Here is a 57,671-nt window from a genome sequence, read left to right as displayed (position 1 = left end):
CCTCTACCTTCACTTCTGGCGGGAATTCGGCCTCTCGGACGTGCTCTCTGGCAGCGCGGCGCTCGACTTCTGCCTTCTGCAGAAGGTCCTGCCAAAAGTATCCGGTAATAGCGATGCCCTAGAGTTCGCCTTGAACCAACTCTCCGACTGGCTCGACGCCCGATCGGAGCCGAGTCTAGGAGTCGACGGCATTGACGCGGAATTTGCGGGGGCACTCGAAAGGAGCCGAGAAAAGGTCTCCCGCATGAGCTCGCTGCTGGACTTAGACGGTGTAACTCGTTTCTGGGGTGTGTGATGCCAACGCTTTTTCAAGCTGAGGGAACCGGCTGGAAACTGGAAATAGTTGGAAAGCTTCCCGAGCTTGCTCCCTTTCTATCGACGACTCCGAACTCATCGATAGGAGCGACAGGCGTTAAACAGATGACGCGAATAAACGCTGAGAGCGGACGTCTGCAGCCTATCGCCCCAGGTGAGGCGATGGAGCCCCTTTTCTACGAAGCGGTCGGATACGACATATACATTGAGAAAGATGATGAAGCTGTGAGCGTCTCATTGCCGCCTGGGTCTGATCCTCGGCGCGTCAGAGACAGAGCCGAACATCACTTCCTCAACTTCGGGAACAACGTGGGTTTCGCCGACATCTCAATAGACGGACCAGCCAGCCACGCACGAATCTCCCTCGAGGTGTTCTCGCGAAAAGCCGACTACAAGACCGACTACTTGGCAATGCGCACAGAAGTTAGCGGAATGCTGCGCAACTTGGCCATGACCGCAAACGCCAAGACCTATAGCATGGCCGCCCCCTCTCGAAGCCGCAGCCCTACCCTGATCGAATGGTTCGCGCTAGTGCAGCAGTACTTCGATGAGTCCATGAAGCTCGCCCGAGGCATAGCCAAGAACCCGCATTCAACACTGGTAAAAAAGACCGCAACGACCGAGACCGAGCGTGCTCGCCGGGTATCCCGCCATACGATCAATCGAGCGATGCGTCGTGCGAACAATGGGCCACTGCACCCAAGGTTGAAAAGACCGCTCCCCCGCCGCATCCAAGAGACGATTTCATGGACGACATTCAACACCCCAGAAAACCGCTATTTCAAGGGGATACTGGTAGAGACACACCGAAAGATTAGGGTACTTGCACGAACACAACGTTCAGAAGACGAAGACGCCGACCAAGACTCCGAAAGCCGGTTTCTTGATTCTATCCGGGACGAGCTGAAAGAAATGCAACGTCAAGTCGAGGCAGTACTTCGATTGCCCTTTCTCGCTCAAGTGTCCAAAAACACGCTTCAAAAGCCCGATTCACTGGTATTCCACAAACACCCCCTATACGCACGGTTTGACAAGCTTTCCCGGCTTGTGAACGGGGGCTTGTCGTTCTCCGGGGAAGTTGTGCCAATCGGGGTTAAGGACACAGCACTTCTCTACGAGTACTGGTGTTTCTTAAAGACTATCAGCCTGCTCAAAGAGCATTTCGAGCTTGCAGAGCAAACGGTGGTCCAGTTCAAGCGGATGAAGCTGACGGTAACTTTGAAGAAGGGCAAACCCTCGGCGATGAGGTTTATACACAGGCCCACCGGCAAAGAGCTGCACGTGGTTTACAACCGCATGTTCAACAAGTTACCGACGACTTCCCAAAAGCCGGACAACGTCATCCAGTTCGCCAGCAACGACCGCTTCTACATTTTCGACGCGAAGTATCGAATTCAATTTGACAAGGATTACATGCGGAAACATGGGGGGGCTGGCCCCATGGAAGAGGACATCAACACGATGCATCGCTATCGTGATGCTATCGCCATCCCCCACCCGATTACACAGGAATACCAACGGGGCGTCGTTATTGGCGCTGCGGTGTTATTTCCTCATCCGAACGAAATCGACTACTCAGGACATCGTTTTCATCAGAGCATTGATCAAGTCGAGATCGGCGGAATCCCGTTTTTGCCTAATTCGACCAAACTGTTCGAAGCAAAAGTCAACCAACTCCTCGCCTCCGAATGCTTCCTATAGCTCCTCGAATTCGTGGCACGTCGGCTTGCCGAATCATTTGGCCAAGTACCAACGGCCCTAAGCCTGGCTCCCTAAAAAAGAAGCAAGTTCCACGCAAGGATCCCGCTTGAGGAGCCAGGCGCGAAACGAGCCCACACTGACTGAATACCCAGACAAGGCCCCGAGAATAGGCACAACGTGCGATCTCAACCCGTTTCAGACACGTTCACCCGAACCAGGACACTATGCATACCTCGCATTGCACATGGACTCCCGACTGGATTGATGAGCGTCGCTACCCAGGACGCTTTGAAGATTGTGATGTTTCCTGTTGGGCGTGGGCATTTCTCAGACGCAACCCTGATTACTTGAGGGATGTTGAGCACTTCGACTCCCTGCCGAGTCACAACAGCGATGGCAAACCCAACTCAAAGCTCTCTCTCAATCCCGTGTCTCTGGACGAACGAGCGTGCCTGCGCTTCTGCGACCCGCCATGCGAGCCTGAAGAGACAATTGAGGAATGGGAAAGAAGAACGGGTGATGCTATCGGCCCTTCGTTACTCCACCACTTAGAGCATAAGTGGAAGGTACGTGGGGTCCCTCACCCCCGGTCCGACAATTGCCCTACGCCCTTGCTAGATTCACGCATGCCATATCGAGCCGATGAGGGAGCTCTCGACCTGACTCGGCATGTGCACGGCAACTTGGTCCTGGCAAATCACGAGCACGCTGTGCCAATCCCTCCCGGAAGACTCTTGATTTCAGTGGACCCTTCCCTGCCACTTGATCGCCAAACCGAAGAAATCAAAAAAATCATCAAAAGCGAGAGAGGTAGACGTCGCGCCAAAGGCCCGAGGGAGACAAGCCTCCCCGTGATGCTCCGCGCACTCGACGGACACTTGCAAGGTGCAACATCACGCGAGATCGCCGAAGTTCTATTCCCTCAGAAGGTCTCTACCTCTTATGCCGACAGCGGTGTGAAGGACGCGGAGTACCACATTGAGCAAGCGAAAAAGGTGAGAAGAGACCCCTACGGCCTACTCCTATACCGATTCTCCGGGTGAACCGAACGAGAGTGGGCTAGTAGCACAGGCAACCTCGCGATATCCCTCTGCCCCATCAACGCAGGAAGGGCCGCCGATTCTCGCACTTACGGCAAGCAGCGGGGTACCAGTCGAGGTACCAACGGTTTGAAAAAAACCCAATTCTTCTGAAGACTTCCGGTTTCAACAGAACCGCACCACGACGGGCCTTCCGTTGACTTAGGAAAACACCGGAAACGCGGTTCGGCATAATTCAAAATCCGCCGGTAGAGATACCGTGTCGGTTCGAGTCCGACCCTCGGCACCAGACATCTCGAGCGGACGTTGCGGCCTCACCGGCCGCTTATCCCACCTTCCTGGAATTGCTCGCTCATCCCTGCCCTGACCTTCTCGGCGCTTTGCCCGAGGCCCAAGGAATTCACGGCTCCAACGGGATATGCACTTCCGGCAGACGCGTCTCGGAAAGCGCGGCGAAGGCGTCCACTGCGCTGGAGACGAAGACAGGCTCGTTACAACCGCCGGCAAGCGCCGGCACGAGCTTCAGCGTCCGGCATTGGCGATCGCCTCCGTCGCACAGTTCGATCACCCCGCCCACGACTCCACCATGAAAGTCGTCCTGATCGGCATGCAGGGTTTCAAGCCGGTGGGTCCACGTCGTGAGCAAAGCGAGTGCATGGATGCCAGACAGGCGCGACAGCCCCGGCGAGACCTTCTCGGGCAGGCGTATCTCGATGAAACCGGCGTCCATCAGGTCAGGGACAAGGGACTCGTACACTTTCAATGCCGAAAAAATATCCGCGGGCTTGGCACTGACGAGATCGAGAAGAATCTGCAATCGTTGGTCGAGAGCCCGTGTCGAATCGATAATTCGCTGCAACTTGTTTTCGATTGCGCGAATCGATTCGCCGTCCGGTGAATTGATCGGCACATCCGGGGACACGTCGGCCGTTACCCTGACTCGCGAGTTATAGGCGGCCATGGAGATGCCATTGAGGACCCCCCGAACGTCATGCGCCTCGGAACGGACAATCCGACCAAACACGCCGCCCAATACTTCCATTCCGTGAACGTATCCGGCAAGCCGGGAGCCGAGCTCCTTTCTCTCCATCACCGAGATCCCTGTTTTGACGCCCTGTCAGAGGGTATGTGGGCACTTCCCATAAGCCCTGGATCGAGGAAATCAGCGAGCAGAAGCGTGATGATGGGGCAACCCCGCCACCAGGGACTGATTTCCCTACGGCCAAGCGAATGGCCTAAGGCAAATGCATCGTACCAACGTCGGGCACCCCATCCTTTAGTCAAAAAGGAGTAGTACTTCACCGGTTTCAGGCGGTCACTCGACGGGCGAACAGGGTCCGAAGGCCACTGTCAGAACCTGGTGTTTTATCCATGGCCATGCGGATCCGGGACTGGTTGGCACAGAGCCAGAAAGGGCCCTCAGTAGACCAGTGCGGCCTGACCGGCTCCCAGGGTTAGCGAATCGAGGGGAATCGTGGCGCCAGCCACCTGCAACCCCAGCGCCCTCAGAGTGGGATCGATCACGGTGTTGCCCAACCCAATTAACACCGGTGCCAGCTCGTTGACCACAGCGCCGCTGACCGATGTCGAGAGACTGTCGAGCGGCGTCACCAGGGAGACCCCGGCCAGGTCCAGACTGCTGCTCACGAACTGCTCGTCAGATAACACCCGCAACTCGTTGGCTACCGCATTTCCGATGCGGGTACCCCCTCCAGCCGGTCCGGGGCTGACCATCCAGGCCTCTCCCTCCGGGGGAACGCCAAACTCCTGCATGGTCGCCGAGTCCTGCAAATCCATAGGGATATCGACCGCCATGATGCGACTCCCGGCGAGATCCAAATCGAGCGCGATATCAACCAGCGCAAGACCGGGTTTCACGGCGATGTTCGCGTAGGCCACCGGATCCACCCAGGTCGGGCATGTCAGCGATGCGAGCGCCCCCTGCCCTCGAGCCAGTTGCATGTCGAGCGTCAGCACCACGCTCAGCGGCTGGGGCACGCCGGGCACGTCAACATGAAGCGGGAGGGAAAAGGTCAGATCCGCCTGAGCCGTACGAGCAATCGTCCGCCAGCTACCGTCAGCCCGCTTGCCTGGCGGACCAACCGCCACCTGAGGGGGTTCTATCAGCTCGAGCTCAACGCTCGCTCCCCCACGACCCGTATCGATCGAAACACCCTCGACGGCGGAGTCGTCCCGTTGCGCTAGTGTCAGTTCCAAGGGAATCTGGACGGTATTGTCGCGAACACCGGCCAGCAAGCCGGCCATGAGCAGGTCGGCGACGCCAACCTCGGTATCGAGAGGCTGCTCGTCCTTCGGCATGCCCAGCACCTCGGCCAAGCGAATCGTCCGGTTCGTGGCGACCATCTGCGTTTCGAGTGTCTCGATGGCAAGACGGGCATCCAGCTGCCCGCCGCTCTTGAGAGCGTGTGCGAGCAATCCCAGGAATTGACCGACGCTCATGTCAGCCGCGAGCAATGCCGTCGGTGACCCGGACGCAAGATCGATCCCCGCTAGTGGCGCTGCATCCCATAAATCGAGCAGCGTCACTTCCGCGTTAAGGAGTCCATCGAAGCCGACGACACCGAGGCTCACATCACTGCCCACCAGACCGCTCAACAGGGAGTCGAGCAAGGCACTATTCGAGCTGTCCAGCGCCAACAGCCGGCTGCCCACGGCATACGAGGCCGCGGTCTGATTCCGAGCCGCGCCAAGTGCCTCGATCTTCTGGCGATTTTCCCCGAGCCAGCCGCCGAGAAAAAGGCTGCGCGACACCGTTTTTTCGGCCGAGACCAGAACCGAATCCGTGCGGGGATCCGCGATCCCGCCGGTAGTCAGGAATTCCCGCCGGCCACCGGCAACGGTGGATTCGCCCACGAGCAAGTCCCAGCGGTTTCCCTCTTTGTCCGGATCGAAACCGTTCTCCACCAGGGCATCCCGGGCAACCTGCCGCAGTCGGTCATCCACTGCTGACCCGGATGGCCCGCAGAATCCGCTCGCATTAACCGCGGAAAGTGCCGCGATGTCGGCTGCCTTCTGCAGATTGCGCTTTTCGAATACCAGGCGCCCGATATCCACGGCCAGTGCACTGGCGACGAGCATCAGCACGATCACCAGCACCGAAAACATGGCCGACCCGCGCTCGGCCACGGGGCCGGCAAACGCGCGTCTCGCCAACCGAGCGTTACGTATCGCTCCGGCATCGTTATCGAGCCAACCGGCGGCTATGTCAGTTCCGCGAACCACGGTTCGGGCCCTCGGAGGGGAAGAAACGGGTGGGAATCTCGCGCTCGAAGCTCTTGAGCAGTCGGCGATAGGAACGCTGGCTGATTTCGCCTTCAACGCGCTTGTGCACGGGCGTCGACGCCGTTCCTCCCCGCTGCAGATCGAGCCATGTTTCCGTTGCGGTCGACTTCGGCTGCTCGGCCGACATGGCCGGATTACCGCCTACCGCGATCATCAAGACCATGGCGACCGCCGGGATAACAGATCCTTTCATTGCCAAGTCACTCCCTCACTTGCGTTTGATTCCAGGCACGACCCCTATCAAGACCCGAGCCCCGGCAGGGCCGCCGCATGACAACGAGTTATGTCTCGTCAACGACCCAGCTGTCGGCCTGGGACTGGAGCTTCACCCAGCGGTCCGCCGGGATATCGAAGGGTTCCAGAAGTTTTTCGGCTTGTTGCTTTTCGCCCATCAACAGCAGCGCCAGTACCAGGTTGTTCGCCGCGCGCGTCCGTCCCGCGTCAAGCTCGAGCGCCGTCCGGAAGCTTTCAACAGCCGGCTCGTATGCCCCTGTCTTCAACCGGGCATAGCCAAGATCGTTGTGTATGGCGGGCGAGATGGGGTTGAGCTGCCGGGCCTGGTCCAGTGCCTGACGGGCCGCCGTCCAGTCACCCTTCTTGCCAAGCGTCCGGCCCAGACCGTGATAGGCCACCGAGGCAAAACACCCGTTGGTCAACTCGCCGTAGGCTCGTTGCGCCTCGTCAAGCCGTCCGATCTGCCGAAGCGCCTTTGCCTTCCACAGCTGCGAACGTTGGGTGGTGCCGTGGTCGTTCTCCAGCAGTTGGATATGGGTGAGCGCGGCACGGTGCCGGCCGCTATCCATCAACCCCTCGATGGAGTCATAGCGGATGCCGAGTTCGCCGTCCGGATCCTCGCCCTTGCAGTCCGGCTGAACCCAGGCCGACAAGTCCATGGGCTTGCCGGGAACGCCGGAACAGCCCGCGACCGTCCCCAGAGATAGCGCGAGTAAGAACACGCTGGTTTTACGATGCAACGTCAAGGAGACCCTCCGTCAGGCTGATGATTGCCGGCCCGCCGAGCAGTATCAGAAGCGCCGGGAACAGGAACAGCATCATGATCAGGCTCATCTTTCCCGAGGATTTGTTGACCCGTTCTCTCAGCGTGCTTTCCCGTCGTTTTTCAAGATCCTCAGCAAGGTTGATGAGTGATCGGTCGATGCTGCCGCCCATCGATATCAACTGGACGAGAACCCCCACCAGACGGCTCACGTCCACGTCATCAAGCCGTTGCTGCATCAAGCTGAGTGACTGGGAAAGCGGCATACCCGTCCCTGTCCGGCGAAGTACCGCGTCCAGCTCGCGGGAAAGTTCCGGCACCACATGCGTGCCTTCTTCCGCTACTCGCCGGAAGGCCATCTCGTATGCTAAACCGCTGTTGAGCAGCAACCTGACAAGCCGGATCGTCAGAGGAAGCTCCGCCTTGATCCGCGCCATGCGCCGCTCTGCACGCCTCATAACCAGCCGCTTGAATCCAATCAGACCGACGGCTCCCCCGGCTAGGCACGCGACTGCCATCTGGTACGCCGACGCCCCTTGCGACAGCGCCCACACCAGACCAACGAATACCCCGGCCGCGATCGCAGCTGCCCACGCGACTTGTGGAAACAAGATGCCCCCCGATCGGGCCCAACCCAACCGGACCACCGCTCTGATGAATTCCGGGTCCCTCAGCGGGAGCCGACCCTGTCGAGCGACAGGAGCCACCTTTTCCGTAGGCGCCTTGGCATCCTCCTTGCCGATACCGAATCGCTGTCGGATCTCGCGCTCGTCCCGCTGTCGCGGACCGGCAAACAGCAGGGCCATCCCGATCCCCGTGACCAACAACCCAAACCCCAACCAGAACATGACCCTCTCCTCCCGACCTAGGCGATACGCGGGTTGCTAAGTCGCCAGATCAGGGCACTGCCGACGACCTGCATCGCCGCCGCCAGCACCAGAACCCAGGCACCTGACTCGTGTTCCCACATGCGCATCAGATAGTCCGGATTCGTGGCGAGGAGATACACGGCCATGCCGAGCGGCAGCATGATCAAGACCAGTGCCGTGAAGCGGGTTTCGGCGGTCAGTGCCCGGACATCGCGACGGATCTGCTGATCGACCGTGATCATCTGTGCCAGCCCTCCCAGCATTTCGCTGGCCTTGCCACCGTGTTGCTGATGCATGTCGAGGATGAACCCCAGCAAGTGCAGTTCGCGGCAACCCTGCACGCGGGCGGCATGACGAAACGCTTCTCCCAGGCTTTCGCCAAGCTCCACTCTCGTCCGAACACGCTGGAGCACCGTCTTGATCAGACCGCTGCTGGAGTCGACCGTCATGCGAAATGCCGTGTCGAGCGTCAGGCCGACCTCCAACCCCCGAATCAGGGAATCGAGCACGCCGGGGATCTCATCCTTCAGGCTCTCGCGTCGCGCCCGCGCCTTTTTCCATGCCAGCGCGAACACCATTACGATCGCGGCCGCCGCCAGCAGCGACAACGTCCACATCCCGAGAGCGGCCGCTGCGATCACGAACACGAAAGGCGCATAAGCCAAACCACGCCGCATGCCATCGCGCTCTGACGATAGCCAGCCGGCCCGTTCGAGCCATCGCAGGGGGTCGAACGTTCGCAGACCCGCTCGGCCTGTAAGTGCCCCCTCGCCACGCGGGTCACCGACGGCTTCAAACCCCGCGCGCCGGAAGAACTCCTCCGTGTCCGATCGCCGCTTGCCAAAGGCCAGCAGCCCCCCACCCGCAAGCAAGCAGCCTGCAGCCATCACCCAGATGATCCACTCGCTCATCACGGCTACCGGTGCTCCCAGCGCTGCGACATCTTGCGGTTGAACACCCCGTTCGCCGCACGGCGATATTCCCGGCTGGAGGCTTCCCAGGTGAACAGCTGATTGAGCACGTAATTGCCGTCACGACACTCCACCAGCTCCTGAATCGACGTCACCCGACGTGTTCCGTCACGAGTCCGTGAGACGTGAACCAGCAGGTCCAGGGCGGAAGCGATCATCTCGCGCAGCGTCGATTCGGCGCCCAGGTAACCGGTGAAGCCCACCAGCATTTCCAGACGCGACAACGCATCCGCCGGGCTGTTCGCATGCAGCGTGCTCATCGAGCCGTCGTGGCCGGTATTCATCGCCTGAAGCAGATCCATCACTTCCACGCCACGGACCTCGCCGACCACGACACGATCCGGGCGCATCCTGAGGACGTTGCGAACAATGTCCCGCGCCGACACCTCCCCCTGGCCTTCGGCGTTCGGCGGACGCGTCTCCAAGGTGACCACATGCGGATGATCAAGCTGGAGCTCGGCCGTGTCCTCTATGGTGATCAGCCGTTGGTCGGCCTCGATGAACTGACCGAGCGCGTTCAACAGCGTGGTCTTGCCCGTCCCGGTGCCGCCGCTGACGAGGATATTCATCCGGCACTCGACCGCCCGGCGCAGGAACGAGAGCATGTCCGGGTTGAATGCGCCATTGGTCAGCAGCTCGCCGGTTGACAGCTGCTCTCGACGGGCCTTGCGGATGGAGATATCCGGCCCGTCCAGGGCAAGCGGCGAGATGATTGCGTTCAACCGGCTTCCATCGGACAAGCGGGCATCGACCATCGGCGATGATTCATCCAGCCGGCGCCCCGTCGGCGCCAGCATGCGCTGCAACACCCGCATGACGTGCTGGCTGTCGACGAACCGGATATCGGTGTCCTGCAGTTTGCCGTGGCGCTCGACCACCACCCGGTAGGGACCGTTGACGAGGATGTCGGTCACGCTCGGATCATGAAACAACGCTTCCAATGGCCCATATCCGAGGATCTCGTTGATCATGTCCTCGATCAGGCATTCCCTCTCACTGACGTTGACGCCCACCGTCTCCCGAGCGATGTATTCGTCGATCAGACCGGTCACGTGGGCAGTGAGCACCTCCCGATCCAGCTCCAGACTGTCGATCCCGCGTTGCTCGAGCTGTTCGATTAGAAAACGGTGCAGATGAACGCGATACGGCCCTCGCTCCTGGCCTTCACGCAATCGGAATTGGACGCGATGTGGGTTCAACGACACGGCTTAGCTTCCCTTCCTCGAACCGATCACCCCGGTCAACAGACCGCCCAGGCCGCTCTTCGAGGCGGCAGGCTCCCCCCGAACACGCTTTGCCAGGGACCGGATCGCCTGCGTGTAACCGCTGCGCGGGAAGCGCTCCATGAACGTCTCCCCCGAATTGACCACCTCGAGCCGTGCGGCCCAATCAACCGGTAGCGTCGCTGCCAGCGGCAGTTCGAGGCGCTCGGCCAACAATTTTGCCGATGGCAGAGAGCGTTTTTCGTACCGATCCAGCACCAGTTCGACCTTGCCCTGCATTCCGCCGACACGATTGAGTTCCTTGAGCAACTGCTCGTTGGCGCGGAAGCTGGTGATGGTCTGCGTACCCAACAGGAAGATCCGGTCCGCACGCTTGGAGAAGGTCTGAATGAAATCGATGTCGGCGACGCCCGACAGATTGATCACCACGTGCTTGAAGTAGTAGTGAAGCGCGTCGAGAAACAGCATGACGTCGGGGGGCTGAAGCTCGGCCAGGCCATCAAGATCGTCGCCCACCCCGAGCACCCGGACGCCGCTGTCGTGGCGGGGAAAGGCGGTATCGACCAGCAAGCCGTCGATCGAATGGACGTTGCGGATGGCGTCCACGAGGCTGTATTCGGCTCGCAGACCGAGGATGGTGAGCACGTCATTGGCCGGGAATCCGACGTCCAGGATCAGACAGTCCTCGTCCTCCCCCAGTCCACGCTGAATCTGCATGGCCAGATGTTCGGTGAACAGGGCCGCATCCTCGTCCGGTCGGGCGCCCACGACAACGGTCATCTGTGCATGCCCACGCGCCTCGGACCCGAACGGGTGACGTGGAAGTCGCTCGGTAACCGCTTCGATACGCCGGTTGAACTCGTCCAGATCCGCGCTCGGCATAAGGAAATCGGTCGCCCCGGAACGCAAGGCCGACAGCAGCAGGTGCCTGGAGTCGTTCTCCCCCACCGCGATGACGGGCAGAAACGGCTTGTGCCGCACCAGCCCTTGCACCAGGGATTCCTGATACCGCAGCCACTGGGATTGCATGGAAAACTCGACGAACACGACCGAGGGAGCGGTCGCGTCGACGAATCGTATGGCTCGCTCCAGGTCGAGCTCCCGGGAATCGACCACTTCCCCCAGGCGGCCCACTCCTTCGCGAATCAGGTGGCCGGTCGAATCGCTTGCCACGAATGCAACAAAAGTCATGGAGAGTCCCTTCTCAGTCCGAGAAACCGGTATTCGTTTCGTCATCGCCTACCGAGCCGAAGTAGCGATCCTGACCGAGCAACCGAAGGAACGAGCCATCGCGATCGCGCAGCGACTCCCCGGGCATCTCGGGCAACGTGGCACCGGCGGCGAGCGGACGCACGAGGTGCGGCGTGACGACCATGATCAGTTCCGAGTCCTCTCGGCTGAACCGGCCCCCGGCGAAGAACGCGCCAAGGATCGGAATATCCCCGAGCCCCGGATACTTGTCGGCGTTTTCCATCATGGACTGGCTCACCAGACCGCTGATGACGAAGCTTTCGCCGTCACCGAGTATCACGGTGGTGTCGGTACGCCGAACCCGCAGGCCCGGCACCTCGACACCGCCGCTACGCACGCCGATGGAAAAGTCGAGCTCGCTTACCTCGGGTGCCACCTTGAGCACGATGCGATCGTCGTCCAGCACGGTCGGCGTCAACCGCAGGCGTATGCCGTATTCGCGGTATTCGATCGAAATGGAGTCCCCCACGCCCTGCTGAACGGGGATCGGCACCTCGCCGCCGGCCGCGAATTGCGCCTCCTGCCCGCTCAGGGCCACCAGGCTGGGATTGGCCAGCGTGTAGGCGACCCCCGAGCTTTCCAGCGCATTGATGGCCGCGAGCCAGCCCCGCCCGGCACTGCCCAGGGCCAGGTTGTATCCCTGGCGGTCCGGCAGGATCAGGCTGCTGAGCTGATTGAGGGTGTTGCTGACGATATCGCCGAGCCCGGCCCCCGTACCCGGCGGGGATGACGCGATCGTGGTATTGCTCGTGGCCCGGGCCACGAAGGAGCCGACGCTCTTGAGCTCGGTCTTGTTGACCTCGACGATCCGCACGTCGGTCTGCACCTGCATGCCGAACGACGTCGAACTCCGGTCGACCGCGCTCCCCTCCCCGTCGGTCAACATGCTTTGCGCTTCCAGGGAATCGACCTGTCCGCTGACCTGCGCCTTCTTCACCCGAACCGGGTAGACCTGTTCGTCGCCCTCACGCAGGCGAACGATGATCTTCGTGCTTCCGGTCCGCAGCGGGGTCAACAGCACCGAGGTATCGCCCACGACCTTGGCATCGACCGTATCCGGGTCCCCGACAGCCAAGAAGTCGATCGGCTCGTCAACCGACAATGTTTTCTGTTGGCCGACCGAAAGCTCCATCCTTTCCCCGACGGCCGCGCCCGCCCACGGGCTGACCAGCACAAGCAACACGGTAAGAAACCACTGGCTTACGGTTCGCCCCGAGGGCGACGGCAACGCAACGAGAAATCCCTGCCTCATCTCAGTCCACTTCCACTGTCGTCGATTCTGATCCGTTGAAAACGCGGACGCGTTTCGGTGGTGACGGCTCAGGGCGCTCAACCGCCCGTGACGCCTCCGCTACCGACACACCCAGAAGACCGTTAAGCGACTCGACCGACGCTTTCGAATCCGCCGAGGCCGGCCCGCCATGCGACTCCCCCCGGGCGGATGCCGCGGAATGTACGGCGAGCCGAATCTTCCCGCTCCGCGCGGCGAGCAGCACCCTGGCAACATCGTTATCGACCAGCTCGAGAACGACCGAGCGAACCCGCGGTTGGCGTTTCGATTCGCTTTTCGCTGCCGAACGCATTTCGCGGATGCCATCGACCAACTCGGTTCGTTCCGCAAACACTGCCGTTTCGCGAGGCGGGGCGGGCGAGCCGTCGGCCTCAGGCCCGATGATCTCGCCGACGGCAAGAACTCGGACACCGCGAGCCACGACGCGGGCCGACGGTCCGGCCGCCCCTTGCCGGTCGACGAACCACACCAGGTCGACCTTGTCGCCCGGCGCGAGGTAGCCCCCCGCGGCTTCCACTTCATTGACTTCAACCGCCAGCGCCTTGTGCCCCGGGGAAACCATGGCGGCCAACGGCGTCACAGCCGGAGGGGCCGACAACAGATCCGGCGTGAAGCCCTGACCCTCCGCGATGCCCGCTGCCGCACGCTTGCCCAGCACCTCCGCGGGGCTGGAAACATACTGGGGGGATGCGCCGTCCCGACGAATCAAACGGTCGGTCACGGCAATGTCCGCCGCGCGAATGACCGCGTTCGCTTCGATGTCACGTGATGCCACCACGACACGATGCGTCTGTGCCTCGGTTGCCGCCGATTCCGACCGTGAAACGTTCACGGGTTCGGGGGCTGTCGCTTTGAGGTAACCGACCAGGGCGACGCCAATACCGGCGAATATCAGCAACGCGGCAAGGAGTCTGAGAGTGTTCGATGGCATGATCCGAGTGTTCCTTCACTTCATTGCGACATTGACGATCCGAGTCTTGGCGGAAGCACCATGTCCGCCTCGGCCCTCAGGTTCTCTGGAAGGCGGGGTACGGTCCCGTAGCCGGGAAGTTTCAGGGGGGCAAACGGGAGAACGGAGGAAGGCAGCTCGACCGCGATGTTCAGCCATCCCTGAGTGTCGGGTGTTCCCACGGTGACGGAGACTGCCTCACGGGTCGACGCGGGCAGCCACGCCAGGCTTTTGCCGACCCGCTCCTCGATCACCTGCTCGAGTGCAGCCGGCGTATCCGCGCGAAAACCCGCCCTGGCCCCTTCTTCGGCGGCATGGGTGAGGGACTGGCTGAGCATGAACACCGCGCCATAGGACACCGACGCGTAGAACACGACGAAAAGCAGCGGGAGCATTAGCGCGAATTCGATGGCCACCGCCCCACGCTGGGCGGGGCCATGTAGGGGGCTGGGCGCCGAGTTCCGCGAACGGATTACACCACCAACATCCATGTCAAGATCGCTCCTGGTAGAAAAGCGACGGCAAACGGGAAACGCCTTCCCGATCCAAAGCCGATAACGAGCAGGACCAGGCCGGCCCACAACCCGGCGGCCAGCACACCGACCAGCAGTGCGGCACTGCCCCACAAGGCCCCGGCCAGCGCTCCGAGCTTCAAGTCGCCGCCGCCGAGCACCCCAAGGAACAAACCGGGACCCAGAAGCACAAGGCTCAACGCGAGACCGAGCAGCCGGTCGTCGACTCCGGTCCCCATGCCGGCTGTCCATTGCAGCGGCAGGAGGATCAAACCGAGGAGAAGCCACGCATTCGGCAGCCGACGGCGCGTGTAATCGAAAAACACGCCCCCCGCCCCCCATGCGACCGTCGAGAGAATCAGTGCCCATTCGGGGATCCCCACCGAAGTGCGAACGTGCCTACGGGATGCCGGACGGCAAGCGCGACGCGGCCGTCAGGCCGCGTCACCCATGCTGGTCGCCAGCCCGTCAAACACAGCCTTCAATGCCTCCTGAACCGGCTCGAGGAAACCAACCAGCGCCGCTGCGATCAACGCGGCTATCACGGCATACTCAATTGCACTGGCGCCGCGCTCATCGCGCCAAAGCATGAGGAGGGATACAAGGATCTTCTCGCAGAACGCACTGGGCATGCTCATTCACTCCTTTGCACTGGTAACAAGCCTTAGGGCCAAAAACCATCCACACCATGTGGGACTGACAACTCGCCTGAGACGCCAGACGCTCTATTGCTACACGATCGTTATAGGTCGGGCGCTGGGGAACCGTGTCTCATGCTCAGGCAATAGACAATAATACTTTAGTAATATTGTCAAGTATTCAACCTTTGCTCAGAATTTACGTGAGAAAAATAGTGCTTCGCATTGTTAGCGTTGCGATTTCTCGACACCCGTCCCGGCCCCTGCAATAGGCTCCGGGTTTGACTCGGCGAGCGGGCTATCGTTCCTTGGAGCGACCGAAAGGCCCTGTCCGGCGCCCAAACCTGACGACAATTCGCCCCTCAATCATCCGATTCCACGGTCGCCTCGGTAAGGGGCATACGCACGGTGAATTCCGCGCCACCGGCAACATTCCGAACGGAAATATCACCGTTCATGTCCTGGATAATGCCGTAGCTCAACGACAGCCCCAGCCCGGTGCCCTTGCCGGCCGGCTTGGTGGTGAAAAACGGCTGAAAAAGCCGGTCGAGTACCGCATCAGGCACCCCGCCCCCCGTATCGCGCACTCGGATCTCGAGCACGTTCCCGGTAACGCTGCACAGGACGAAGATCTCCTTGCTGCCGCCGGCCTCGGCGTGGGCATTGATTGCATCTCGGGCATTCACGAGGAGGTTCATCATCACCTGCTCGAACAGGGATTCGTGCCCCCAGCACATCGCCCGTTCCGCCTCGCAATCCCGCTGCACGCGGATACCGTCTGCATCCAGCTGTGACTGCAGAAGCCCGACCACCCGGCCCACACCCTGAGGCGGAGAGAAATATTCCGGGTCGTCGGCCGGCTTACGCCCGAATATCCGCATGTGATCGATGATGTCGGCCGCCCGTCGCGTCTGAGCCGCGATGCGATCCAGCTTGCCGACGTAATATTCGAGGTCCACCGACTCGCCACTGATACGTCGGCGCAGGTTCTGGGTGGCCAGCCGAATCACGTTCAGCGGCTGGTTGATCTCGTGAGCCACTCCCGCTGCCATTTCGCCCAGCACGCTCATTTTCGATGTCTGAACAAGTTGCCGCTCGGCCTCCTTCACCGAAGTGATGTCCAGGTGGATCAGAAGCACCCCGGCTTTGGCTTCGGCGTCGGCTTCGGATTCGGATTCGGATTCGGAGTCCAGCGGCAATGCCAGCACGTAAAACCACCGCCAGCCTTCGTCTGACAGACTCAACCGGATATGTGCGCTCGCCTCCTCGCCCTGTGCCGCGCGCTCCAGCAGCCTGTTCCGCTCGGCCACGTCGGATGGATGCACGTCCATATCGCCGGCGTTGCCCGGCGTGGCTGTATCACTTGAAGCGGATTCCACGGACCAATCGCCGTCTTCACGGCGTCTTGCGGTAGCGAAGAAGGCAGCGGTGGATTGACGGTCGGTCAGACGCCCACTCAAGTCCCGCCACGAAGGCGCTGTCGTTGTCGGCACCGCCGTGCTTCCCTCGGCCCAAACGGGCTTTTCGCTCGTCAGGCCCGCTATCGACATCGACGCGTCGTTGACCCAGAACGCCCGCCAGGAACCCCATGCCACCAGCCCCCAGAAGAGCGGCAGCATCATGGCGGCAACCGGCCAGAGCGGCTCCGGGACACCCGCAGCGGTGATGCCGAGACGCGACACGTCGGCAAGAAACGTGATCGCGAGCGCAGTCAGCGGCAGGAGAGACAACAAGAGCAGCAGGGCAAAGCGACGTTGCCCCGTGTCGAGCCAGCGCGACCAGGTGCGATCGCGTGCTCGGGGCATGACCGCCATTAGGAGACACAGCAGGACCGTGTCGATCGCCGGCCTGAAAAACGCCCCATCGGGCAAGAACATCCCGGCACCCGCCCACGCCGCCAGTTGCCCCACGCCCACCAACAGGGAGCTCAATGCCAGAAAAGCCAACGGCAGGGGGATGGCCTGTGATCTGCCAACATGAAGCAGCAGCCACAACACCATGATTTCGAGGCCGGCCAGAACGAATCCCAAGGGCAAGTGGCCAAACCAGAAAAAGGACAAGGCACCAGCGAGTGCGACGAGCAGTGCCGCAGCAGCGACGCCGAGATAGACCCAGCCGACCAGGCCGAGGAACAAGACGGCCGCCGGGAACAGGAAAGTGGTGAGCCAGAAGTGCCCGTTCAACTCAAGGGGCGGCCAGGCCAAAAACCCGACAAAACTGCCAAGAGCGAGTACCAATACCGCCAGGCGCCCCGCCCGACCGTCCTCCGTGACGCCATCATCCATTATCGCCATCCGCTTGCGATCCTGTTGCCAATCGACACCGGCGAAGTTCTTCCTTCAGTTGAGCAACCTGGGCCTCCAAGAACTCCACCCGACCTTCCAGCGTAAGCGAATCCGGCCTGTCAGGCACCGACTCGCCCCGCGATTCCATTCGCCCCAACACCCAATCAACAACCTCATCTAGGTCGAAAGGCTTTCGCAGGAAACGATCCACCGCGAGGCGGGCGCCCTCTTCTCTTTGCTGCTCGGTGAAGTGGGCGCTCATCATCAGCACGGCGATTCGTTCGCCACCGGGAAGCGTGCGCAGGTTGCGGACCAAATCCAGCCCCGACATGCCGGGCATGTTCTGATCCACGAGCACCATTGCCGGCAGTCGTCGCTCTGCTTGCGAAAACGCCTCGATCCCATCCGATGCGAGCTCGACGTCACCCCCCTCGGCCCGCAGCACCTCGGCGATTTCCTCGGTGAGTGCCCGCTCGTCATCCACCAGCATGATGAACGCGTCGGCCATGGGGGAATGTTGTTCATCCAATGGAAAACGCGTCACGACGCTGCCTGCTGGAGCCGGTGGGCAAGAAGGGCGATCTGCGTGCGATTCGAGACACCCAGGGTGTCGAGGATCTGGGACACATACAGCTTGACGGTATTTTCCGAAATGCCCAGCTCACAAGCGATCTGGTAGTTGGAATGGCCACCGGCAACCAGTTGGGTTACCTCCTTCTGCCGCTTGGTCAGACGATCCATTCGCGCTTGGATATCTTTCAGGTCATCCGCCAACTCAGCGGTCGGTTCGCCTGACTCACGGCGAGAGCCAATCGATTCGCGCAATTCCGACAATTCCGCTCGAATCTCCGAGAGGGAGCCGTCCAATGCGTCCATGGGCAGCGAATGCCGGTTGAACGCCATCCGTTCCCGACGGCGGGCGACGCGCTCAAGCGCATCCTTCATCGCGATAACGAGCTCGTCCAGGTCCACCGGTTTCTCGAAATAGTCACGCGCCCCTGCCCGCATGGCATCCAAGGCCTTTTCGCGCGAGCGATAACCGGAAAATATCGCGGCTTCGAAAACCCGGTCGCCCTCGTAATGCCTGGTAGCCCAGTCGATGAAGGACACCCCGTCTTCACCCGGCATGCCGATATCCACCAGCAGGACGGCAATCTCGGCATTCTCCAGAAATTCGGTGCGCGCCTCGTCTGCCGACGTCACACCCACGGAAGGGATTCCGTGATTCCCGAAGTGCTCCTCCAACTCTTCAATCTCGTCGCGCTCGTCATCGACGATCAGGATCCTGAGCTGAGCGGGACCGTGCTTTGTTTCATTGACCATTTTCGTGCACCTACCTGTGCGAATTAGCGCTTGCGACCGAGTAGCCGTCGCTCGCCGAACGATCGTACCCGAGTGGCACCCACGAGATACGACAACCCCCGACGTGACCACTCACTATGACCCATCTCGCCTCACGACGGTTCTACCCCGCCGCTGTGCGCATCGATCCCTTCCAGGGGGCTGATGCCGTTGTGCCAACCGGCCTACTGCCAACGGACTAATGCAAAGGGACCGCAAACGGCGCCCCGGGGCAACCACACTTTTTTACTGCTCAAATCCCGCCTTTTTGACTATGTCCTTCCCGCCCTCCCCTCGGCAGGCTTTTGCTCCGAGGCAAAGAACTTCAGTCGCGTACGACCAAAGTTCACGAATCAAGCTGGCTCTGCGGACCGACCAGGACGTTGGTGTCACGGACTGAAACACGATTCATAACGGAAGTTGAACAGCAAGGAGATCATCGAGCATGAGTTTGAAACGAACATTGCTAGCGACGGCCGTGGCCGGCGGGATCATGGCCATGGGATCTGCTCACGCGACAAACGGTTACTTCGCGCACGGCTACGGGGTAAAGAGCAAAAGCATGGGTGGTGGCGGTGTCGCCTTTTCCGCCAATAGCGCCATGACCATCGCCAACAACCCAGCCACCCTCACCGACGTTGACGACCAGGTCACGTTTGACGTCTCGTACTTCCGGCCGATTCGGGGATACGACTACGAAACCCGTTTCCTGCCAATCGACAATGTCGTTGATCCGGATGCGCAGCAGCTGTCCGGCATCCTGGGCGTCGTTGACCCGCAACTGGCTGGCTTTCTCGACAACGCTCTCTCGATCGCGCTCAATGCGCTCCCCACCGAAGCCTTCTCGGTGGAAGGGACCGGCCGTAGTGACCGCGAGGCCTTTTATATCCCCAGTCTTGCTGCCAGCTATGCGTTGACGGAAAACGATTCGTTCGGCATTGCCATGTACGGCAATGGTGGGATGAACACCGACTATCCGGCCGAATCAGGCAACTACCTCGGCTTCGGCGGCGACAACCCTCAGGGCACATTCGGCTCCGGCCGTACCGGGGTAAACCTGGAACAGTTGTTCATCACCCCGACCTATGCACGAAAGCTCTTCGACGACACGCTCTCGATCGGCATCAGTCCAGTCATCGCGCGTCAGAAATTCAGGGCCTACGGCCTCGACAATTTCAACGGCTCCGGCGAATTCGGCCCGCTGCTGGCCGCGCGGTACCCCAATGCCGGCGGGGACCGTCCCGGCTCGTTCTCGACCGATAGCGACAACATGAACGGCAACGGCCACGACAAAGTCTGGGGCTATGGCGGCAAGATCGGCCTGACGTTCTCGCCGACCGACAACTTCACCCTGGGTGCGAGCTATCAGTCGCGCATCCACATGGATGAGTTTGAGGAGTACTCCGGCCTGTTTGCCGAAGGCGGCAGCTTCGACATCCCGCCCACGTGGACCGTTGGCATGGCGGCTGACGTGACCGACACCCTCACGCTGACGTTCGACTATCAACGCATCAAGTACGAGGACGTGAAGTCCATCTCCAACCCCTCGATGGACTACCTGTTTCAGTGCACCGACGGCGATTCCTCAAAGTGCCTTGGCGGCGAGGACGGCATCGGTTTCGGCTGGGATGACATCAACGTCTACAAGCTCGGCATGCAGTGGCAAGCCACGCCGAAACTGCAGCTCCGTGCAGGCTGGAACCGGGGCGACAACCCGGTCAGCAGCGAGGATGCCCTGTTCAACACCATCGCGCCGGGCGTAACGGAAAACCACTACACCGCCGGCTTTAGCTATGCGTTCAACAAGCACCACCAGATGCACGGTGCCGTCATGTACGCCCCGGAAGTCCGGGTCGACGGCAAGAACGAGTTGCTGAGTGACTTCACCGTGGGTGCCGCCGAACAGGACCTGAGCATCTACATGAAGCAATACGAAGCCACGGTCGGCTACACCTACAAATTCTGAGTCCCTTCCCGCCTCTCCGAGGTTTTGGGCCGCTCCTGATGGGCGGCCTTTTTTTTGGCCTTCCGGTCGCCCCGCCACGGGATCTCCGCTGGCTGTTGAGCCATTCTGTGGATCACCGCTGTGAACCGATGCCTCCCCAACGAACGTTACGTTGTAAGCTCATGGATACTGCGACAGGGACGACGGGATTCTTCGACGGAGGCCGACCATGATGCGATTGTCCTTTCACGGCGCGAACCGGGGCGTAACCGGCTCATGCCACCTTCTCGAACTCGACGGACTCAAGGTGCTCGTCGACTGCGGCCTGTTCCAGGGCGGGCGCGAGATCGACGAGGAGAATGCCGCGGAGTTCGGCTTCGATCCCAGCCAGATCGATATCCTGCTACTGACTCACGCGCACCTCGACCACTGCGGACGCATCCCGCTGCTGGTCAAGCGAGGTTTCACCGGCGAGATCATTGCCACCCCGGCCACGCGCGAGCTCGCTCGGGTCGTCCTGCTCGACGCCGCGCACCTGCAGGAGGAAGAAGCCGAGCGCCATGCACGCAAGGCCAAGCGCCGGGGCAAGAAGGCGCTCGAACCGCTCTATGGCGAGCTCGATGCGCTGAATGCCATGGACCTGTTCGGCCGCAAGGCGCATTACGAGAATGAGCTGGAGCTTGCCCCCGGCGTGACCGCCACGTTCTACGATGCCGGCCATATCCTTGGTTCCGCGAGCATCCGCATCACCTATCGAGATGGCGAGGTCGACAAGGCGATCATCTTCTCCGGCGACATCGGTAGCAGCGATCGCCCGATCCTGCGCGACCCGGTGCCGCCACCGCCAGCCGAGACCGTGGTGATGGAAACCACCTATGGCGATCGCGACCACAAGCCGCTGGCGCCCTCGATCCAGGAGATGTACGACATCATCAACGAGACCATGGAGCGCGGCGGCAACGTAATCATTCCCACGTTCGCTCTCGAACGTGCTCAGGAGTTGCTCTACCACCTGCGCGAGGGCGTGGATCAAGGCGTGATCCCTCGCACATTGCCCGTATTTCTCGACTCACCAATGGCCATCTCGGCTACCGAGATATTCCGCCACCACCCCGAGTGTTACGACGAGGACGCCTGCGCCCTGTTCGAGCGCGGCGACGATCCGTTCTGGCTGCCCGGCGTGCATTTCACCCGGGAAACGGCCGACTCGATGGCGCTCAACCGCTTAAGTGGTGGCGCAGTGATCATGGCCGGATCGGGCATGTGCACCGGCGGGCGGGTGCGCCATCACCTGCGGCACAACCTCTGGCGTCGCGAGGCGAGCGTGATCTTCGTCGGCTGGGCCGCACCGGGGACCTTCGCACGCCGCCTGATCGACGGCGCCGAGCGGATCCGCCTGTTCGGCGAGGACATCCCGGTCAAGGCGAAGCTTCACACCATCAACGGCTTTTCAGCGCATGCCGATCGTGACGAACTGCTCGCCTGGCATGCCGCCACCCGGCCGGATCGAACCATCTTAGTCCACGGGGAAGAGGACGTGATGGAGACATTCAGCCAAGCCCTGCACGGAACGCAGGTGCTAATGCCGGAACAGGGAGAGTCCGTCGATCTTTGATAGGCAGATCAAACCCGACGAGGTTAAGTGCGTCATTCCCGCGTAGGCGGGAATCCAGATGCATCGTCTATCCCCCCCCGTGGATCCCCGCTTCCGCGGGGATGACGGATGGCGACCATCTCGTCAATCCTCCGGAAGCGGGAATTCACACGACGCATCAAGTCCGCAACTGCGGGCCGCTGACGCCCCTGCGCCCAAATCAAACAAAGCAGGACCGCAACTCCCCAACCGCCTCACAGCTCACCACCACCTCATCACCTTGCTTTAGGTAGATCGGTGGCTCATGGCCTGCGCCCACGCCGGAAGGGGTACCGGTGGCGATGATGTCGCCCGGTTGAAGTGTCACGTAACGGGAAATCGTGGCGATGATCTCCGGGACGGAGAAAATCATCTGGTCGAGCACGGCATCCTGACGCAGTTCGCCGTTGACGCGTGTCTGTAGCCGCCAGTCGCGGATGTTTCCGGCCGACGCTTCCGTAACGATCACAGGCCCCATGGGGGCGTAGCCGTCGATGCTCTTGCCAAGGAACCACTGCACGTGGCGGCCCTGCAGATACCGTGCGGAGACGTCGTTGATCAGTGTGTAGCCGAACACGTGGTCGCGTGCGTCGCGCTCGTCGATATAGCGCCCGCCCTTGCCAATCACCACCGCCAGCTCGCCTTCGTAGTCGGTGGTCTCCGTCGGGTCCGCCGACAGCTCGACCAGCCCATCCGGCCGGTTGACCGTCGTCGTGGCCTTGGAAAAGACGATCGGATGACTCGGGATCGAACCGTAGCCGAGGGCTTTCACCTCGTTGACGTGATCTGCATAGTTCTTGCCGACGCAGAAGATGTCGCGCACCGGACACGGAATCGGCGCCTCGACCCTGACATCCGACAGCGACCGACGCGGGGCCTGTTCGGCAAGACGCTCCAGTGAACCGGACCAATCGTCCCACTGCTCGATCAACGCGATCATCGTCTCGGGAACCTCATCCGACACCGCTCCCAGATCCGCTACCGTCGCGCCGCCCATGTGCATGGCGATCCGCTGTCGACCATCGATCGAGCATGTCATCAGCTTCATCCGTGCCTCCACGCCGTGTTGTCTACGCAGTAAGTTTCGCCCTACCACGACCCTAGCCCAAATCCGACCGATGCTGGCGCCGCCACGCCGTCAACCGGGCTACTGCCATGTTTTCTCTTCCTCCTTTGCCCCGCTCTTGTCCGCCAATTCACGAGGCCCGCAGCCTGATCACTGCCACCCGTTTTCGAAAAAACAACGGCGCAGCACGCATTGGGTTTTCCAGAAAACCCCAGCTGACGAGCACTCACGCCAAACGCAAACACACGTTTTCTACGTGCATACATACACTTACAACACTAAATCGTTACTCTTATTAGTCGTCTCTAATATATGGAAAACATACCTGCGCATAGCGGTAGGAAATTTTGATTACCACTTAATGTTTTTGAATAGGAAAATTACCACTTTCTGATAGGTTGGCTGTCGTCGCTGATCCGGGCGGGCCGACGCAGACGGCCGCAAGGATTTCCTTGGCAGGGATAGCCAGACCCGATCAACGTGCTCTGCAAGCCGACAGGACTGTCGGCGACATGGACTAAAAACAACAATTTCAGGCAATGGAATTGACGACAGGAGAGGAAAGAGGAATGACCTTCAAAAGGACACTTCTGGCAACCGCGATCGCCGGCGCGACTTTCGCTAGCAGCGCAGCTTACGCAACCAATGGCTACCAACTGATCGGTGTGGGCGGCTACCAAATGGGCATGGCCGGTGCGGTCACGTCCAACCCGGGTTCCGCTATGACGGCCACCAGTAACCCGGCAGGCATCGGCGTTGTTCAGCCGGGCGCCGATTTCTCCATGGAAGCGTTCATGCCCGAACGCTCCGTAAGTCTCGGTGGCGGAGCCCCGGCCCAGGACAGTGAAACTGATCTGTATGGCGTACCGTCGATCGGTTGGTCGGCACCTGTGAGCGAAGGCTCTAACGTCTATTTCGGGGGCGGCATGTACGCCACCTCCGGTCTCGGCGTGGACTACCTGTTCCCAGCCGACGATGCGGGGAACACCACCTTCCAGGGTTACTCGCAGCTGGGTGTTTTCCAGATGTCGCCGGCTCTCGCTGTAAAAGTTGATAACCGACTCACCATTGGTGGCGCACTCAACATCGGTTACATGCAGCTCGGTTTCAAGCAGGGCATTACATCCAACGCGGATGGATCGGCTCTGACCGCCGGCGATATCCCGGGACAACCGCTTCCTCCGGCTTACGTAGACATGTCACAGTCCGCCAACGCCTTCGGCCTTGGCGCGACCCTCGGTGTGATCTACGACGTCAATGACATGGTCACCGTTGGTGCGTCATACCGGACGGAGCAAAAATTCCAAGATCTAGAATACAATCTGTCTCACGGTCAGATTGAAGTACAGGGCAATCAGATGCCCGCAGGCCGCTACACAGCATCCATGGATCTCCCGCAGCAGTTCTCTGTCGGCGGCACCATCCGCCCGATGGAAGGCCTCGAAATCTCGGGTGACGTAAAGTGGATCAACTGGGCAGGAACCATGGACAGCTTTGTTGTCTCCGGCCCGAACGGTTTCGAGATGGATCTCGGGCCGGACTGGGATGACCAGGTGGTATATGCCATTGCCGCGGACTATCAGGTCACTCCGAAGTTGGCCGTACGCGCAGGCTTCAACTACGGCAAATCTCCTGTCCAAAGTGAGCAGGTAGCAAACAACCTGATCTTCCCGGCAGTTGTTGAGCAGCATTACACTGCAGGCTTTACCTACGAGATCAACAACCACTGGAACATTGGTGCTTCGTACATGTACGCGCCGAAAGAGACCTTCACTGCTCCGGCAAACAGCGGACAACAAGGCGACATGAACAACGAGCAAGAGATCTCGCTGGAAGAGTCGGCCATCGTGGTTAACCTTGGATATAAATTCTAAACGACCACGGCCGTAAGAGATGATTGAAAGCCGCCCTCCCGGGCGGTTTTTTTGCCTGATCAAATCGTGGTAGACACAAAAAAGCCGGGCCCATTGCCCGGCTTTTCTCGTTGTGGCTAAAGGCCCGCTTACTTCGCCGCGTCGTAACGCTTGACCACCTCGTCCCAGTTGACGACGTCCCAGAACGCGTTGACGTAGTCCGGGCGGCGGTTCTGGTAACGCAGGTAGTAGGCGTGCTCCCATACGTCCAGCCCCAGGATCGGACTACCCTTGACCTCGGCGATGTCCATCGCCGGGTTGTCCTGGTTCGGCGTGGAGGTGACCTGCAGCTTGCCGCTGCCGTCGACGACCAGCCAGGCCCAGCCGGAACCGAAACGGGTCAGCGCGGCGTTGTTGAACTTCTCGACGAAGTCGTCGAACGAACCGAAGGTCGAGGCGATGTCGTCCGCCAGCGCACCGCTCGGCTTGCCACCGCCGTTCGGCGACATCATCTTCCAGAACATGTCGTGGTTGAAGTGACCACCACCATTGTTGCGTACGGCAGTCGGCAGCTTGGAGACGTTCGCGATGATCTCGTCGATGGACTTGTCGTCCCACTCGGTGTCCTTGATGGCGTCGTTCAGCTTGGTGACGTAGGTGTTGTGGTGCTTGGAGTGGTGCAGTTCCATCGTCTGAGCGTCGATGGACTTCTCAAGGTCACCGTAGCCGTACGGCAGATCAGGCAGTTGGAAAGCCATATCGAGATCTCCTTCTTGGTTGGTCAACAAAAAGACATCCTCCCGACCGGAGCCGGGAGGTTCAAATCTGACGAGAGGATAGCAGGCGATGGCCCTCTCTGGCCGATCGTTGGCGCAAAAACACAGTTCCCGACTGGGTCAATCGACCTGGTCGCCCACCCTCTTCCCCGATTCCCTGCGCACCACGAGCGCGGTCGCGAGACCAATGATGGGCCACACGACCGCCAGCGTGTAGGACGCATAGAAGCCGAAATGGGTATTCAGTGGCCACAATGCCAGCCCGACCGCAATCACCGACGCGCCGCCGACCATTCGATCACCTCCCGACCGCCACAGGAACGCAACAAACAGGAGGTAGCCCAGCAGGTACGCCGCAAGGCCGACCAGCCCGGTGCTGACCTGAACATCCATGGCAAAGAGGTGAAGATGCGTGTAGCGCACCTCGCTATAGCCACGATCGACCGCGAGGGCCTCGAAGCCACGCACGCCCACGCCGGTCCACGGAGCATCCTGGACCAGCTGCCAGCCTGCGATCCAGACATCTCCACGCATGGCCGTCGCAGCATTGAACGCCTCGCGATCCATGTCGAACACCTTGGCCGTCACCATTACCCGGTCACGGGTCTGCGGCGATACGGCAAGCACGGCGCTGATGGCGAGAACCACGCCAAGCACTGCCGCCGCGATCCATTGCCAACGAACACGGTAACGCCAGACAACCAGACCACCATAGGCGAGCACGGCAAGACCCATGACCAACATGGCCGACCGCGAGCCGGTGAGCACGATCGTCATCAGGATAGGCAGTAACGCCACCCCCCACGCCCAGTGGCGATGCATAAGGCGTCGGGTCGCCTCCAGCACGAGCGGCAGTAACTGCGCCATCACCACGCCCATGGTCAGGTTCGGGTGGAACATCCCGGTCAGACGCCGCTCGTTGTAGGGGAAGCCAAGCAGGTTGGAGCCAAGGAAAAACTGGATCAAGCCGTCAATCGCCCAGAACAGCGAAGCGGCCAGCACGATATTCAGAAGGACGGGCGTGACGTCATGCCGAGTGGCAGCCCAGACCACCGGCAATGCGGCGAGGCCGTAGAAAGGATAATAGGCGGCCGTGTTCAAGGCCCGGTCGAAATTTTCCGCCCCGAGAAGCGCCAGCAGCTGCGGCGCCCAGATGGCCGCAATCAGGACGAGCAACCAGCGAATCGCCGGGCGGCCAAGCACCTCCTTCCAGCGAGTCGCCAATAGCCAGATGGCAACCAGGGCCAGCAATGCCAGCGGCGCATTGACACTGCGCCCAAACGGCAGTGTCACGATCACCAACGTGAAAAGCCCGACGATACTCCATGACCAGCCATCCCACTTGGGTGAGATCCGAACGTCGGTTTTGGGAAGAAAGGGCATGAATCTGAGTCGTCCGTGAACAATGGGGCGCGCCATTGTAGCGCGCGCTATACCGGGACGGGACTTGGCAGGCATCATTGGGCGAGGCACCAGCCTCCCGGCGAACATCTCGACACGTCCGCGGCCAGAATCAACCCGATTTATCCAACCAACAGTAATCCTCAATCCGGTGATGCGGCTCGTACCCGCTCACCACGTCGGCGAGATGGGAACGCACAGCAGGAAGATCGAAACGATCCATGTCCTTGCGCAGACGGGCGAGCCGTTTCTCGAATACGACCCATGTAAGGCAATCTTCACTGGCGCGCAATATGCGGGGGTGTTCAGTGCCACTGACCGCCTCACCGATCAACAATTCCTCGAACAGCTTTTCCCCGGGGCGCAGACCGGTGTAGATGATTTCGACATCGCCGTCCGGGTGAGCCTCGTCGCGCACCTCCAGGCCGCTAAGGTGAACCATCCGGCGGGCAAGCTGCGCGATCTTGACCGGCTCACCCATGTCGAGCACGAATACGTCTCCCCCCTGGGCCATGCTGCCCGCCTGGATGACCAGTTCGACGGCCTCCGGGATGGTCATGAAGTAGCGAGTGATGTCCGGATGCGTCACGGTGATCGGCCCGCCCTCGGCAATCTGCCGACGGAACAGTGGCACGACCGAGCCACTGGATCCCAGCACATTGCCGAAGCGCACCATGCTGAACACGGTATCGGGTGAATCGGGCTGGAGTGCCTGCAATGCCATCTCGGCGAGGCGCTTGCTCGCGCCCATGATATTAGTCGGCCGCACCGCCTTGTCGGTGGAAATCAGAACGAAATGAGACACGCTCGCCGCCGCGGCAAGCCGCGCTGTGATCAAGGTGCCCAACGCATTGTTCGATAGCCCCTCAATCGGGTTGTGCTCGACCAACGGCACATGCTTGTAGGCCGCGGCATGATAGACGGTATCCACGGAGAAACGAGCAAACAGGCGAACCAGGCGGCGCTCGTCCAGCACACTACCTAGGGCAGCAACCACCTCCACATCACCGTTCGCTACAGCCGGCATGCCACGTAATTCCTGATCGATCGAGTAGAGGCCGTACTCCGACACTTCGAACAGGATGAGTCGAGATGCCCCTTGAGCCACCACTTGACGGCACAGCTCTGCGCCGATCGAGCCGCCCGCCCCGGTAACTAGCACGGTTTTGCCAGTGATGCACTTACCAAGCAGCTCCGGTCGAGGCGCAACCGGCTCTCGGCCAAGCAGGTCCTCGATATCAACCTCTCGAACCTGATCCAGTGATGCCCGTCCCGAAAGGATGTCCTCAATACCCGGCACCGTGCGCACATGAAACGGCAACGGCTCAAGGAAATTGAGGATCGAACGCCGTGTGGCCGCATCGGCTGAAGGCACCGACAGCAGGATCGATTTCACCCCCATCCGCTCAAGAATGCGCACCAGACCCGGCTGTTTCGGGTTGACTACCCGCAGGCCATCGATCTCGCGCCCCTCGATATCCTCCGCATCGTCGAGAAAAACAACCGGCTGATAGTCGATGCCCTTGCTGAGCATGCCCACGACTTGCTGACCGCTGGCGCCCGCTCCGTAGACAGCAACTCGCTCACGCCCTCTGCTAGCGGGCGTCGCACCAAGCACACGCCTCGCAAGAAAACGAGAGCCCCCCACCAGCACAAACAAGAGAAGGCCATAGATCACGAACGTCGACCGGGGCAACTGGGCCTCCGGGTGCAGCAAGAGAATCGCTAACAGCACCAACGTTGAGCCGGCCACGCCCATCGCTATCTGTTCAAACGCCTTCCACCCCAGAAAACGCATCACCGCCCGGTACAGGCCGAGCCGAACGAATACCAGAATGGTGAAGGACACCAGTCCCAAAAAAGCCAGCGCGGCACGATTGAAATCCGTGAACCACTCCCCGTAGCGCAACGACAACGCTGCCCAAAGAGCGAACGGAATCAACAAAAGATCCAGTGCGACCATCAGGCCGCGCTTGTAAACAGAAGGCAACTCTCGAAGGAAATGCTTAAAACGTGCGATCAGAGACACTGAACGTCATCCATGCAAACAAGTGCGACGGCCTGGCGGCCGACAAGATTTAGACGGCATTTTGTCACGGGCATGAGCCGCGAGTTGCGCTCTCGAATGCACGAAGCTCGAACCGCGTTCCAAAGATCTCAAAATGAGTATCAAGAGCCGCGCACCCGATCCCCCGCCCCCTTGCCGGTAGCAGTCAGGAGCAGGTAACGGAAGTAGCCCCTCAACGACAGTTGCTTGACCATCTGTTCATCCACCTCCGCCAGTCGCTCCGGATCGGACATGTCGATGCCATTGACCTGCGCCAGCCCGGTGATCCCCGGGCGCACGTCGAACACGCCCCGCCGCTCCCGCTCGGCCATAAGCTCTTCCTGGTTCGGCAGGCAGGGGCGCGGGCCGACCAGGCTCATCTCGCCCTTGAGCACGTTCCACAACTGCGGCAGTTCATCAAGCTTGGACCGGCGGAGAAACCGCCCGAACGGCGTAATGGCCGAGGCACTGGCCAGGTGAGTGGCTACGGAAGCGGTGTCAGGCCGCATGGTTCGAAACTTCACCAGTGTGAACGGTTTGCGCCCACGCCCTACCCGCTCCTGGCGGAATAACGGCGAACGGGTGTCGAACCAGCCGATCACCGTCAGGAGAAGCAGCAGGGGAAGGCCAACGACCAGTCCAAGAAAGGACAAAACAACATCAAAGAAACGGAACACGAAAGCTCCAAAAAATTAGAAAAAAACGCCGCTCCTGAGCCAAATTTAGGAGCGCCTTCAAGCGCGAACAGGCCACGCCCGTACCATGGCACCAAACCCGTTCGCGGCCACGGCCACTCCTACAGCCTCGTCAAGGGTTCGACTGCCCGCCGCAACCCTTCATCCACAGAGATCGGCGGCTCCCAGCCCAGCACATCCCTTGTCTTCGAGATATCCACCTGCAACGACCCCAGCAGACGCCGCGCCACGTCGCGCTTGCCCAACATCGCCGCCGCGCCCGCAAGCAGACGCGTCGGCACGGAAATCAGGCGCGCCGGCCTGTTCATCGCTTTACCCACGCGACGCAGCAGATCAGTCGTGGAAAGGTCTTCACCATCCGACACCAGAAAGACTTCATTGGCGGCCGCCGGATGGTCGATACAAGTGGTTACCAGATCAACCACGTTATCCAGCGCAACCAGGCTGCGGCGATTGTTCACAGCACCTAGCGGCAGCGGCACACCTTTCTGCACCCACCGCATCATCGAGGCGAAGTTGCCCTTTACCCCGGGGCCGTAGACCAGTGGCGGACGAATGATGACGATCTCCATGCCGGTTTCCGAACAGATCTCACGCAGTGCCTGTTCCGCCTCGAACTTCGAAACCCCGTAGGCATCTCTGGGTGACGGCTCGTCGTCGGCAGAAAAGCGCGCGTCCGTTTCCGTTCGCTCACCGTTCACTTTCACCGAGCTGATGAACACGAAACGCCGCACACCCTGCTCGGCAGCCTGACGCGCCAGCACCCGCGTGCCGTCTACATTCACCCGTCGGTACTCCGACAAGGGATCGGTGGTGGCATCCGCCATGACGTGGGCGCGAGCAGCCGTGTGCACCACAACGTCCGTTCCCGCCAGCGCGGAGCGCCAATCGGTTTGTGCGTTCAGGCTCCCGACGGCATATCGTCGCCCCCCCTCGGCGCTCTGTTCCGTTACCTGACGTACCGCACCTGATACCGTGTAAGTCGGCACCGCACCCAACCTTTCAATCAGCCGTGAGCCAACGAAACCGTTGGCTCCTGTCACCAGAACATGTTGTGTATCAGGCATCGGCTCCCTCGAGTTCTCGATATATCGCCAGATGCTGTTCAACAATCTTCTCGATGGCGAACTCGCGTTTGGCGAGTGCCCGGCCAGCGGCGCCCATGGCACGTCGCTCTGCTGGATGGTCGATCAAATAGGCAATCGCGTCGGCGAGAGAGTCGGCGTCTTTTGCTGGGATCAGCAGACCGGACTTGCCCGGTTCGATCGCATCTCTACATCCTGGCATATCCGTGGTTACCACCGCCCGCCCACAGGCGGCCGCTTCCACAAGGCTCTTGGGCAGCCCCTCTCCGTAAAATGACGGCAAACATATAACGTGAGACTGTGCATATCGCTCAGCAATATCACGACAAAAGCCGAGCAACCGCACTAGCCCTTCTGCGCGCCATTCCTCCAATTCCGCATGGGTCACCGTGGCCGGATTACCCGGATCGGGATCACCGATCAACCGAAATTCCGCCTTTACCCCTCGTTGAAGAAGCAAACGTGCCGCCTGCACAAACTCCCGAACGCCCTTGTCTATGAGCAAGCGAGCCGCCATGGTGACCACCGGGGTACCTTCGGGCTCAGGCAAAAACGGGTACTCGCCCGGATCTACACCCGAGCCGCGGACTAACCGCGCCTGGCCCTGCCTGACCGCCCCAATTTGCAACAGGGTGTTCTTGTCGTCCGGGTTCTGGAAAATCACGGCGCTGTTGGAGTGACCCAACGCCGACCGATAGAGTGTTTGGACCAGCCTCCGAACAAGCCCAGCTTTCCGGTCTCCGGAACCAAATACTGAACCCAGCCCAGATACCGCGGCCACCATCGCCGGCACTCCTGCGAGGCGCGCCGCGAGACCGCCGTATAAAACCGGCTTTATGGTTACTGTATGCACTAGTGACGGGCGCAAATGCCGCATCAAGCGCCACAGCGCCCAAAGGCTGGCGAGCTCTCGGAACGGGTTCTTGCCGCAGCGCGATAACCGCACGGCATGGTGCTCCAGCCCAAATTGCCTAATCCTCTCTACCGCCAACCCCGGCGCTGTCGCCACGTGCACCTCATAGCCGGAATCCTTCGCGGCAAGTGCAACAGGAAGTCGATGCGAGAGGAAAAATTCCGGAGAGTTCACCACGAAAAGAAGGCGCTTGGTCACAAAATCCCTCGTTTTAACGGACAACGACGGTTGGCATAGCGGTCAAGTGAACCTGCTCGGCCCAAAAACCTGAGCCCCCCTTAGGCTGCCCCATCAATCGTTCTTCAAAGCTTTCTGACTATCTGGCTTACTCGGGCGTGTCGATGAGAGAACTTCCAGCAATCGCGGCGCCTGTACCTCCAACGAATACCAATCCTCCACATCCTTTCGCCCACGCGAACCAAAAGATCGGCGCAATTCTGCATCCTGAATCAGAGTCGTCAGTTGTTTCTCCCACTCGTCGTCGCACGCCAGCAGACCGTTCTCACCCGGTTTGACGATTACGGAGTTGACACCCACCGGCGACGCGACGACCGGTACGCCACAAGCCATGTACTGGATGAGCTTGTACCCACACTTACCCCGCTCCCAAGATGAATCGGTGAGCGGCATGATGCCGATGTCGAACTGCTGGATGGACTGTACCTCGGTCTCCTCCGACCACGGACGTGTTTCGACGGGGGTTCCGGCGAAGTCTTCGGGACGCGCGCCCACCGCAACCACGCGCACCGGCATCCTGGCTTGCAGCGCTTCGAATACCGGCAACAGGGGTTGGAGATACCGACTGGTCTTCGGCGTGCCAATCCAACCGATCACCGGTGTCTCGTTTGGAGGCGTTTGGCGCGGCTGATATCGCTCCGTGTCGACTACAGTGGGAATCAGCTCGACACTACTCGCCCCCGCACCGCGGGCGCGATCGGCCAGGTAGTCATTACCCGCCACTACGACGGCAGCGTCACGCATCACCACATCGATCTTTCGACCCAGCACGCCGCGCACCAATTTACTCGAATGAAGGTCGTAGCGATGAAACAGCGCATCGTCGTAGTCGACGACATAGGGCACGCCGGCTGCGCGAAGCAGACGTTCCGCAAACGCCGGAAGAAAGGGAAAAAGCTCCTTCTCGATGATCACCGCGTCGAACCGCCGGGCTTGCAACAACGCCCTCACCCGCCGCATATAGCCGGCAATCACATCTCGCCAACGCGCCCTCCCTTCATACAGAGAACGCAAATACGCATCGGAAAACAGCGGCACGACCGACACATCCATCCCGTGCGAGCGTAGATACGGCAAATACTGGAGATAACGCACACGGGAACTGGCGCCCATCGGCCCGTAACGAGACAGAAGCAACACCTTCATGGCTCAAATCTTCCCTCACCACGGACGATTCGACCCATGCCCCGCCAGAGCATTCTATAGGCTGCACCAGTTTGTCGGATACCCGCGACATCTCCCCGGGCCACACACCAAACAACGCGGCTGATCGGCTCGAATACCACCGTCACCCCAACCAGCGCCCAGGCTTGCCAGCGCGGAAAATATTTGAAGCCGTACAACAACCGACTGCGCAGTGAGTAGAAAAGCCGTTTGGCTTTGATCTGCCGAGACGTACCACCTCCGGCGTGGAAGGCGCGCGCATTAGCGAGGTACCAAATATCCCAGCCCGCGTCGTGAACTCGATACGACAAATCGAGATCCTCTAGATAAACGAAAAACCGTTCGTCAAACCCTTTAAGGTCTTCAAAAACATTTCTCCGGATCAAATAAAACGCACCGATCACATGGTCCACCTGCCGTGTGCTCTGGTGGTCCCAATCGTGCATAATCACGCCGGACCATCTGAACGCGCGAATTTTCTCTATACCAGTGGCCGACGAAAAAAATCGCAGTAGATTTGGGTATCGCGCACAGGTCCGGGCAACCATTGCGTTTTCATCGACCAGCTGAATCCCGCAAACGCCCACCGACTCATTTTCGGATCCATTCATAAAATTTAAAGCAACTGAAAATGAATCGGGCTCAACCACGGTATCCGGATTTAAAAACAATAGATAAGGCGCACTGCACAGTTGAGCCCCTTTATTGCAAGCTGCGCCAAAGCCAACATTGGCTTCCAAAAAAAACACTTCAACTCCAGGAATACCATCAACCTCAGCAGCAGATCCGTCTGCCGAGTTATTGTCCACGACAATCACACGAGCCACCTGGTTGCCACCACAGCCCAGAACAGACCTCAAGCACTGCATTAACTGCAACCCGGAATTCCAGTTGACGATCACGACATCAATCATTTTTTATCATATCACCGTAAATACACACAAGATAATCATCATAGACAGAACAACAACCGTAGCAGGGGGGGGGGGGGCAAGACGCCCTCCCCGCCTTAACTCATTTCCATTGAAAATTACGAAGCCTCCATGTGCACAGCCTTATAACGCACCACGTGGACCTGTGATTTTCATAGTACCACCCGCTCTCTCACCAATAAATCTAGCCGCAAAAAAAAGTAAAAACAAAATTTGCGTATAACCCATATGGCTCAAAAAATAATAGTCTTTAAAAGAGCCAATTAATATCCCAAGAACCACGAATAGAAATAGCCACCTCATTGTTAGGCAAGCGCCTTTACTAAACACCAAAAACGACAGCAGCAAAAAGAATCCAAACGAGAACACGAGGCCCACAACGCCCAAGCCATGGATAAACAAAACGTACCCAACGTCCGACGGTATATATTCAAGTCCATACTGTCTACCAAAATTTGCTACACCAAACAGAACACCAGACGCGGAGCCGGGCAAGAAATAATGCTGTGACAGCAAGGTATCTGTAGTTTTAGAGGCTAGCCTGCCTTCCTCATAAAAATTGATGAATAACTCGAAAAACCAATCAAGATAGTACGCGTACCCAGACAAGGAGAGAACCAGAGAGAAACCAAAACCCAGAAAAAGGAAATAAAAGCCGACCCGCACCGAACGAACAAATTGGACCGCCTGGCCGTGTACGAAATACAGGAGGAGAAACAAAACAACCCCAAACAAGGCCACCACGAAACCCGCACGTCCGGAGAAAAACATTCCCATAAAAAGCAACACGAGCACAAGCAAATCAAACAGCCTCACTCTGTCCCGCCAGTTGACGATCAGAGCAAGCTGAATAATGAACAACAACGAATAAACGAGCGACAAAATGGAAAACCCAGTATAAAACAGCCCGGGATTCCTCATACCCATCTCGATGGAGTGCTCATACTTTTCATCGATCAAAACAATTTCGTAAAGAGACTGTGAAACCTCGGGCCTCAGAAACACAATCAGCATGACAACTGCGTTCAGCGCGCCGACCAAGGCCATCTGGCTCAGCAAATTCTCGACAAAGCTCTCTTTGTAGAGTAAGTAAAAAAATAAACCAGCACATATGCGGAAAATATCTGCAAAATGGCAAAAAAAACCTCCTTTTGATAGCTATAATCCAACAAGTTGTTTCTATAAAGCACGTGAAGAGAGAACAGAAGGAGAAAAAGCAGATAAATAACCGCCACGTATACCCCTTTATCTATGCTCGCTGACTTAATCACCTTAAGCACAAAATACACCGACAAAACCGCCGCACAGACAAGGGTGATCTTAAACGTGTGCGAAAACAGATTCAGCTGGACCGGAACAATGAAACCGAATAACGTTAAGAAAAGAGCAAGCCTACGAGCTCTCGCCCCGTGGCTTTTTGGTTCAGACCACATGCTGCGCACTTCGTTCTGCATTAAAAATTGAGGACATGCTACAATTTTCTCCGACTCATGGGCCCCTAAAACATTCCCGACACAATCACGACCCGAGGCATTATTACAGCATCATGCATCCACTCACGGACCACACTAATCAATGCGACCCAGAATCCTTTCATGTGCTAAATCCTATCCAAACGGGGGAAACACGCCGACGACCCTCGAAGTTTGGAATCGAACACCGGGGAGACCAGCGAGAACTCGGTCTCCTCAACTAAACCAGAGTCATTAACCTCTCCTTACCATCCTTACAAAACGCCTAGTCGACGCTAAAAACAACCTTTTTACGAGAACTGAAACCAAACGCCAGCCTAGACCTTTTAGCGCCAACATCACAACATCTTCAAGATTTTTCTCTGCCAGCGTAAAATCACCCTTTTTTATCCTAAAAGAATACAATGACATCATGGTTTCAAGCCTCATTCTATTTTGAACGATCCGACTTGTCATCGAATGCACGCCACCATTATGTACGCGATAAAAGGACGGCCTAACATCCCTAAGATAGGCGCCTTTTCCATAATCGCCCAACTGACTCCAGATTGCAATGTCACCGTACTTAACATTACATAACTCCCGCGGCCATTCCCCTAATATATTCCTAAAACATGTGGTTAGGGTGAACAGCGATACACCGCACTGAAGGTCTTTTTTAGTGACGTCCCTCCTTGCACCACCAAAATCCTTATCAACCAACCCGTTCTCGTCGAAAGACTGTATGTCAGTGTAGCATACAACATATTCTGGATTAGCATCCAAAAAATCTTTTTGACGTTGCAACTTTACGTCATCGATCCAAAAATCATCACCCTCGCACAAAGCGATATATCGACCTTTAGCATGAGGGAAGATGATTTCAGGATTAACTCTCACTCCCTGCGAATACTGATTCTCAGTCGCGAAAATGGGCTTTATTATTTGGGGATACTTGCCCCAATAACGTTTAATGATTTCGGCAGTTCGATCACTCGAACAATCATCATATACAATAACTTCGAACGGGAAGTCCGTCTTTTGGTTTAGAAAACCATTTAATGCATCCCCGATATACTGTTCGTGATTATATGTTGCACAGCTGATGCTGACCACAACCTGATCACTGTCCGCCCCCCAGGTTGACATAATTTCAGCCTGAGATTTCGGTTCACTTGGTCGTGTAAGCATCATGTCAAATCCCTAAATTCTTAAGATAAATTATTCCAATCGCTCAATCGTCGTTACGGCGACGCCCTCCGAAAACCTTCTTGGCCTTTCGAAACAACAATACAAAGCCCTCCGCCCGAATGAAGCCACTCATCACTAAATACGCCAAAGTGCCTGCTAACCCGCCACACAACACTGACAACAGTTCATGGCTAATTGACCCAGACACCAACCAGGCGACCATGCCGGCTACGGATGCCGCGAAAATCGGCTTAGACACGTCAATAAGTTGCGCTAACAGGGGGTAACCCACCAAATGAGCTGAATAGTATGCATTTGGAACCAATGCTAAGAGCGAACCGATGATCTGGCTCATGATGATCCCAACCACACCAAAAGGAATCGATGCAATCAGGAGCGCGGCGTTAATTGATTTCTTTAACACACCGACACGTAAAACAAGATCAGACCTGCCCTTAACGTTTAGCAAATTAATATTTAACGCATGAAGAGGATAAAGCACACCCACCGCACAGAAAAGTTGTAAATAGAACGATGCGCCCTGCCAGCTTTCATCAAATAACAAACGAAACAGAGGTGTCGCCAATCCCGCAATAATCGCCATAACGGGCGCAATTATAAATACCGAAACCTGCATAATCTGCCGGTATTTGTGTCTCAAATGGCCATTATCGTCTTGAAGTGTGGACAGAGCCGGAAACGTAGACTGCTGAATAGCATTTGTTAGTTGCTGAGATAGTAGATCATTGAACTTTTTAGCAATAAAATAGAGACCAGTGGCTTCCGCACTAAAAAACCTACCAACCACCAGCACATACGAGTTTTGGTAGGCGATATCAAGCAATCCCTCTGCTAGCAGATGCCTACCGAAGCGAAACAGTCGCCCAAAGGACTCACCGCTGAACTGGAACGACGGACGCCAATGGCTGATCAGCCACAGCACTAGCGCGGAAACGGTCGCCGCACTCAACATTTGCACTGCCAAGCTCCACACGCCCCAGCCATACCACGCGGCTACCACCGCCAAGACACCAGATATCGCAGCGCCTAACGCGTTTGCCTTCATTTGAGACTTGAAGTCCATCTCTCGGCTGAAAACGGCCGTCTGCACAATCTTGGCCGCATTGATCAACACCACAAGCCCCATCATCTGCACAAGAGCAGTAAGTTCGGGCTGGCTGTAGAAATCAGCTACGAAAGGTGCCCCGGCAAACAAAACGGAGTATGCAACCGCACTGAGCAGCAGATTGCTGTAGAAGACTGTGTTGAGATCCAGGTCTGAGACTGTCTTGCTACGAATCAATGCCTGACCCAGTCCCGAGTTAACAAAGGCGTTCCCCAACTCAAATACGACAGCAGCCATCGCCACGAGACCAAATGCCTCGGGCGCCAGGAACTGGGCAAGGATCAACATGAACACGGTATTTGCACCGCGTGTGAGGAATAGACCTACCAGATTCCACAGAACCCCAACCCCAATCTTTCGGTTCATCGACCTCATTGATCAGCGCACGTACTCACATGCGGTCCTCCCAAGCGAGCCCTTCATAGGGGGGGAAAAACGCGAATAATCCGCGGAAAGTTACGGTGTGCATGAATCCGGGCCACACGTAGGTGTGTGCCTTCGATCGTTTATCAGTGGACATATCGCCGTACTTGCCGAACATCTGGCGTGAACTAGTCCCGACTGTCGCGAATCGATGCATAGGCTCTCACGGCGTCCTCTTGGCGATATTCGTCCAACCGCCAGGAATTCGTACTGTGAAAACTCGTCTCCCCGGTATAGCCGAGCGACTCTCCGTCACCGATACCATCCTGTGCTAAAAGCCTGTCCTTGATTTCCTCAAAGTAATGTTCTGGGCGCTGACAGAAGTCTTCGTATTGAATGACCAGCTTCTTCTGGTCCGGCAGACCGGCAAGCCCCTGGTCTACGGATTCGTTGATGGAAGCAATCTGGCCGGCCACGGATTGCAGTGGGTCGAGCTCCTTGAGCTCGGGGTATTCCTTGATCTTGAAGGAGTACCAAGTATGGATATCCCCGTATTGTCGTTTGCGGGCTTCCAAGGCGGACTGGATGTTGAAGACCGGATCTCGCCGAATCCAGATGAACAGGGCCTTGTCGAACTGCTCGGCCAGTTCGGGGATATTCTGGTTCATGATCATGGCTTTCATGGCGAACGGCTTGCCGAAGATGTTCGTCAACGCATTAAGCTCATCCCGTAATCCGATGAGGTCCGCCTTCTCCCGGAGTTCCACTGGTGGCAGGTAGTCGAGTTTGTCGAACGGCAAGAAGCGCCGCCAGAAGTACCAGAACTCGTTGGGAGCCAGAGCACCCCGGGTCTTGCCGTTGTCGGAGCTGAAGTTGATTTCGGAGTTGAAGTCCAAAATTTCGTTACGGAAGTTGTAGCGGGGATCGGTCAATAGCTGTTGAATTTTCGCGCCTACCAGCGGTGCTCCGAAGAAGCGGGATAGCATGTTGGTTGGATAGGCGACCAGGCCGGAGTCGGCGAGCCATTGCATGAACAGCGTGCTGCCAGAACGGTGAGCCCCCATGAGAAAAATTTTTGGAAATCGTTCCGAGCAATCTTCAAGGTACTTTTCGTTCGCACCAGCCAGCTTGCCATTAAGCTCTTTCAACAACGCTTCCAGCTCGGATACGCGAGCGTATTTTTTAGTCCGGTTTTCAGGAGCAGCCATATGTCAAAACCTTTTACTGGATCCCCAACAGGCCGACGAGCCTGTCCATGTCCTTTTTTGTGTAACGCTGGTCGCAGGGAAGGAACAGCCCGTTATTGACCAGGTTCCATTCAAAGCTTCCTTCCTCTACCCGCGTTAACACTTCGGGCCAGTAGCTGGGCACAAATACTCGATTTTTAATCAAGTCTGCCCTGCTGGCCGTCTTTACATTCGGAAGGAGCGGGTAGCAAAGCGGCGCTGGATCAGTGCCGAAGTCCAGATTTAACTGGTTATATTCTCGTAGCTGCTCATGCAGGTAGCGTGCATTCATATTTCTTGCCGCTTTGGCAGCCTCGCGATCTACGGAATGTAAAAGCCGCTCGGTTAATTTGGACATCCCCAGAACGGGCGACGCGCCGATTGCCTGCTCGGCTTCCTTATATTGCTGATAGGCCATCTCCGGACTATTGGTGAGCCGGCTGATAAGATGGCCCATTCGGGTTGTCGAGGTTGTGTCTCGATCCTTTGGTTGTTTGATGCGGGGATCGTCCGAGTACAATAATCCGCCGTCCGGGAGGCCAAAGAACTTTCGGGGTGACCAGACTGTAGCCAAAGCATTAGTATGCTCAGAGAAATAAGCTTGAGAGCAATCTACTATCGTATTGGCGTGCCCAAACCTGCGAAGACTTCGATGCACCGAATCGCTCGACATGCCAAAGTAATCAATTACCAATATAAACTCTCCCTCGCCCAAGCTCAGGGAGGCGTCTACGTCAAAGGTTGAATTGACTCGATAATACTCCAACTCAATACCCAAATCCTTAACCGCCTCGACTACCGCATCACAGGTGTAGAATGGCAGCCAGATTTTTTGAACGCTAACGGCTTTCAGTGCGATTTTGAGGGCGGATCTGGCCGAGTTTGTCTTCACCGTTAAATGATTAAGGTTCGCTTTAAATAACGGAAGCTCCAGCGCTTGGTATCCACCAATCGAGATCTCTGGTTGAATTTTCGTCACAAGGCTTCCCACTTGATTTCTTTATCGCTTATCGCAACGTTAACTAAGTTCATACTGCTTCAGCAGATTTATTGATTCCTTAGGCGAACAATTCATCAACATATCGATGATTGAAAGATTTGCCACAAACTTATGATTACCCTGCGGGTATTCCACCGGCAATGAATCAACAAACTTTAGATCCACACCTTGCTCTGCAAAGTCGCTCTCAGAGTAAAGCGACCTTCCCCCGGGCGCGTTAATATAGCAATCAGCACCAAATTTATGGCAAAACGCGATCAAACGATCTTGTGCTGATAAGGTACGGTCGTAGTCAAGTTCGCTCGTCTTCTTGAACTGCTGATTGATACCAAGATACGAAAAAATGACTTGATAACTGTTCAAGCAAAGTGAGGCGATTGAGCGGTCTCCCTGTTCCAAAAGTTTCCGGATCATAGGAAAGACAGCATCAAAATAAGGGGCCTTGCAATAACTTTGCTCGATGGTCTTGAGCACCTTCACTACGTCTACGGAGAACTGCAGTTCCGATATGAGCTTGTTAGATGAAGCTCCCGGCACCGGAATAGTAATCCGCACGGGTCCGTTCGGCGACAGTATGGAATTCCGATTTATATATCCTTGCTTGATATAGGAAACATCATCGTAAATCAGAAACAGATCTGCCGAATAAATGAGCTGAAAATAGCCGATGTATGGAAACAGGTAGGGCTGCATGACCGCCAGCCTCATGCCACAAGCTCCGTTTCGATCAGATTAATAATATTATTCTGTTCGCGCTGGGCGAGCTGATCAAAGATTGGCAAGCACAGTATTCTGCTGGCAATATCTTTGGATATGGGCTGGCCACCGTTAATCCCCAAACACGCTACCGATTCGAGTGATGGGTAAAAATACCGCCTTGCCAGCACACCATTTTCCTTGAGCGTGGTGGCCACACGCAGGGCCTGCTCTTCGCTTTCAAAAACCACAGGGAAATAGGCGTAGTTGTAATCAAGCGCCTCGGGTTGGGCCTGCAGTTGCAGGGTGGTGGCCAGCGCCTGCTCATACCGGTGCCAGACCTCGGCTCGTGCTTTCAGGTTTTCTTCCATCTCGTCCAGCACGCAGAGCCCCATCGCCGCCTGGAACTCGTTCATCTTAGCGTTGATGCCAAGCTCCTCGATGGTCTCGGGTCCCGTAATGCCGAAGTTGATCATCTTCTTGGCTCGTTCGAGGTCTCCCTTGCGCTTAAAGACGATCGCGCCACCCTCACCGGTGTGGAACAGCTTGGTCGCATGAAAGCTGAGTGTGGCGGCATCGCCGTGCCTGAGCAGGCTGTCCCCCTGGTATTTCACGCCGAACGCATGGGAGGCATCGTATATAACCTTGAGGTTGTGCTTTCGGGCGATGGTATCGATGGCCCCAACGTCGCAGGCGTTGCCGAACACGTGCACCGGCACAATGGCACGGGTGTCGGGCGTGATGGCGGCCTCGACGTTGCGCGGGTCCAAGCACCAGGTGTGCGGATCGATATCGGCGAATAAGGGTTCGACTCCATCCCACTTCAGGGAACTGGCCGTGGCCACGAAGGTGAAGGGTGTGGTGATGGCTTGCGGACGCCGGTCAGGCTGGGCGTCGCTCACGCCGAGCGCCCGGTAGGCGATCTGCAGGGCCAGGGTTCCGTTGGCAACCAATAGTAGGTTTTCCACGCCCAGGTACTCTTCCAGACGCCGGGTGAGCTCCTGCACCAGCTGGCCGTTATTGGTGAGCCACTCGCGTTCGTAGATCCCATCCAGGTAGTGGTCGAGCCTTTCCCGGCTGGGGAGATAGGGTTTCGTGACCGGTATCATTCAATCGTTCCGTCCCGTTTCTGCCTGTGCCTGATGCAGGGTTTTCCCTTGCCGGTCTTTCTCGGAAAGCAGCGGGGAGGGATTGTCTACGCCCCAATGAATATCCAGAGTCGGATCGTCCCAGCGGATGCAGGCTTCGCAGTCGGGGGCATAGAAATCGGTGCACTTGTACTGGAACTCGGCGACGTCGCTGGTCACCAGGAAGCCGTGCGCGAAGCCGGGAGGGATCCAGAGCTGGCGCTTGTTTTCCGCGGACAGCGTTTCACCGACCCACTGGCCGAAGGTGGGCGAACCCTCGCGGATATCCACGGCCACGTCGAAGACCTCGCCTGCCGTCACGCGTACCAGCTTGCCCTGGGCGTGCGGGGGCAACTGGTAGTGCAGCCCGCGCAGGGTGCCCTTCACCGAACGGCTGTGGTTGTCCTGCACGAAGGTGACCGGATAGCCGACGGCGGCATCGAACGCCTTCTGGTTGTAGCTCTCGTAGAAGAAGCCACGCTCGTCTCCAAATACACGAGGCTCAATGAGCAGTACCTCGGGGATCGCAAGCGGGATAGCTTTCATGTTCAAAAGACCCTCTCTTCGAGAACGCGCGTGAGATATTGGCCGTAGCCATTCTTCATCAGGGGCTGGGCCAAGTCTTCCAATTGCCCGGCTGTGATCCAGCCCCGGCGGTAGGCGATCTCTTCCGGGCAAGCCACCTTAAGGCCCTGTCGTTGCTCGAGCGTGGCAATGAATTGGCTGGCGTCGAGCAACGAGTCGTGCGTGCCGGTATCGAGCCAAGCGTACCCCCTTCCCATGATCTCGACATTAAGCTTTCCGGCCTCCATGTAGCGGCAATTAATGTCGGTGATCTCCAGCTCCCCTCGGGCGGAGGGCTTGAGGCCCTTGGCCATCTCGACCACGTCGTTGTCGTAGAAGTACAGCCCGGTCACCGCGTAATTCGACCTCGGCTCCTGAGGCTTCTCTTCGAGAGAGAGCACCTTGCCGTCCGCATCGAACTCGGCCACGCCGTAGCGCTCCGGATCGTGGACGTGGTAGGCAAATACCGAGGCGCCGTCTTCGCGGGTCGTGGCATTGCCCAGCAATGCATCGAAGTGATGACCGTAGAAGATGTTGTCACCCAGCACGAGCGCGCAAGGATCGTTGCCAATGAAGTTCTCGCCGATGACGAAGGCCTGCGCAAGGCCATCCGGTGAGGGCTGAACGGCATATTGCAGGTTCAGCCCCCACCGCTCGCCGCTTCCGAGCAGTTGCTCGAAGCGCGGCGTGTCCTGCGGCGTGGAGATGATGAGGATGTCACGAATGCCCGCCAGCATGAGCGTGGTGAGCGGGTAGTAGATCATCGGCTTGTCGTAAACGGGTAGCAGCTGCTTGCTGACCGACAGCGTTGCCGGGTGCAGCCGGGTGCCGGAGCCGCCCGCGAGGATGATCCCTTTGCGGGTGACAGGTGACGAGTGACTAGTGACGGGTTGATTCATGCTTTCTGTTTTTGGTCGTTTCGTAGTTTGTTTTGCAGGCCGCCGATCAGGCGGAACGTGCGAGAAATTTGTTCCGAGACCAGTTGCTGATCTCTCAGAAATCCCAAGCGATAAGCGAGCATGCACTGTGTCTCGAGTTCGCTCAGTGAGCCACGTGCCATACCGAGAAAATGTGCAAACTCTTTTCGGCCATCCCGCCCCGCTCCCTCCGCAATGTTGGACGGTATGGAGACAGCGGCCCGGCGCATTTGTGACACGAGGCCGAATCGCTCTTCAGCTGGAAAGTCTCGGGTTGCCTCATATACGTTGAGTGCCAGCTGCATGGCTACTTACCATGCCTCGAGGTCACGATGGCCACGGATAATACCGGCCTGCTCTTCCATGAGCGATGACTCCCGTTGTGGGTGACGGGTGACGGGTGACGGGTGACGGGTGACGCAACATTCTGTCACCTGTCACTTGTTACCCGTCACCTGGTCCACCATGCGGTCGACGTGAATGGTCCAGTCGGGCAACTCGAGCAACAGTGCCTCTTCAAGACTGCTCGAGTCCATGCGCGAGTTCGCCGGCCGGGTCGCCGGGGTCGGGAAGTCCGCCGTGCCGATCGCCTGGATGTCACCGCCGCGCAGCCTGAGCTCACGGCCGTTGGCAATTGCCCGGTCGACAGCCCTGGATGCCAATCCGTGCCAACTAGTCGCCCCGTTGGCGGTCAGGTGGTAGGTGCCGACCGGTAGATGACCGTGGCGGTAGCCTGCCAGGGCGAGCGAGGTGACGTCGGCGATCAGCTCCGCCGAGGTTGGCGCGCCGATCTGGTCGGTCACCACCTTCAGCTCGTCACGCTCTTCGGCCAGGCGCAGCATGGTCTTGATGAAGTTGTGCCCATTCGCGGAATACACCCAACTGGTTCGAAAGATTAGGTGGTCGCAGCCGCTCTCCCGGATCGCCTCTTCTCCCTCCAGCTTGGTTTGGCCGTAGACGCTCGCGGGATTCGGTGTGTCGTCGGGCAGGTACGCCCCGTCCTTGTCTCCGTCGAACACGTAGTCGGTCGAGTAGTGGATCAGCAGCGCATCGTTTCGCGCTGCGTACTCGGCCATCTCACGGACGGCCGCCGCGTTGATCGACCGAGCCCGTTCCTCGTCCGACTCGGCTTTGTCAACGGCTGTGTAGGCGGCAGCGTTCACGATGACCTTGGGACGCACTGCCTCGAGACATTCGGTGACCGAACCTTGTTGTGCCAGATCCACGGCTTCACTGTTCTTTGAGACCAGCGGGCCATGGGGCAACAACGTGCGAGAAAGCTCGCGCCCCACCTGTCCCGACGCGCCAAACAGCAGCGTCTTCATGCGTTCACTCCCAATCGTTCGCGCTGGTAGCTGCCGTCCTGCACACGGCGGCACCAGTCGAGATTGTCGAGATACCAGGCCACGGTCTTGCGAATACCGGTCTCGAAGGTTTCATCAGGGCGCCAGCCGAGCTCGCGCTCTATCTTGCCGGCATCAATGGCGTAGCGAAGATCGTGACCGGGGCGGTCGGCGACGAAGGTGATCAGGCTCGAAGCCGGCTGCCGGAAGGTGGATGAGTCGGGGCGTAACTCATCGATCAGCACACAGATCTTCTGAACGACGTCGATATTTCGCTTCTCGTTGTGACCACCGATGTTGTAGGTCTCCCCTACTTCACCCGCCGTGATCACCTTATGGAGTGCGCGGGCGTGGTCTTCCACGTAGAGCCAGTCACGTATCTGCTCGCCCTTGCCGTAAACCGGCAGCGGCTTGCCTTCCAGGGCATTGAGGATCATCAGCGGGATGAGCTTTTCCGGAAAGTGGTACGGCCCGTAGTTGTTTGAACAGTTGGTCACCAGCGTCGGCAGGCCGTAAGTGCGCTGCCACGCGCGCACCAAGTGGTCGGAGCTGGCCTTGCTGGCCGAGTAAGGCGAGCTCGGCGCGTAGGCGGTGTCTTCCCGGAACAGGCCTTCCGGCCCTTCCAAGTCGCCGTAGACCTCGTCCGTGGAGACGTGGTGGAAACGAAAGCGGGCACGGCCCGCGCGATCCAGCTCGTTCCAGTAGGCCCGTGCCACCTCGAGCAAGGTGTAAGTGCCGACGATGTTGGTCTCGATAAAAGCCGCCGGGCCGTCAATGGAGCGGTCGACGTGGCTTTCCGCGGCCAGGTGCATGACCGCGTCGGGCTGGTGCTCGGCGAACACCCGTACCAACGCGTCACGATCGACAATGTCCACCTGTTCGAAATGATAGCGGGGATCGCCGGCTACCGACGCCAGCGATTCGAGGTTGCCCGCGTAGGTGAGCTTGTCGACGTTCACCACCTCGTCGGTGGTGTTAGCGATGATATGACGTATGACGGCCGAGCCGATAAAGCCGGCACCACCGGTTACCAATATTTTCATTGCCATTAGTTATTCAATTTCTAACAAGTGTTATGAGTAGCATGCGTCACTTCCGGCGGGATGTTTAAACGCCCTAGATCTTCAATCTGCCCCAAACAGATCCCGCGTATACACCTTGTCCATGACATCCTCGAGTGCCCCCGAGGGACGGTTGGCGACGATGACGTCGCAGGTCCGCTTGAACTCGTCGAGATCGCGGATGACGCGTGAGTTGTAGAAGGTGTCTTCTTCCAGCACCGGCTCGTGGACGACCACCTCGATGCCCTTGGCCTTGATGCGTTTCATCACGCCCTGGATGGCCGAGGCGCGGAAGTTGTCGGACCCGTTTTTCATCACTAGGCGGTAGATGCCGACGACTTTCGGGTTGCGCTTGATAATCGAGTCGGCGATGAAGTCCTTGCGGGTGCGGTTGGCATCCACGATGGCGCCAATGAGGTTGTTGGGCACCTCGTCGTAGTTGGCCAGCAGCTGCTTGGTGTCCTTGGGCAGGCAGTAGCCGCCGTAGCCGAAGGACGGATTGTTGTAGTGGCTGCCGATGCGCGGGTCGAGGCAGACGCCGTCGATGATCTGGCGCGTGTCCAAGCCATGGGTCTCCGCGTAGGTGTCCAGCTCGTTGAAGTAGGCCACCCGCATGGCGAGATACGTGTTAGCAAACAGCTTGATCGCCTCGGCTTCGGTGGGCTGGGTATAAAGCACCGGCACATCCTCGGTGGCCGCGCCCTGGACCAGCAGGCCGGCAAATCGTTCGGCGCGGTCGGAATGCTCGCCGACTATGATCCGCGAGGGATAGAGGTTGTCGTGCAACGCCCTGCCTTCGCGCAAGAATTCCGGCGAGAAGAGGATGTTGTCTGTTTCCATCCGCGCCTTGATCTCGCGGGTGTAGCCCACCGACACGGTGGACTTGATCACCATGACCGCGTGCGGGTTGATGGCCATGACGTCGCGGATCACGGCCTCAACCGAAGTGGTGTTGAAGTAATTGGTCTCGGGGTCGTAGTCCGTCGGTGTGGCGATGACGACGAAATCGGCGTCTTCGTAAGCCGCCTGCTTGTCCAGCGTGGCGGTGAGGTCTAACTCGCGGTTGGCGAGAAAGTCCTCGATGTCCGAATCGACGATGGGCGAGCGCCGAGCATTAATGGCCCCGACCTTCTCCGAAACGATATCCAGCGCCGTGACCTGGTTGTGCTGGGCGAGCAGTACGGCGTTGGAGAGGCCGACGTAGCCGGTGCCAGCGATGGCGATTTTGGTTTTGGTGGTGCGTTGGGTCATTTAACGCCGCGTTGTCTTTGTCGATGCAGGCATGTGGCCGCAGGTAATAAATTGTTTGCCACTAGGTCGTCGTTCCGAATGCCGTCTTGCAGTGCCCCCGGCGCTTCGACTTCGTTCTTCTGCCGTCATTCTCGCGAAAGCGGGAATCTACGCACAGCGCCGCCTGAAAACACCATCGGTTCCCGGATTCGCGGGAATGACAGGGTATGGGACTGCGGCGTTGTATTCCGCAATCGGCGAGTATGACTCGCCGCTCGAAACGAAATTACAGCCGCCCGTCAACTTCGTCTCGCCCCAACAAGTGCTTGATGTCGTAGACGATGCCGTTGTCCTGGGTCAGGGCGCGGATTCCGTCGGCGCCCAGTTGACGGAAGTCGTCGTGGGCGACGGCAAGAACAACGGCATCGAAGGTGCCCGGCGCCGGGGCGGGATCGAGTTCGAGGCCGTATTCCTCGCGCGCAGCATCGGCATCGGCCCAGGGGTCGTGGATGTGCACGTCGACGTTGTACTGCTCGAGGTGATGGACCACGTCCACCACGCGCGTGTTGCGCAGGTCCGGGCAATTTTCCTTGAAGGTCAGACCGAGGATAAGCACCTTGGAGTCGACCACCTGTACCCGATGCTTGGTCATCAACTGCACGATCTGGGCGGCGACGTATTCGCCCATGCCGTCGTTGGTGCGCCGGCCGGCGAGGATCATCTCGGGGTGATAGCCGATTTCCTGGGCCTTTTGAGTGAGGTAGTACGGGTCGACACCGATGCAGTGCCCGCCCACAAGCCCTGGCTTGAAGGGCAAAAAGTTCCACTTGGTGGCGGCGGCCTCGAGGACGGCCTGAGTATCCACGCCCATCTTGTTGAACAACATGGCCAGTTCGTTGACCAAGGCGATATTCACGTCACGCTGGGTGTTCTCGATCACCTTCGCAGCCTCGGCAACGCGCATGGCAGGTGCCAGGTGAGTGCCGGCCTTGATGACGCGGCGATAGAGGCCATCGATGAACGCGGCGGCTTCGGGTGTGGAGCCGGACGTCACCTTCATGATGTCGGCAACCCGGTGTTCTTTATCCCCAGGGTTGATGCGCTCCGGGCTGTAGCCGGCGAAGAAGTCTCGGTTAAAGACCAGCCCGCTTGTAGCTTCTAGCATCGGCACGCAATCGTCTTCCGTCGCGCCGGGGTAAACGGTGGACTCGTAGATGACCACGTCACCCTTCTTGAGCACCTGCCCGACGGTTCTCGATGCCGAAATGAGAGGGCTCAGGTCCGGTCGCTTGTAACGGTCAATCGGCGTAGGAACGGTGACGATATAGACATTGCAGTCAGCGATATCCTTGACCCGATCGGTATACGAAAGTTGTGTTGCCTCAGCCAGTTCGTCTGGCTCAACCTCACGGGTGTGATCGGTGCCCTCTTTCAACTCGGCGATACGCTTGGCATTGATGTCGAAGCCCACTACCGGCTGGACGCGACCAAAAGCCACCGCCAGCGGCAGACCGACATAGCCCAAACCGATCATGGCGATGCGGGTCTCTTGGGGCGTGATGAACGTAGGTGTCGTCATTTCCAGATCAGTCTTCCAAGGATTCGGTTTCGTGCAAGCGTTCGCGGGCAGCAGAGACAAATCCAACCATCAGAGCAGCGAACAGGCCGGCGAACAGGCCGAGGGTGACGCCAAGGGCGAGCATCAGCGCACTCGACAGCCCTTTTTCCATTTCACGCTGTTGCCCCAGTTCCACCAAGCGACCGGTACTGAGGGAGGCTTTTTGCAGTTCGGCCAGCAGCAAGTCGGTCTTCACTTCAGCAATTTCCGATGAGATATCAGCGAGGTCACCTTCGGTCTGTGCCAAGGAGTCGGCCAGTGACTCGGCGTTTGCCAAACGGGTCTGCAGCATCTCGACTCGCTGATCGAGCCTTACTCGCAGGTCATCCACTTCCGACTCGACCAGCTTCTCGATCCGACCCATGATGGACTGATGCAGTGCGTTAACGCGCTCGGCCTGCGCCTGGTTGGCCTCTGTCTCAACGACGATCAGTGCCGTGCCTTTCGGCTGTTCGAGATCCACTTCGAGCTTCTCGGCATCCTTCTCCGCATTCGCCTCCCGATCTCGCGCCAATGCCTGCGGTACGAAGACCCGCTGACTCAACTCCATCACCGCACTTGGTGCGATGACCGGCTTTTCATCGCCACTATCGACGGAAACCTTGGGCAAGTTGTAGATCGAAGCGTATGACGTGGGCACTGCCACTTCTCCGCGTCCAAAGGCATAGAGCGCAGTCAGGGCCGTGATGAATACCATCACGACAATCACCACCCATTTCCGCCGCCAGAGCGCGATGGCCAGGTCGATTAGGTCAATCTCATCATTAAACCGTGGCGGGTTGAATGCTGCGGGCTCGCTATGCCGGATTTCGTTCATCCAGGGTATCTCTTGCTTGATCGTTGAGTTCTATTCCACCGTGACCGACTTGGCCAGGTTGCGTGGCTGGTCCACGTCCGTGCCCTTGAGTACGGCCACGTGATAGGCCAACAGCTGCAGCGGGATATTGAAGATGATTGGCGCACTGATGCGCCCCACATTTGAGGTGACCGGCAGCACGTGTGTGAAATCTGCCGATTGCAGACCGGCTCGCTCGTCAGCAAACACGAACAACTCTGCACCGCGGGCGCTGACCTCGGCGATGTTGGATTTGAGCTTATCCAGCAATTCGTTCTGCGGAGCGATGGTGATCACGGGCATGGTCTCGTCGATTAGTGCCAACGGTCCATGCTTGAGCTCGCCAGCCGGGTAAGCCTCGGCGTGGATGTAGCTGATTTCCTTGAGCTTGAGCGCACCTTCCATCGCGATGGGGTACATCGGCCCGCGGCCAAGGAACAGGGCATGCTCCTTCTCCACCAGAAGCTGAGCCAGATCACGCACTCCGTCTCCATGATCCAGTGCGTTCTGGATGCGGCCGGGCACCTTCTCCAGACCGGCGACGATGCGCTGTTCCTCGTCCTCGTCCATGCGGCCGCTGGCGCGTCCCACCGCGAGCAACAGCAAGGCCAGCGAGACCAACTGCGTGGAGAATGCCTTGGTCGACGCCACGGAGATCTCGGGGCCGGCCCGGGTCATCAGCACGAGGTCGGACTCACGCACCAGAGAGGACTCCGGGGCATTACAGATCGCGAGCACTGGTCGGGCGGGATTCTCGCGCTTGAGCATACGGATCGCGGCCAACGTATCGGCCGTCTCCCCGGACTGAGATAACGCAACGATCAGGGTATTCGGGCTGACCACCGGATGGCGGTAGTGAAACTCCGAGGCCACCTCCACCTCGCAGGGGAGTCTCAGGATGTCCTCGAACCAGTATCGCGCTACCAGCCCGGCGTGATAGCTGGTGCCGCAAGCGATGATCTGCACCCGCTCGACGGCGGCAAAGATCTCGTCCGCGCCAACGCCGAACGCCGCCGGCAGAATATGTCCGTGCGCGATCCGCGCCTCGAGGGTGTCGGCGATCGCCTGGGGCTGCTCGTGGATTTCCTTGAGCATGAAGTGGCGGAACCGTCCTCGGTCGGCACTTTCCGCTCGCTGTGCGGACTGGCGAACGGGGCGCTCCGCGGTCTTTCCTGACACGTCAGTTATCGCGAGCGAATCCCGAGTGATCACCGCCCGATCACCCTCCTCCAGGTAGATGAACGATTGGGTGACCGGCAGCAATGCCAGGGCGTCCGAGGCGGCAAAGTGCTCACCGATGCCAACCCCAATCACCAGCGGACTGCCCTGTCGTGCGACAAACAATGTTTCCGGGGCATCGACAATGATTACGGCAAGGGCGAATGCACCCTCGAGTCGATCCACTGCCATCCCGAAGGCTTCGTCAGGGGACCGCCCCTTCTGCAGCTCCCGATCAATGAGGTGAGCGATGACCTCGGTATCGGTATCCGAGGCAAAGGCGCAGCCCGCGTTCGCCAACTCATCCTTCAGGGCACTGAAATTCTCGATGATGCCGTTGTGCACCACCGCAACGCGTCCCTGTTCAAGGCTCGGGGCGAGATGGGGGTGCGCATTGCGTTCGACCGGGACCCCGTGAGTCGCCCAACGGGTATGCGCGATGCCCAGTTGCCCAGAGATCGGTGCCGCATCCAGCTTGTCCGCCAGAGCGGCGACCTTTCCGACCGCGCGCACGGAGGCAAGGCCACGCTCCTCGTCCAGGAGTGCCAGACCGGCCGAGTCGTAGCCGCGATATTCCAGCCGCCGCAATCCTTCAAGAAGGATCGGACCGACCTGCCGCTCTGCGACCGCTGCGACGATTCCGCACATGAATCCGTTTCCCGTTGCGCTCTGAGTAATTGGCGTTTGATTGTATCGCAAAGGTAGTACTTATCGGGCGACACATAGCGATTTCCCGCCTCCCGTCGACGCCCCAACTGACAAGGCCTCAGGTCGCACAGCCCCACACTTCCCCGAGGGTCAGTCGGTTACGTCACCGGCAACGCCGTCTCGACGAACAGCTTCAGGCGTCGCTGTCCTCGAAAGGTGTCGATAACGGGGCGGTAAGCAATCTGCCAGCGCCGGCCGGGCGGCAGCGCGTCGGGGGCATGGAACCAGATAGCATCCATCGACCGGCGGTCCGCGGCATCCACCGGCCGCACGACGAGGCGCCAGTGCTTGCCGTCCTTGAGCGCAGTTTTCTCGAGCACGTCGAAGACGTTGTCGAACAGAGGCTCGGGGAAACCCGTTCCCCACGGGCCGTGTCGGTCAAGCAGGGAGACGAAGTCGAGGTGAAAGTCCTCGGTGGCAAGCGGCCCGTCGGTCAGCACTTCGCGACCTTCGGGCAGGCGTTCATCGAAACGCGCGACGGCATCGGCGAATGCGTGGCGGAACGCCTCGAGCCGGCCGGTGCCCAGCGACAGCCCCGCCGCCATGGCATGGCCGCCGAAGCCCTCGATCAGACCGGGGTGTCGCGCATCGATCTCCACCAGCAGGTCGCGCAGGTGAATGCCGGGAATCGAACGCCCCGAGCCTTTGAGAAGGCCGTTGTCGACCCCGACCTCGGCCGGAGCAAAGACGAACACCGGACGCGCCCAGCGGGTCTTCAGTCGGCCGGCCACGATCCCGATCACACCCGGATGGAAACCCGGATCGTAGCGTACCCACTCTGCCGCCTGCTCCGGCGGCACATCGCCCTGCCCGCCCAGCGCACGCTCTAGATCCATTGCCACCGTATCCAGCATGTCGCGCTCGACCGAACGGCGTTCACGGTTGATGCGGTCGAGTTCTGCGGCCAACCGGCGTGCCTCGGCGGGGTCATCCGCCAGCAGGCACTCCACGCCAAGGCGCATGTTCTCCAGCCGGCCGGCGGCATTGAGGCGGGGTCCGATGGCAAAGCCGAGATCTCGGGACTGGGCTTCGCGCGGGTCACGCCCCGACTCGGCAAACAGCGCCAGAATTCCCGGAGCGCACTGCTGGGCGCGGATGCGGGCGAGCCCCTGGGCAACCAGGCGCCGGTTGTTGTCGTCCAGCTCCACCACGTCGGCAACGGTGCCCAGAGCCACCAGATCAAGCCAGTTGGCAAGATTGGGACGGCCTCGATCGGCAAATTGGCCTCGGCGATCGAGCTCGGCTCGCACGGCAGCGAGCAGGTAGAACGCGACGCCCACCCCGGCCAACGCCCGTGACCCGAATGTCGCCTCGGTTCGGTTGGGATTGACTATGGCTTCGGCATCCGGAAGCGTGTCACCCGGCAGGTGATGATCGGTAACAACCACCCGGCAGCCGAGTGCCTTCGCGGCAGCGACACCGGAGTGGGCCGAAACACCGTTATCCACGGTCAGCACAAGCCCCGGGACGCGTTCCAGTTCCGCCACCAGTGCCGGGCTCAGTCCGTAGCCGTGGCGTTGCCGGTCCGGAATGCGGAAATCGACACGAGTCGCCCCCATGGCTCTCAACGCCCGAAGGCACAAGGCCGTGGCAGTCGCCCCGTCCGCGTCGAAGTCCCCAATCACGACGATCTCATCCCCCGCCTCGATCGCATCGGCGACGAGTTCGGCCGCCCGTTCGAGATCGGGCATGCCGGTCGGCGGCAGGATCGCGGCAAGCTCGTGATCGAGCTGTGAGGGATCGCTTACCCCTCGAGCGGCGAGCACACGCGCCAGTCTCGGGTTCAGGTGCGCCAGCCCGACTGGAGGCTCGGGTGCCGCCCGACGGCGGATGCTGGCGAGGCCCAGCTGCCGGCGGCTCTGATCAAGGTTGGCAATCGTCATGAGTGCCGACGCCAACTGGATGCCATGCGTTGCCACAGGCGCCCCAGAAGACCCTCGCGCCGCCATTCACCGCCCTGACCGTCCCGTAGGGAGACGGAAAGCTCCGGTGCGCATTCCTGCAGCGCCGAAAGCCACTCATCGATGCGGACCAGTTCGCGTTGAAAGCCGCCCAGGTCCCCTTCCAGTCGACACCAGGCGGCCTCGGTCAACACCACGCGCGGCTGTCGGCCAGCGGCGAGCGCTTCTCGCACGAGCTCGACGGGTGCCTCCCCGAAAGCAAGCGAGTCGTGGCGGGCGAGCACTGCAGGCGAATCACTGATGATCAGCGCGGCCTCAGACTCTTCGTAAGCCGGGCAATCCGTGAGCTCGGTCATGCCGTGCGGCCAGAAGCTGTTGAGAGTCGGCTGCCCGTGAGCGGCCCGCTCGTCGTTGAGCGACTGCGGGTAGAGCCACATCTGCACCTCGGTCAACCACTGCCGCAGGAGCGGCTCACTGTGATGCTCGTCGAGAAACACGCCGGCATTGCGGTTGAGCAGGCAGGCGAGCGGTGCGCCAGACCGACTGAGGCCGACGTTTGCGGGGCCGACACCGGCTTCGCTGACTCGCGCTAGCAAATACAACTGCCGGCCGATGCGGTCGACCCGCATGCCGTCGTGCGCCAGCCAGGCATTCAGCTCGCCGAGCAGATCATCCAGTTCCTCGGTGGTCAGTCCCAGAAAACGCGGTCCGAGCGTGATCGCGTGATCGGTCTCGGCCTTGAGGTGGACGGGGTCGAAACACAGCACTCTCGCAAAGCCGTCTTCCCGCCATTGGCGGACGTGCTCGGCAAAGCCGTTGCGTGTTCCGCCGCCGAGGCGCCAGTCGCCCAAGGCACGGCTCAGGGCATCGACCTCGGCCGGGGGCTGCGCCTCGAGTACGGTCAGAGCCTGTCGATCCGGATCATCGTCATGACAGTCCGCCTCCCGCGGCTGGCCGGCAACCGGGCCCATATGGCGCCCGGCCAGCAGCCGGGCCAACGGCCGTTCGGTGCTCCCTTCGACATCGGGCCAGGTCCAGGTGGGCGTGGAAAAACCGCTGCCATTATCCGGTCGGGCGTCGCGTGGCTGCAGACCGAGGACGTAAAGATCGATTTCGGGGCGCGTCGTGTCCGCCATCAGGCGCCCTCGCCCGGCAGGCCGTTGTCCAGCGCGAGCAGACGACGACCACGAGCGTTGTGACGAATCGAGAGAAAGGCAGCGTATTCGGTCTCGACGCGGGCCACGGCGGCCATCGGTGCGCCCATCACCCAGGCGGCAGCCGCGCGCATCACGATGGCATGCGACAGCAGCAGCACCGACTGCCCGGCGTGGTTACGTTCCAGTCGCTCCAGCCCTTGGATGACGCGGTCGAAGAACGCGTCCATCGGCTCGCTCCCCGGCGGCCGACCGTAGACGGGGTCCGCCAGGAAAGCGGCGTGCTGTTCCGGATAACGCTCGGGGATCTCCGCGTGACGCAGCCCCTCCCAAGGGCCAAAGCCGATCTCACGCAGGTCGGGGTCGACGACCAGCTCTAGCCCTCGCCGGTCGGCCACCTCGGCGGCGAACGTACGGCACCGTGCCATCGGCGAGGTGGCAATCACGTCCCAGTCGGCCAGGCCCTGCTCCTCGAGCAACCGCAGGCGCCGCTCGAGCTGCTGCCAACCGATATCACTCAGAGGGTCGTCCACGGCGTCGCCGCGAAAGCGGCGGCCGCCCACGGGCTCGCCGTGGCGGATGAGGTCGAGTCGGGTGGTCTGGGGGGTCATGGCAACTCGCGGATCGAATTCGAGGCGGGATTCTAACAGTCGATCCGGATGCGGTGAGCGGCCACCGACGGTGCGACCTCAGCCGGGGATCACTTCTTGCCCGCCACCAACATCACCAGCCCGACGACAGCGCTGACGCCCCCACCGATCATATAGAGCATCGTGTTCTCGGTGTATTCCCCCGTGAACTCCTTGGAGAGCTGGTCATCAAGTCCCTGCGAGGATTCGTAGCCGAAATACAGCAGAAGCAGCCCCAGCACCAGCAACCCGATACCGATCAGTTGTTGTCCTTTCATCCCTGTCGTCTCCTTGTTGATTGTCACGAAACGTGTTCTGGCCGGTCGAGTATGGCTCAAGGAATCCAGCCGATCATCGTGAGGATCGCGACCAGCGCGAGGCCGAACAACAGTGCCCGCAGGACGATCGCATGCGCGGCCCGGTACCAGATACGCTGATCGGCCAGGCAGGCGGCTTCGTCGAGACACTCGTCGGCACGCTCGACGTCGATCACCGCGTGCCCCACCCGCGCGATCAGGCCGATGGACGCCGCCTCCCAAGGGTCGATCGCACCGTGTTCACGCCCCAACGCCTCATCACCGCGCCAGACATTCAACCCACGTTGAAACGATCCGGCCAGCAACATGAGCACCGTGTACACCGGCGCAGCCGGCACGACCAGAATCGCGTGCAGCCGACGTTGCCAGCTCCGCAAGCGGGACATTTCCTGCTCTTCCGGGTCGGGAATCTCGGCGAGCCACTCGGTGAGGCGATATAAGAGCGCCCCGGCCGGTCCAGCCAGCACGAACCAGAACAGCACCAGGAACCACTCGCTGAAGGCCAGCACGATAATGCGCTCGCCGGTCTGTCGCGTGGTGGCCTTGGCCGGATCGATCGATGTGCCCTGAAACAGCACGCGCCGTGCTGATTCCACGGTTTCCCGGTCTTCCTGGGCGGCGGCATCAAGGAGTTGGCGATTGATTTCCGAGGTATTGCGCGGCGTGATCACGAGCAGCAGAACCAGCACGGCAACCAGCCAGCCGATGATGCCGTCACTGCCAAACCCCAGCCAGACAAACAGTACCGCGGGCACGAGCAGCCACACCAGCAGGCGGGCCGCTGTCGATCCCACCATCCCGGAAAGCGTCTCGAAGATCTCGGTGGTGACGCGATGGGGCCAACAGTCCGCGCGCCATTGCTGGAAGAACTCCAGGAAGCGGTCGAAGGCGATCACCAGCACCAATGCCAACAGTTTCATCTCGGATACGCCCCTGTCTGTCGTGGTGGAATCGGCATGCTCAGGCCGTCGACATGCCATCGGGCAACCGGGAAGCCAGGTGGCCCCAGTCGAATGCCGGGCCGGGGTCGGTCTTGCGCCCCGGCGCGATATCGCTGTGCCCGCGCACGGCATGCACGGTGGGATAGGCCTGCCGGATTGCAGCCAGCACCTTGCCAAGCGCCTCGTACTGGACGCTGGTGAACGGCTCGGTATCGGTGCCCTCCAGCTCGATACCGATGGAAAAATCGTTGCAGCGGGTCCGCTCACCAAATCGCGATTCGCCCGCGTGCCACGCTCGTCGATCGAACGGCACAAACTGCTTGATCACGCCATCACGGTAGATCACCACGTGCGCGGAAACCCGCAAGTCACGAATGGTCTCGAAGTACGGGTGCTCGGCGGGGTCGAGGCTGTTGGTGAAGAAGCGCTCGATCGCCGTGCCGCCGAATTCCCCCGGCGGCAGCGACATGGCATGCACCACGACCAGCTCAATCCGCTCGTCGCGTGGACGGGCATCGCAGTTCGGCGAGGCGATATACGGCACCGAGTCCAGCCGATTGGTCGCGAGATCGATATTCATGTCCATTCCTCAGCCTACCGGACCAGGGCCTGCCTAGGGCCG

At 59.4% G+C, this 57,671-nt stretch carries 53 protein-coding genes (1 of these 53 running past the window's edge); 6 read left to right on the top strand and 47 right to left on the bottom strand.

Translation table 11 applies throughout. The features are described 5' to 3' along the window. From LV476_RS01950 to LV476_RS11295, 3 genes are all read left to right on the top strand, one after another. Positions 1-295, top strand: partial view of an McrB family protein gene (locus LV476_RS01950; RefSeq protein ID WP_250072740.1) — the 3' portion only. The gene continues 1,190 nt to the left of window position 1, outside the view; the window shows 295 of its 1,485 coding nt (coding positions 1,191-1,485); its start codon lies off the left edge, out of view; it ends in the stop codon at positions 293-295. Then, on the top strand, positions 295-2,016 hold the full coding sequence (locus tag LV476_RS01945; protein WP_250072737.1) for a DUF2357 domain-containing protein: 1,722 nt from the start codon (positions 295-297) through the stop codon (positions 2,014-2,016). Before LV476_RS01950 ends, LV476_RS01945 begins: the two co-directional genes overlap by 1 nt. 224 nt (positions 2,017-2,240) lie before the next feature. Continuing rightward, positions 2,241-3,059, top strand: a complete 819-nt coding sequence (locus LV476_RS11295; protein ID WP_434062808.1) for a DNA -binding domain-containing protein — start codon at positions 2,241-2,243, stop codon at positions 3,057-3,059. Positions 3,060-3,456: 397 nt separating this feature from the next. Here LV476_RS11295 and LV476_RS01940 read toward each other — a convergent pair whose 3' ends face one another. The 16 genes from LV476_RS01940 to LV476_RS01865 all read right to left on the bottom strand — a co-directional run bounded on the left by LV476_RS01940 (position 3,457) and on the right by LV476_RS01865 (position 18,668). Then, a complete protein-coding gene (locus tag LV476_RS01940; RefSeq protein ID WP_250072734.1) occupies positions 3,457-4,146 on the bottom strand; it encodes a hypothetical protein in 690 nt (229 codons plus the stop codon). Between the two features lie 329 nt (positions 4,147-4,475). Next, positions 4,476-6,182, bottom strand: a complete 1,707-nt coding sequence (locus LV476_RS01935) for a pilus assembly protein TadG-related protein (RefSeq protein ID WP_250072733.1) — start codon at positions 6,180-6,182, stop codon at positions 4,476-4,478. A gap of 100 nt (positions 6,183-6,282) precedes the next feature. Further along, positions 6,283-6,552: a DUF3613 domain-containing protein gene (locus LV476_RS01930; RefSeq protein ID WP_250072732.1), complete on the bottom strand. Its 270-nt coding sequence runs from the start codon at positions 6,550-6,552 to the stop codon at positions 6,283-6,285. Positions 6,553-6,640: 88 nt separating this feature from the next. Beyond that, positions 6,641-7,339 carry a tetratricopeptide repeat protein gene (locus LV476_RS01925; RefSeq protein WP_250072731.1) on the bottom strand — a complete coding sequence of 233 codons (699 nt, stop codon included), beginning with the start codon at positions 7,337-7,339 and terminating at the stop codon, positions 6,641-6,643. Further along, on the bottom strand, positions 7,323-8,204 hold the full coding sequence (locus LV476_RS01920) for a type II secretion system F family protein (protein WP_250072730.1): 882 nt from the start codon (positions 8,202-8,204) through the stop codon (positions 7,323-7,325). The genes LV476_RS01925 and LV476_RS01920 overlap by 17 nt, the downstream gene beginning before the upstream one ends. A gap of 17 nt (positions 8,205-8,221) precedes the next feature. After that, complete coding sequence (locus LV476_RS01915; protein WP_250072729.1) at positions 8,222-9,136, bottom strand: type II secretion system F family protein; 915 nt, start codon at positions 9,134-9,136, stop codon at positions 8,222-8,224. A gap of 5 nt (positions 9,137-9,141) precedes the next feature. Then, positions 9,142-10,401 carry a CpaF family protein gene (locus LV476_RS01910; RefSeq protein ID WP_250072728.1) on the bottom strand — a complete coding sequence of 420 codons (1,260 nt, stop codon included), beginning with the start codon at positions 10,399-10,401 and terminating at the stop codon, positions 9,142-9,144. A gap of 3 nt (positions 10,402-10,404) precedes the next feature. Continuing rightward, positions 10,405-11,610 (bottom strand): hypothetical protein, encoded by a 1,206-nt coding sequence (locus LV476_RS01905; RefSeq protein ID WP_250072727.1) that lies wholly within the window; start codon positions 11,608-11,610, stop codon positions 10,405-10,407. Between the two features lie 13 nt (positions 11,611-11,623). Then, entirely contained in the window at positions 11,624-12,802 is a 1,179-nt protein-coding gene (locus LV476_RS01900; protein ID WP_250072725.1) for a type II and III secretion system protein family protein, read from the bottom strand. Positions 12,803-12,923: 121 nt separating this feature from the next. Next, positions 12,924-13,892: a Flp pilus assembly protein CpaB gene (gene cpaB / locus LV476_RS01895; RefSeq protein ID WP_250072723.1), complete on the bottom strand. Its 969-nt coding sequence runs from the start codon at positions 13,890-13,892 to the stop codon at positions 12,924-12,926. A gap of 20 nt (positions 13,893-13,912) precedes the next feature. Continuing rightward, complete coding sequence (locus LV476_RS01890; protein ID WP_250072721.1) at positions 13,913-14,326, bottom strand: TadE/TadG family type IV pilus assembly protein; 414 nt, start codon at positions 14,324-14,326, stop codon at positions 13,913-13,915. A gap of 56 nt (positions 14,327-14,382) precedes the next feature. Then, positions 14,383-14,748: a prepilin peptidase gene (locus tag LV476_RS01885; protein ID WP_250072719.1), complete on the bottom strand. Its 366-nt coding sequence runs from the start codon at positions 14,746-14,748 to the stop codon at positions 14,383-14,385. A 108-nt stretch (positions 14,749-14,856) separates the two neighbouring features. After that, a complete protein-coding gene (locus LV476_RS01880) occupies positions 14,857-15,060 on the bottom strand; it encodes a Flp family type IVb pilin (RefSeq protein WP_250072717.1) in 204 nt (67 codons plus the stop codon). 362 nt (positions 15,061-15,422) lie between these two features. Further along, positions 15,423-17,345, bottom strand: a complete 1,923-nt coding sequence (locus tag LV476_RS01875) for a sensor histidine kinase (RefSeq protein WP_250072716.1) — start codon at positions 17,343-17,345, stop codon at positions 15,423-15,425. Further along, entirely contained in the window at positions 17,338-17,853 is a 516-nt protein-coding gene (locus LV476_RS01870) for a response regulator (protein WP_250072715.1), read from the bottom strand. Before LV476_RS01870 ends, LV476_RS01875 begins: the two co-directional genes overlap by 8 nt. 32 nt (positions 17,854-17,885) lie before the next feature. Beyond that, the gene (locus LV476_RS01865; RefSeq protein WP_250072714.1) at positions 17,886-18,668 is read right to left on the bottom strand and encodes a response regulator transcription factor; all 783 of its coding nucleotides are present in this window, start codon (positions 18,666-18,668) and stop codon (positions 17,886-17,888) included. A gap of 463 nt (positions 18,669-19,131) precedes the next feature. Between LV476_RS01865 and LV476_RS01860 the strand changes: the two genes are divergently transcribed. Next, on the top strand, positions 19,132-20,652 hold the full coding sequence (locus tag LV476_RS01860) for an OmpP1/FadL family transporter (RefSeq protein ID WP_250072713.1): 1,521 nt from the start codon (positions 19,132-19,134) through the stop codon (positions 20,650-20,652). A gap of 208 nt (positions 20,653-20,860) precedes the next feature. Beyond that, complete coding sequence (locus tag LV476_RS01855) at positions 20,861-22,246, top strand: MBL fold metallo-hydrolase RNA specificity domain-containing protein (RefSeq protein ID WP_250072712.1); 1,386 nt, start codon at positions 20,861-20,863, stop codon at positions 22,244-22,246. 199 nt (positions 22,247-22,445) lie between these two features. Here LV476_RS01855 and LV476_RS01850 read toward each other — a convergent pair whose 3' ends face one another. Next, on the bottom strand, positions 22,446-23,261 hold the full coding sequence (locus tag LV476_RS01850) for a fumarylacetoacetate hydrolase family protein (protein ID WP_250072711.1): 816 nt from the start codon (positions 23,259-23,261) through the stop codon (positions 22,446-22,448). Positions 23,262-23,899: 638 nt separating this feature from the next. On the opposite strand from LV476_RS01850, the gene LV476_RS01845 reads away from it, so the two are divergent. Further along, positions 23,900-25,204, top strand: coding sequence for an OmpP1/FadL family transporter (locus LV476_RS01845; protein ID WP_250072710.1), 1,305 nt, complete (start codon positions 23,900-23,902; stop codon positions 25,202-25,204). 128 nt (positions 25,205-25,332) lie between these two features. Here LV476_RS01845 and LV476_RS01840 read toward each other — a convergent pair whose 3' ends face one another. The 30 genes from LV476_RS01840 to ampD all read right to left on the bottom strand — a co-directional run bounded on the left by LV476_RS01840 (position 25,333) and on the right by ampD (position 57,629). After that, positions 25,333-25,941: a superoxide dismutase gene (locus tag LV476_RS01840; RefSeq protein WP_250072706.1), complete on the bottom strand. Its 609-nt coding sequence runs from the start codon at positions 25,939-25,941 to the stop codon at positions 25,333-25,335. 138 nt (positions 25,942-26,079) lie between these two features. Beyond that, entirely contained in the window at positions 26,080-27,342 is a 1,263-nt protein-coding gene (locus tag LV476_RS01835) for an O-antigen ligase family protein (protein ID WP_250072704.1), read from the bottom strand. Positions 27,343-27,472: 130 nt separating this feature from the next. Further along, positions 27,473-29,323: a polysaccharide biosynthesis protein gene (locus LV476_RS01830; protein ID WP_434062829.1), complete on the bottom strand. Its 1,851-nt coding sequence runs from the start codon at positions 29,321-29,323 to the stop codon at positions 27,473-27,475. 206 nt (positions 29,324-29,529) lie between these two features. Continuing rightward, entirely contained in the window at positions 29,530-30,084 is a 555-nt protein-coding gene (locus LV476_RS01825; RefSeq protein WP_250072700.1) for a sugar transferase, read from the bottom strand. 119 nt (positions 30,085-30,203) lie between these two features. Then, positions 30,204-31,169 (bottom strand): UDP-glucose 4-epimerase family protein, encoded by a 966-nt coding sequence (locus LV476_RS01820; RefSeq protein WP_250072698.1) that lies wholly within the window; start codon positions 31,167-31,169, stop codon positions 30,204-30,206. Continuing rightward, entirely contained in the window at positions 31,162-32,298 is a 1,137-nt protein-coding gene (locus LV476_RS01815; protein ID WP_250072696.1) for a glycosyltransferase family 4 protein, read from the bottom strand. Before LV476_RS01815 ends, LV476_RS01820 begins: the two co-directional genes overlap by 8 nt. A gap of 93 nt (positions 32,299-32,391) precedes the next feature. Then, a complete protein-coding gene (locus LV476_RS01810; RefSeq protein WP_250072694.1) occupies positions 32,392-33,483 on the bottom strand; it encodes a glycosyltransferase family 4 protein in 1,092 nt (363 codons plus the stop codon). Next, positions 33,480-34,415, bottom strand: a complete 936-nt coding sequence (locus LV476_RS01805) for a glycosyltransferase family 2 protein (protein WP_250072692.1) — start codon at positions 34,413-34,415, stop codon at positions 33,480-33,482. Before LV476_RS01805 ends, LV476_RS01810 begins: the two co-directional genes overlap by 4 nt. A gap of 141 nt (positions 34,416-34,556) precedes the next feature. Then, positions 34,557-35,492: a hypothetical protein gene (locus LV476_RS01800; RefSeq protein WP_250072690.1), complete on the bottom strand. Its 936-nt coding sequence runs from the start codon at positions 35,490-35,492 to the stop codon at positions 34,557-34,559. 647 nt (positions 35,493-36,139) lie between these two features. Then, positions 36,140-37,078 (bottom strand): glycosyltransferase, encoded by a 939-nt coding sequence (locus tag LV476_RS01795; RefSeq protein ID WP_250072689.1) that lies wholly within the window; start codon positions 37,076-37,078, stop codon positions 36,140-36,142. A gap of 40 nt (positions 37,079-37,118) precedes the next feature. Next, positions 37,119-38,567, bottom strand: a complete 1,449-nt coding sequence (locus tag LV476_RS01790; RefSeq protein WP_250072687.1) for a lipopolysaccharide biosynthesis protein — start codon at positions 38,565-38,567, stop codon at positions 37,119-37,121. 185 nt (positions 38,568-38,752) lie between these two features. Then, positions 38,753-39,772 carry a sulfotransferase gene (locus LV476_RS01785; protein WP_250072686.1) on the bottom strand — a complete coding sequence of 340 codons (1,020 nt, stop codon included), beginning with the start codon at positions 39,770-39,772 and terminating at the stop codon, positions 38,753-38,755. 13 nt (positions 39,773-39,785) lie between these two features. Further along, entirely contained in the window at positions 39,786-40,769 is a 984-nt protein-coding gene (locus LV476_RS01780) for a hypothetical protein (RefSeq protein ID WP_250072685.1), read from the bottom strand. Between the two features lie 39 nt (positions 40,770-40,808). Then, positions 40,809-41,498, bottom strand: coding sequence for a WbqC family protein (locus LV476_RS01775; protein ID WP_250072684.1), 690 nt, complete (start codon positions 41,496-41,498; stop codon positions 40,809-40,811). Next, positions 41,495-42,595 carry a DegT/DnrJ/EryC1/StrS family aminotransferase gene (locus LV476_RS01770; RefSeq protein ID WP_250072683.1) on the bottom strand — a complete coding sequence of 367 codons (1,101 nt, stop codon included), beginning with the start codon at positions 42,593-42,595 and terminating at the stop codon, positions 41,495-41,497. The genes LV476_RS01775 and LV476_RS01770 overlap by 4 nt, the downstream gene beginning before the upstream one ends. Beyond that, a complete protein-coding gene (rfbC, locus tag LV476_RS01765; protein ID WP_250072676.1) occupies positions 42,596-43,159 on the bottom strand; it encodes a dTDP-4-dehydrorhamnose 3,5-epimerase in 564 nt (187 codons plus the stop codon). Between the two features lie 2 nt (positions 43,160-43,161). Further along, positions 43,162-44,076, bottom strand: a complete 915-nt coding sequence (gene rfbA / locus LV476_RS01760; RefSeq protein WP_250072675.1) for a glucose-1-phosphate thymidylyltransferase RfbA — start codon at positions 44,074-44,076, stop codon at positions 43,162-43,164. Continuing rightward, entirely contained in the window at positions 44,073-44,399 is a 327-nt protein-coding gene (locus LV476_RS01755; protein ID WP_250072674.1) for a four helix bundle protein, read from the bottom strand. Before LV476_RS01755 ends, rfbA begins: the two co-directional genes overlap by 4 nt. 132 nt (positions 44,400-44,531) lie before the next feature. Next, positions 44,532-45,419: a dTDP-4-dehydrorhamnose reductase gene (gene rfbD, locus LV476_RS01750; protein ID WP_250072673.1), complete on the bottom strand. Its 888-nt coding sequence runs from the start codon at positions 45,417-45,419 to the stop codon at positions 44,532-44,534. Then, positions 45,416-46,480 (bottom strand): dTDP-glucose 4,6-dehydratase, encoded by a 1,065-nt coding sequence (rfbB, locus tag LV476_RS01745; RefSeq protein WP_250072672.1) that lies wholly within the window; start codon positions 46,478-46,480, stop codon positions 45,416-45,418. The genes rfbD and rfbB overlap by 4 nt, the downstream gene beginning before the upstream one ends. A gap of 81 nt (positions 46,481-46,561) precedes the next feature. After that, complete coding sequence (locus LV476_RS01740) at positions 46,562-47,749, bottom strand: nucleotide sugar dehydrogenase (protein WP_250072667.1); 1,188 nt, start codon at positions 47,747-47,749, stop codon at positions 46,562-46,564. Positions 47,750-48,014: 265 nt separating this feature from the next. Next, positions 48,015-49,307 carry a Vi polysaccharide biosynthesis UDP-N-acetylglucosamine C-6 dehydrogenase TviB gene (gene tviB / locus LV476_RS01735; RefSeq protein ID WP_250072665.1) on the bottom strand — a complete coding sequence of 431 codons (1,293 nt, stop codon included), beginning with the start codon at positions 49,305-49,307 and terminating at the stop codon, positions 48,015-48,017. A gap of 7 nt (positions 49,308-49,314) precedes the next feature. Then, a complete protein-coding gene (locus LV476_RS01730; protein ID WP_250072664.1) occupies positions 49,315-50,163 on the bottom strand; it encodes a Wzz/FepE/Etk N-terminal domain-containing protein in 849 nt (282 codons plus the stop codon). Positions 50,164-50,193: 30 nt separating this feature from the next. Beyond that, complete coding sequence (glmS, locus tag LV476_RS01725; RefSeq protein ID WP_250072656.1) at positions 50,194-52,047, bottom strand: glutamine--fructose-6-phosphate transaminase (isomerizing); 1,854 nt, start codon at positions 52,045-52,047, stop codon at positions 50,194-50,196. Positions 52,048-52,205: 158 nt separating this feature from the next. Then, positions 52,206-53,990 (bottom strand): single-stranded-DNA-specific exonuclease RecJ, encoded by a 1,785-nt coding sequence (gene recJ / locus LV476_RS01720; RefSeq protein WP_250072654.1) that lies wholly within the window; start codon positions 53,988-53,990, stop codon positions 52,206-52,208. Continuing rightward, positions 53,987-55,144: a hypothetical protein gene (locus LV476_RS01715; RefSeq protein ID WP_250072653.1), complete on the bottom strand. Its 1,158-nt coding sequence runs from the start codon at positions 55,142-55,144 to the stop codon at positions 53,987-53,989. The genes recJ and LV476_RS01715 overlap by 4 nt, the downstream gene beginning before the upstream one ends. Then, positions 55,144-55,773: a histidine phosphatase family protein gene (locus LV476_RS01710; protein WP_250072651.1), complete on the bottom strand. Its 630-nt coding sequence runs from the start codon at positions 55,771-55,773 to the stop codon at positions 55,144-55,146. The genes LV476_RS01715 and LV476_RS01710 overlap by 1 nt, the downstream gene beginning before the upstream one ends. Positions 55,774-55,862: 89 nt before the next feature. Then, the gene (locus LV476_RS01705) at positions 55,863-56,069 is read right to left on the bottom strand and encodes a DUF3185 family protein (RefSeq protein WP_250072649.1); all 207 of its coding nucleotides are present in this window, start codon (positions 56,067-56,069) and stop codon (positions 55,863-55,865) included. A gap of 56 nt (positions 56,070-56,125) precedes the next feature. Beyond that, positions 56,126-57,028, bottom strand: a complete 903-nt coding sequence (gene ampE / locus LV476_RS01700; protein WP_284047393.1) for a regulatory signaling modulator protein AmpE — start codon at positions 57,026-57,028, stop codon at positions 56,126-56,128. A gap of 40 nt (positions 57,029-57,068) precedes the next feature. Next, positions 57,069-57,629, bottom strand: coding sequence for a 1,6-anhydro-N-acetylmuramyl-L-alanine amidase AmpD (ampD, locus tag LV476_RS01695; protein WP_250072647.1), 561 nt, complete (start codon positions 57,627-57,629; stop codon positions 57,069-57,071). Positions 57,630-57,671: the final 42 nt, after the last annotated feature.

The organism is Guyparkeria hydrothermalis, from assembly GCF_023555385.1.
Taxonomy (GTDB): domain Bacteria; phylum Pseudomonadota; class Gammaproteobacteria; order Halothiobacillales; family Halothiobacillaceae; genus Guyparkeria; species Guyparkeria hydrothermalis_A.
Note: the sequence above shows the minus strand (reverse complement) of the source record. Positions and strands in the feature narration are given on the sequence as shown.

What these genes read in the sequence shown, in the direction of transcription:
- LV476_RS01945 (WP_250072737.1), top strand. Translation starts at nt 295, where the DNA reads ATGCCAACGCTTTTTCAAGCTGAGGGAACCGGCTGGAAACTGGAAATA.
- LV476_RS11295 (WP_434062808.1), top strand. Translation starts at nt 2,241, where the DNA reads ATGCATACCTCGCATTGCACATGGACTCCCGACTGGATTGATGAGCGT.
- LV476_RS01940 (WP_250072734.1), bottom strand. Translation starts at nt 4,146, where the DNA reads ATGGAGAGAAAGGAGCTCGGCTCCCGGCTTGCCGGATACGTTCACGGA.
- LV476_RS01935 (WP_250072733.1), bottom strand. Translation starts at nt 6,182, where the DNA reads ATGTTTTCGGTGCTGGTGATCGTGCTGATGCTCGTCGCCAGTGCACTG.
- LV476_RS01930 (WP_250072732.1), bottom strand. Translation starts at nt 6,552, where the DNA reads ATGAAAGGATCTGTTATCCCGGCGGTCGCCATGGTCTTGATGATCGCG.
- LV476_RS01920 (WP_250072730.1), bottom strand. Translation starts at nt 8,204, where the DNA reads ATGTTCTGGTTGGGGTTTGGGTTGTTGGTCACGGGGATCGGGATGGCC.
- LV476_RS01915 (WP_250072729.1), bottom strand. Translation starts at nt 9,136, where the DNA reads ATGAGCGAGTGGATCATCTGGGTGATGGCTGCAGGCTGCTTGCTTGCG.
- LV476_RS01905 (WP_250072727.1), bottom strand. Translation starts at nt 11,610, where the DNA reads ATGACTTTTGTTGCATTCGTGGCAAGCGATTCGACCGGCCACCTGATT.
- LV476_RS01900 (WP_250072725.1), bottom strand. Translation starts at nt 12,802, where the DNA reads ATGGAGCTTTCGGTCGGCCAACAGAAAACATTGTCGGTTGACGAGCCG.
- cpaB (WP_250072723.1), bottom strand. Translation starts at nt 13,892, where the DNA reads ATGCCATCGAACACTCTCAGACTCCTTGCCGCGTTGCTGATATTCGCC.
- LV476_RS01880 (WP_250072717.1), bottom strand. Translation starts at nt 15,060, where the DNA reads ATGAGCATGCCCAGTGCGTTCTGCGAGAAGATCCTTGTATCCCTCCTC.
- LV476_RS01875 (WP_250072716.1), bottom strand. Translation starts at nt 17,345, where the DNA reads ATGGATGATGGCGTCACGGAGGACGGTCGGGCGGGGCGCCTGGCGGTA.
- LV476_RS01870 (WP_250072715.1), bottom strand. Translation starts at nt 17,853, where the DNA reads ATGGCCGACGCGTTCATCATGCTGGTGGATGACGAGCGGGCACTCACC.
- LV476_RS01865 (WP_250072714.1), bottom strand. Translation starts at nt 18,668, where the DNA reads ATGGTCAATGAAACAAAGCACGGTCCCGCTCAGCTCAGGATCCTGATC.
- LV476_RS01860 (WP_250072713.1), top strand. Translation starts at nt 19,132, where the DNA reads ATGAGTTTGAAACGAACATTGCTAGCGACGGCCGTGGCCGGCGGGATC.
- LV476_RS01855 (WP_250072712.1), top strand. Translation starts at nt 20,861, where the DNA reads ATGATGCGATTGTCCTTTCACGGCGCGAACCGGGGCGTAACCGGCTCA.
- LV476_RS01850 (WP_250072711.1), bottom strand. Translation starts at nt 23,261, where the DNA reads ATGGGCGGCGCGACGGTAGCGGATCTGGGAGCGGTGTCGGATGAGGTT.
- LV476_RS01845 (WP_250072710.1), top strand. Translation starts at nt 23,900, where the DNA reads ATGACCTTCAAAAGGACACTTCTGGCAACCGCGATCGCCGGCGCGACT.
- LV476_RS01840 (WP_250072706.1), bottom strand. Translation starts at nt 25,941, where the DNA reads ATGGCTTTCCAACTGCCTGATCTGCCGTACGGCTACGGTGACCTTGAG.
- LV476_RS01835 (WP_250072704.1), bottom strand. Translation starts at nt 27,342, where the DNA reads ATGCCCTTTCTTCCCAAAACCGACGTTCGGATCTCACCCAAGTGGGAT.
- LV476_RS01830 (WP_434062829.1), bottom strand. Translation starts at nt 29,323, where the DNA reads ATGGTCGCACTGGATCTTTTGTTGATTCCGTTCGCTCTTTGGGCAGCG.
- LV476_RS01820 (WP_250072698.1), bottom strand. Translation starts at nt 31,169, where the DNA reads ATGCCTGATACACAACATGTTCTGGTGACAGGAGCCAACGGTTTCGTT.
- LV476_RS01810 (WP_250072694.1), bottom strand. Translation starts at nt 33,483, where the DNA reads ATGAAGGTGTTGCTTCTGTCTCGTTACGGGCCGATGGGCGCCAGTTCC.
- LV476_RS01805 (WP_250072692.1), bottom strand. Translation starts at nt 34,415, where the DNA reads ATGATTGATGTCGTGATCGTCAACTGGAATTCCGGGTTGCAGTTAATG.
- LV476_RS01795 (WP_250072689.1), bottom strand. Translation starts at nt 37,078, where the DNA reads ATGATGCTTACACGACCAAGTGAACCGAAATCTCAGGCTGAAATTATG.
- LV476_RS01790 (WP_250072687.1), bottom strand. Translation starts at nt 38,567, where the DNA reads ATGAACCGAAAGATTGGGGTTGGGGTTCTGTGGAATCTGGTAGGTCTA.
- LV476_RS01785 (WP_250072686.1), bottom strand. Translation starts at nt 39,772, where the DNA reads ATGGCTGCTCCTGAAAACCGGACTAAAAAATACGCTCGCGTATCCGAG.
- LV476_RS01775 (WP_250072684.1), bottom strand. Translation starts at nt 41,498, where the DNA reads ATGAGGCTGGCGGTCATGCAGCCCTACCTGTTTCCATACATCGGCTAT.
- LV476_RS01770 (WP_250072683.1), bottom strand. Translation starts at nt 42,595, where the DNA reads ATGATACCGGTCACGAAACCCTATCTCCCCAGCCGGGAAAGGCTCGAC.
- rfbC (WP_250072676.1), bottom strand. Translation starts at nt 43,159, where the DNA reads ATGAAAGCTATCCCGCTTGCGATCCCCGAGGTACTGCTCATTGAGCCT.
- rfbA (WP_250072675.1), bottom strand. Translation starts at nt 44,076, where the DNA reads ATGAATCAACCCGTCACTAGTCACTCGTCACCTGTCACCCGCAAAGGG.
- LV476_RS01755 (WP_250072674.1), bottom strand. Translation starts at nt 44,399, where the DNA reads ATGCAGCTGGCACTCAACGTATATGAGGCAACCCGAGACTTTCCAGCT.
- rfbD (WP_250072673.1), bottom strand. Translation starts at nt 45,419, where the DNA reads ATGAAGACGCTGCTGTTTGGCGCGTCGGGACAGGTGGGGCGCGAGCTT.
- rfbB (WP_250072672.1), bottom strand. Translation starts at nt 46,480, where the DNA reads ATGAAAATATTGGTAACCGGTGGTGCCGGCTTTATCGGCTCGGCCGTC.
- LV476_RS01740 (WP_250072667.1), bottom strand. Translation starts at nt 47,749, where the DNA reads ATGACCCAACGCACCACCAAAACCAAAATCGCCATCGCTGGCACCGGC.
- tviB (WP_250072665.1), bottom strand. Translation starts at nt 49,307, where the DNA reads ATGACGACACCTACGTTCATCACGCCCCAAGAGACCCGCATCGCCATG.
- LV476_RS01730 (WP_250072664.1), bottom strand. Translation starts at nt 50,163, where the DNA reads ATGAACGAAATCCGGCATAGCGAGCCCGCAGCATTCAACCCGCCACGG.
- glmS (WP_250072656.1), bottom strand. Translation starts at nt 52,047, where the DNA reads ATGTGCGGAATCGTCGCAGCGGTCGCAGAGCGGCAGGTCGGTCCGATC.
- recJ (WP_250072654.1), bottom strand. Translation starts at nt 53,990, where the DNA reads ATGACGATTGCCAACCTTGATCAGAGCCGCCGGCAGCTGGGCCTCGCC.
- LV476_RS01715 (WP_250072653.1), bottom strand. Translation starts at nt 55,144, where the DNA reads ATGGCGGACACGACGCGCCCCGAAATCGATCTTTACGTCCTCGGTCTG.
- LV476_RS01710 (WP_250072651.1), bottom strand. Translation starts at nt 55,773, where the DNA reads ATGACCCCCCAGACCACCCGACTCGACCTCATCCGCCACGGCGAGCCC.
- LV476_RS01705 (WP_250072649.1), bottom strand. Translation starts at nt 56,069, where the DNA reads ATGAAAGGACAACAACTGATCGGTATCGGGTTGCTGGTGCTGGGGCTG.
- ampE (WP_284047393.1), bottom strand. Translation starts at nt 57,028, where the DNA reads ATGAAACTGTTGGCATTGGTGCTGGTGATCGCCTTCGACCGCTTCCTG.
- ampD (WP_250072647.1), bottom strand. Translation starts at nt 57,629, where the DNA reads ATGAATATCGATCTCGCGACCAATCGGCTGGACTCGGTGCCGTATATC.